The 52,741-nt window shown below is 65.5% G+C and carries 44 protein-coding genes, 2 tRNA genes and 2 pseudogenes (1 of these 48 only partly in view); 29 read left to right on the top strand and 19 right to left on the bottom strand.

Annotated elements, in window-relative coordinates; genetic code table 11:
* From AC1RKI_RS10400 to AC1RKI_RS10375, 6 genes and pseudogenes are all read right to left on the bottom strand, one after another.
* Window positions 1–212, bottom strand: a pseudogene (locus AC1RKI_RS10400) (hypothetical protein); the annotation flags it as partial.
* Window positions 164–973, bottom strand: a pseudogene (locus AC1RKI_RS10395) (formyltransferase); the annotation flags it as partial. The pseudogenes AC1RKI_RS10400 and AC1RKI_RS10395, both read right to left, overlap by 49 nt.
* 38 nt (window positions 974–1,011) lie before the next feature.
* On the bottom strand, window positions 1,012–2,013 hold the full coding sequence (locus tag AC1RKI_RS10390; RefSeq protein ID WP_061959641.1) for a glycosyltransferase: 1,002 nt from the start codon (window positions 2,011–2,013) through the stop codon (window positions 1,012–1,014).
* Window positions 1,992–3,167 carry a DegT/DnrJ/EryC1/StrS family aminotransferase gene (locus AC1RKI_RS10385; protein ID WP_061959642.1) on the bottom strand — a complete coding sequence of 392 codons (1,176 nt, stop codon included), beginning with the start codon at window positions 3,165–3,167 and terminating at the stop codon, window positions 1,992–1,994. Before AC1RKI_RS10385 ends, AC1RKI_RS10390 begins: the two co-directional genes overlap by 22 nt.
* A 6-nt stretch (window positions 3,168–3,173) precedes the next feature.
* Entirely contained in the window at window positions 3,174–3,545 is a 372-nt protein-coding gene (locus AC1RKI_RS10380; RefSeq protein WP_061959643.1) for a DMT family transporter, read from the bottom strand.
* Window positions 3,542–5,269, bottom strand: a complete 1,728-nt coding sequence (locus AC1RKI_RS10375; protein ID WP_492797432.1) for a glycosyltransferase family 39 protein — start codon at window positions 5,267–5,269, stop codon at window positions 3,542–3,544. Before AC1RKI_RS10375 ends, AC1RKI_RS10380 begins: the two co-directional genes overlap by 4 nt.
* 361 nt (window positions 5,270–5,630) lie before the next feature.
* On the opposite strand from AC1RKI_RS10375, the gene AC1RKI_RS10370 reads away from it, so the two are divergent.
* Window positions 5,631–6,500: a hypothetical protein gene (locus AC1RKI_RS10370; RefSeq protein WP_061959645.1), complete on the top strand. Its 870-nt coding sequence runs from the start codon at window positions 5,631–5,633 to the stop codon at window positions 6,498–6,500.
* Window positions 6,501–6,578: 78 nt separating this feature from the next.
* On the opposite strand, the gene AC1RKI_RS10365 is transcribed toward AC1RKI_RS10370, so the two are convergent.
* Window positions 6,579–6,857: a hypothetical protein gene (locus AC1RKI_RS10365; protein ID WP_061959646.1), complete on the bottom strand. Its 279-nt coding sequence runs from the start codon at window positions 6,855–6,857 to the stop codon at window positions 6,579–6,581.
* Window positions 6,858–6,998: 141 nt separating this feature from the next.
* The gene (locus tag AC1RKI_RS10360) at window positions 6,999–7,916 is read right to left on the bottom strand and encodes an amino acid ABC transporter substrate-binding protein (RefSeq protein ID WP_150981040.1); all 918 of its coding nucleotides are present in this window, start codon (window positions 7,914–7,916) and stop codon (window positions 6,999–7,001) included.
* Window positions 7,917–8,128: 212 nt separating this feature from the next.
* Here AC1RKI_RS10360 and AC1RKI_RS10355 point away from each other — a divergent pair, with 212 nt between their 5' ends.
* On the top strand, window positions 8,129–9,232 hold the full coding sequence (locus AC1RKI_RS10355; RefSeq protein WP_492797435.1) for an acyltransferase family protein: 1,104 nt from the start codon (window positions 8,129–8,131) through the stop codon (window positions 9,230–9,232).
* Between the two features lie 102 nt (window positions 9,233–9,334).
* On the opposite strand, the gene AC1RKI_RS10350 is transcribed toward AC1RKI_RS10355, so the two are convergent.
* Window positions 9,335–9,616 carry a hypothetical protein gene (locus tag AC1RKI_RS10350; protein WP_150981039.1) on the bottom strand — a complete coding sequence of 94 codons (282 nt, stop codon included), beginning with the start codon at window positions 9,614–9,616 and terminating at the stop codon, window positions 9,335–9,337.
* Window positions 9,617–9,934: 318 nt separating this feature from the next.
* Here AC1RKI_RS10350 and AC1RKI_RS10345 point away from each other — a divergent pair, with 318 nt between their 5' ends.
* The 13 genes from AC1RKI_RS10345 (at window position 9,935) to AC1RKI_RS10285 (ending at window position 23,748) form a co-directional block, all read left to right on the top strand.
* Window positions 9,935–11,173 (top strand): GTP cyclohydrolase II, encoded by a 1,239-nt coding sequence (locus AC1RKI_RS10345; protein WP_492797437.1) that lies wholly within the window; start codon window positions 9,935–9,937, stop codon window positions 11,171–11,173.
* Complete coding sequence (locus AC1RKI_RS10340) at window positions 11,170–12,471, top strand: URC4/urg3 family protein (RefSeq protein WP_150981038.1); 1,302 nt, start codon at window positions 11,170–11,172, stop codon at window positions 12,469–12,471. The genes AC1RKI_RS10345 and AC1RKI_RS10340 overlap by 4 nt, the downstream gene beginning before the upstream one ends.
* Window positions 12,472–12,637: 166 nt before the next feature.
* Complete coding sequence (gene upp, locus AC1RKI_RS10335) at window positions 12,638–13,330, top strand: uracil phosphoribosyltransferase (RefSeq protein WP_150981037.1); 693 nt, start codon at window positions 12,638–12,640, stop codon at window positions 13,328–13,330.
* Window positions 13,327–14,004 carry a TetR/AcrR family transcriptional regulator gene (locus tag AC1RKI_RS10330; protein WP_099047649.1) on the top strand — a complete coding sequence of 226 codons (678 nt, stop codon included), beginning with the start codon at window positions 13,327–13,329 and terminating at the stop codon, window positions 14,002–14,004. Before upp ends, AC1RKI_RS10330 begins: the two co-directional genes overlap by 4 nt.
* A 108-nt stretch (window positions 14,005–14,112) precedes the next feature.
* The gene (locus AC1RKI_RS10325) at window positions 14,113–15,090 is read left to right on the top strand and encodes a BMP family protein (protein WP_150981050.1); all 978 of its coding nucleotides are present in this window, start codon (window positions 14,113–14,115) and stop codon (window positions 15,088–15,090) included.
* A gap of 138 nt (window positions 15,091–15,228) precedes the next feature.
* A complete protein-coding gene (locus AC1RKI_RS10320; protein WP_492797440.1) occupies window positions 15,229–16,797 on the top strand; it encodes an ABC transporter ATP-binding protein in 1,569 nt (522 codons plus the stop codon).
* The gene (locus AC1RKI_RS10315; RefSeq protein WP_061959653.1) at window positions 16,787–17,878 is read left to right on the top strand and encodes an ABC transporter permease; all 1,092 of its coding nucleotides are present in this window, start codon (window positions 16,787–16,789) and stop codon (window positions 17,876–17,878) included. Before AC1RKI_RS10320 ends, AC1RKI_RS10315 begins: the two co-directional genes overlap by 11 nt.
* The gene (locus AC1RKI_RS10310) at window positions 17,878–18,828 is read left to right on the top strand and encodes an ABC transporter permease (protein WP_200899096.1); all 951 of its coding nucleotides are present in this window, start codon (window positions 17,878–17,880) and stop codon (window positions 18,826–18,828) included. Before AC1RKI_RS10315 ends, AC1RKI_RS10310 begins: the two co-directional genes overlap by 1 nt.
* Window positions 18,829–18,851: 23 nt before the next feature.
* Complete coding sequence (locus AC1RKI_RS10305; RefSeq protein ID WP_492797442.1) at window positions 18,852–20,132, top strand: amidohydrolase family protein; 1,281 nt, start codon at window positions 18,852–18,854, stop codon at window positions 20,130–20,132.
* Between the two features lie 108 nt (window positions 20,133–20,240).
* Window positions 20,241–20,327: transfer RNA gene (locus AC1RKI_RS10300), tRNA-Leu, on the top strand.
* A 570-nt stretch (window positions 20,328–20,897) separates the two neighbouring features.
* Window positions 20,898–21,779 (top strand): hypothetical protein, encoded by an 882-nt coding sequence (locus AC1RKI_RS10295; RefSeq protein ID WP_492797444.1) that lies wholly within the window; start codon window positions 20,898–20,900, stop codon window positions 21,777–21,779.
* 112 nt (window positions 21,780–21,891) lie between these two features.
* Window positions 21,892–21,968 (top strand) — tRNA-Arg (locus tag AC1RKI_RS10290).
* Between the two features lie 367 nt (window positions 21,969–22,335).
* Window positions 22,336–23,748: a DUF1254 domain-containing protein gene (locus AC1RKI_RS10285; RefSeq protein WP_492797446.1), complete on the top strand. Its 1,413-nt coding sequence runs from the start codon at window positions 22,336–22,338 to the stop codon at window positions 23,746–23,748.
* Between the two features lie 146 nt (window positions 23,749–23,894).
* On the opposite strand, the gene AC1RKI_RS10280 is transcribed toward AC1RKI_RS10285, so the two are convergent.
* Both AC1RKI_RS10280 and metE read right to left on the bottom strand, forming a co-directional pair.
* Window positions 23,895–25,982, bottom strand: a complete 2,088-nt coding sequence (locus AC1RKI_RS10280) for a TonB-dependent receptor family protein (protein WP_492797448.1) — start codon at window positions 25,980–25,982, stop codon at window positions 23,895–23,897.
* Between the two features lie 171 nt (window positions 25,983–26,153).
* Window positions 26,154–28,538, bottom strand: coding sequence for a 5-methyltetrahydropteroyltriglutamate--homocysteine S-methyltransferase (gene metE / locus AC1RKI_RS10275; RefSeq protein ID WP_492797450.1), 2,385 nt, complete (start codon window positions 28,536–28,538; stop codon window positions 26,154–26,156).
* A gap of 117 nt (window positions 28,539–28,655) precedes the next feature.
* On the opposite strand from metE, the gene AC1RKI_RS10270 reads away from it, so the two are divergent.
* A complete protein-coding gene (locus AC1RKI_RS10270) occupies window positions 28,656–29,576 on the top strand; it encodes a LysR family transcriptional regulator (protein ID WP_061959350.1) in 921 nt (306 codons plus the stop codon).
* Window positions 29,577–29,581: 5 nt separating this feature from the next.
* Here the strand turns inward: AC1RKI_RS10270 and AC1RKI_RS10265 are convergent, their stop codons facing one another.
* Window positions 29,582–29,881 (bottom strand): AsnC family transcriptional regulator, encoded by a 300-nt coding sequence (locus AC1RKI_RS10265; protein WP_227461213.1) that lies wholly within the window; start codon window positions 29,879–29,881, stop codon window positions 29,582–29,584.
* A 171-nt stretch (window positions 29,882–30,052) separates the two neighbouring features.
* Here AC1RKI_RS10265 and AC1RKI_RS10260 point away from each other — a divergent pair, with 171 nt between their 5' ends.
* Window positions 30,053–30,523 (top strand): Lrp/AsnC family transcriptional regulator, encoded by a 471-nt coding sequence (locus AC1RKI_RS10260; protein WP_061959348.1) that lies wholly within the window; start codon window positions 30,053–30,055, stop codon window positions 30,521–30,523.
* 33 nt (window positions 30,524–30,556) lie between these two features.
* On the opposite strand, the gene AC1RKI_RS10255 is transcribed toward AC1RKI_RS10260, so the two are convergent.
* A complete protein-coding gene (locus AC1RKI_RS10255) occupies window positions 30,557–31,501 on the bottom strand; it encodes a DMT family transporter (protein ID WP_492797453.1) in 945 nt (314 codons plus the stop codon).
* Window positions 31,502–31,648: 147 nt separating this feature from the next.
* Between AC1RKI_RS10255 and AC1RKI_RS10250 the strand changes: the two genes are divergently transcribed.
* The gene (locus AC1RKI_RS10250) at window positions 31,649–32,119 is read left to right on the top strand and encodes an Lrp/AsnC family transcriptional regulator (protein ID WP_061959346.1); all 471 of its coding nucleotides are present in this window, start codon (window positions 31,649–31,651) and stop codon (window positions 32,117–32,119) included.
* Between the two features lie 33 nt (window positions 32,120–32,152).
* Here AC1RKI_RS10250 and AC1RKI_RS10245 read toward each other — a convergent pair whose 3' ends face one another.
* Window positions 32,153–32,773 (bottom strand): uracil-DNA glycosylase family protein, encoded by a 621-nt coding sequence (locus tag AC1RKI_RS10245; RefSeq protein ID WP_492797455.1) that lies wholly within the window; start codon window positions 32,771–32,773, stop codon window positions 32,153–32,155.
* Between the two features lie 72 nt (window positions 32,774–32,845).
* On the opposite strand from AC1RKI_RS10245, the gene msrA reads away from it, so the two are divergent.
* Together msrA and uvrA are read left to right on the top strand one after the other, a co-directional pair.
* Window positions 32,846–33,355, top strand: coding sequence for a peptide-methionine (S)-S-oxide reductase MsrA (msrA, locus tag AC1RKI_RS10240; protein WP_061959344.1), 510 nt, complete (start codon window positions 32,846–32,848; stop codon window positions 33,353–33,355).
* Between the two features lie 164 nt (window positions 33,356–33,519).
* On the top strand, window positions 33,520–39,372 hold the full coding sequence (gene uvrA / locus AC1RKI_RS10235) for an excinuclease ABC subunit UvrA (protein ID WP_492797457.1): 5,853 nt from the start codon (window positions 33,520–33,522) through the stop codon (window positions 39,370–39,372).
* On the opposite strand, the gene AC1RKI_RS10230 is transcribed toward uvrA, so the two are convergent.
* The gene (locus tag AC1RKI_RS10230; RefSeq protein WP_492797459.1) at window positions 39,373–40,116 is read right to left on the bottom strand and encodes a TetR/AcrR family transcriptional regulator; all 744 of its coding nucleotides are present in this window, start codon (window positions 40,114–40,116) and stop codon (window positions 39,373–39,375) included.
* A gap of 301 nt (window positions 40,117–40,417) precedes the next feature.
* Here AC1RKI_RS10230 and AC1RKI_RS10225 point away from each other — a divergent pair, with 301 nt between their 5' ends.
* Entirely contained in the window at window positions 40,418–41,575 is a 1,158-nt protein-coding gene (locus AC1RKI_RS10225) for a porin (protein ID WP_061959342.1), read from the top strand.
* Between the two features lie 180 nt (window positions 41,576–41,755).
* On the opposite strand, the gene AC1RKI_RS10220 is transcribed toward AC1RKI_RS10225, so the two are convergent.
* Entirely contained in the window at window positions 41,756–43,204 is a 1,449-nt protein-coding gene (locus tag AC1RKI_RS10220) for an efflux transporter outer membrane subunit (RefSeq protein ID WP_227461208.1), read from the bottom strand.
* 154 nt (window positions 43,205–43,358) lie between these two features.
* On the opposite strand from AC1RKI_RS10220, the gene AC1RKI_RS10215 reads away from it, so the two are divergent.
* The 7 genes from AC1RKI_RS10215 to AC1RKI_RS10185 all read left to right on the top strand — a co-directional run bounded on the left by AC1RKI_RS10215 (window position 43,359) and on the right by AC1RKI_RS10185 (window position 50,596).
* Window positions 43,359–44,615, top strand: coding sequence for an HlyD family secretion protein (locus AC1RKI_RS10215; RefSeq protein WP_492797461.1), 1,257 nt, complete (start codon window positions 43,359–43,361; stop codon window positions 44,613–44,615).
* The gene (locus AC1RKI_RS10210; protein ID WP_084004212.1) at window positions 44,612–46,255 is read left to right on the top strand and encodes a DHA2 family efflux MFS transporter permease subunit; all 1,644 of its coding nucleotides are present in this window, start codon (window positions 44,612–44,614) and stop codon (window positions 46,253–46,255) included. Before AC1RKI_RS10215 ends, AC1RKI_RS10210 begins: the two co-directional genes overlap by 4 nt.
* 43 nt (window positions 46,256–46,298) lie before the next feature.
* Window positions 46,299–46,823 (top strand): winged helix-turn-helix transcriptional regulator, encoded by a 525-nt coding sequence (locus AC1RKI_RS10205; RefSeq protein ID WP_227461206.1) that lies wholly within the window; start codon window positions 46,299–46,301, stop codon window positions 46,821–46,823.
* A 94-nt stretch (window positions 46,824–46,917) separates the two neighbouring features.
* Entirely contained in the window at window positions 46,918–47,253 is a 336-nt protein-coding gene (locus AC1RKI_RS10200; protein WP_227461205.1) for a hypothetical protein, read from the top strand.
* A 132-nt stretch (window positions 47,254–47,385) separates the two neighbouring features.
* Complete coding sequence (locus AC1RKI_RS10195; RefSeq protein ID WP_490714148.1) at window positions 47,386–47,808, top strand: short-chain fatty acid transporter; 423 nt, start codon at window positions 47,386–47,388, stop codon at window positions 47,806–47,808.
* Between the two features lie 365 nt (window positions 47,809–48,173).
* Window positions 48,174–49,541, top strand: coding sequence for an MFS transporter (locus AC1RKI_RS10190; RefSeq protein ID WP_404995272.1), 1,368 nt, complete (start codon window positions 48,174–48,176; stop codon window positions 49,539–49,541).
* Between the two features lie 152 nt (window positions 49,542–49,693).
* Window positions 49,694–50,596: a BON domain-containing protein gene (locus AC1RKI_RS10185; RefSeq protein ID WP_492797464.1), complete on the top strand. Its 903-nt coding sequence runs from the start codon at window positions 49,694–49,696 to the stop codon at window positions 50,594–50,596.
* Between the two features lie 97 nt (window positions 50,597–50,693).
* Here AC1RKI_RS10185 and AC1RKI_RS10180 read toward each other — a convergent pair whose 3' ends face one another.
* Complete coding sequence (locus AC1RKI_RS10180; protein ID WP_341248510.1) at window positions 50,694–50,993, bottom strand: hypothetical protein; 300 nt, start codon at window positions 50,991–50,993, stop codon at window positions 50,694–50,696.
* A gap of 276 nt (window positions 50,994–51,269) precedes the next feature.
* Between AC1RKI_RS10180 and AC1RKI_RS10175 the strand changes: the two genes are divergently transcribed.
* Entirely contained in the window at window positions 51,270–51,893 is a 624-nt protein-coding gene (locus tag AC1RKI_RS10175; RefSeq protein WP_227461201.1) for a malto-oligosyltrehalose synthase, read from the top strand.
* A 44-nt stretch (window positions 51,894–51,937) separates the two neighbouring features.
* Here the strand turns inward: AC1RKI_RS10175 and AC1RKI_RS10170 are convergent, their stop codons facing one another.
* Together AC1RKI_RS10170 and AC1RKI_RS10165 are read right to left on the bottom strand one after the other, a co-directional pair.
* On the bottom strand, window positions 51,938–52,408 hold the full coding sequence (locus AC1RKI_RS10170) for a hypothetical protein (RefSeq protein WP_490714145.1): 471 nt from the start codon (window positions 52,406–52,408) through the stop codon (window positions 51,938–51,940).
* A 308-nt stretch (window positions 52,409–52,716) separates the two neighbouring features.
* Window positions 52,717–52,741, bottom strand: the end of a protein-coding gene (locus AC1RKI_RS10165) for a hypothetical protein (protein WP_061959333.1). The gene runs 323 nt beyond the window's last position; 25 of the gene's 348 nt are visible here — the last part of the coding sequence; its start codon lies beyond the right edge, outside the window; the stop codon is at window positions 52,717–52,719.

The raw sequence follows: 52,741 nt of genomic DNA, 5'->3' as shown, positions 1-52,741 counted from the left end.
ACCTCCCACGGCGTGGTTTCCAGGATGCGGCGCGTCAGGTGGTGGCCGATGAAGCCGTTGACGCCAAGAATCAGGACCTTTTTCATCGGTTTTCCTCTGTGGACTGTGCGGAGATGATGTTCTGGAACTCGGTGGCGGACACCGGGCTGGCGTGTTCGGCGCTGCTGCCTTCGAGCAGTTGCAGCACGCGCAGCACGCCGCCGTCGCCGCAGATGGCGACGATGCGACCGTCCACGACGTGCAGCCCGCGCGGCAGGCCTGCGGGCGCCGCAGCGCTGTCAAGCCGCCGCGCTTGCGCGACGATAAAACGGCGTCCGCCAAGCTCGGTGAACGCGCCCGGGTAGGGCGGAGCCACTGCGCGGACGAGATTGTAGACCGCGGAGGCGGGCTGGTTGAAATCGATTCGGCCATCCTCGGGCTTGCGCCCGGAAAAATAGCTGCCGTCTGCCAGCCGGTTCGGCCGCCTGGGCGTCTGGCCGGCCATCATGGCCGGCAGCGCGCGCCACAGCGTTTGTTCGGCGGCTACCGTCACTTTCTCGAAGACCTGCCCGGCCGTGTCGTCGGGCAGGATCGGCACCGAAGTCTGGTCGACGATATAGCCGGCGTCGGGCTTGGCTTCCATCGCGTGCAGCGTGGCGCCGGTTTCGGTCTCGCCATGCAGCACCGCCCAGTTCACCGGCACGCGGCCGCGGTATTTCGGCAGCAGTGAGCCGTGCATGTTGAACGCGCCGGACGGTGCGATCGCCAGCACTTCGGCCGGGATCATGGCGCGATAGTAGAACGAAAAAATGACGTCGGGCCGCGCGGCGCGCACGGCGTCGGCCAGGGCCGGATCGGTCGGGTCTTCGCCGTACAGGAACGACAGGTTCAGTTCCGCCGCCGTATCGGCCACGCGCGCGAACCATATGTTTTCGTCGGCACGGTCGCGGTGCGTGATGACCAACGCCACGTCGACGCCGCGCGCGTGCAGCACGCGCAGGCAGCGGTCGCCGACATTGTGATAGGCAAAGACTACGGCGCGCACGATGCCTCCGACGCGACTTCCTGGCGCGGGTCGCGCGGGTTGTGCTCGAGCACGGCCTGGATACGGTAGCGCGGGCGGTCGCGCACTTCCTGGTAGATGCGGCCGATGTATTCGCCCAGCAAGCCGATGCCGAACAGCATGATGCCCATCAGGAAGAAGTTGAAGGCGAACAGCGTGAACACGCCTTGCACTTCCGAGCCGAGCAGGAAGCGACGGATCAGCAGGATCACGAACAGGCCCGCCGACGAGATCGACAACACCGTGCCGATGGCCGAGAACCATTGCAGCGGCACGATCGAGAAACCGGTGACCAGGTCGAAGTTCAGGCGGATTAGCTGGTACAGCGAATACTTCGATTCGCCTGCGTGGCGCTGCTCGTGGCCGACTTCGATTTCCACGGGGTTCGACGAGAACGTATACGCCAGCGCTGGAATGAACGTGTTCACCTCGCGGCACGCGTTGATCGTGTCGATGACATTGCGGTCATAAGCGCGCAGCATGCAGCCCTGATCGGTCATCTTGATCTTGGTGATTTTCTCGCGCAGACGGTTCATCGCGCGCGACGCATAGCGCCGGAACGCGGTGTCATTGCGCTGACGGCGAATCGTGCCCACGTAGTCGTGGCCCTTGCGCATTTCTGCCACCAGGCGCGGAATTTCTTCCGGCGGGTTCTGCAGGTCCGCGTCAAGCGTGATGACGATGCGGCCGCGCGTGTGTTCGAAGCCGGCAAGGATTGCCATGTGCTGGCCGAAATTGCCGTTGAACAGGATCACCCGGGTCACGTCCGGGCGCTTGTGGAACTGCGCGGCCAGCAGCTGCGGCGAACGGTCGACGCTGCCATCGTTGACGAAGATGACCTCGTACGATTCACCCATCGCGTCGAGCGCCGGGTAGACGCGGTCGAACAGCGCCTGCAGTCCGCCTTCCTCGTTGTAGACGGGAATGACGACCGAGACCTCGACCGGGCTTAGTGAGAGAGACGTTTGCATGTTTGGCTGAGTGTTTCGCAAACCCGCGCCACATCGGCGGCCTGCATGGCAGGAAAGAGCGGCAGCGTGACGATGCCGCGGCCGATGCGTTCGGCATGCGGCAGCATGCCTTCGCGCCAGCCAAGGGAGCGGAAATAGGTAAACAGGTGAATCGGCGGATAATGCACGCCCGTGCCCACGCCACGTTCGCGCATAGCTTCCATTACATGCTTGCGCGCCTCGGCCGCACCGCCCTGCAGGCGATCGACCGGCAGCACCACCTGGAACATGTGCCAGTTGGTCGTTGCCGCGGACGGATCCCGCGGCAGCGGCAGTTCGATGCCGAGTTCGGCCAGGCCGGCGTCGGCCGCGCAACGGAAATATTCCTCGGCCAGTTGGGCGCGGCGCGTCGTGATGGCGTCGAGCTGCTGCAACTGCGCCAGCCCGATGGCCGCGTTCACATCGGTCAGGTTGAACTTGCCGCCCGGCTCCTCGACATCCATGCCGTCCATGCCGGTGCGGATCACGCCTTGCAGCCGCAGGCGCTCGGCACGCTGCGCCTCTTCGGGCGTGTTCATGACCAGGCAGCCGCCTTCGACGGTCGTGATGTTCTTGTTGGCCTGGAAGCTGAAGCTGACCAGATCGCCCAGCGCGCCGATGCGCTGTCCGCGCCAGCGCGAATCGATCGCCTGCGCCGCATCCTCGATCACGCGAAGGCCGTGGCGCCGGGCGATCGCGTACAGCCGGTCCATATCGACCGGCAGGCCCGACAGGTACACGGGAATGATGGCGCGCGTGCGCGGCGTGATGGCCGCCTCGACGGCGTCGAGGTCGATGTTGCGGGTGCGTGGGTCGATATCGACAAACACCGGGCGCGCGCCGACGGTCAGCACCACGTTGGCCGTTGCCACCCAGGTGATCGGCGTGGTGATGACTTCGTCGCCGGGACCGATATCGGCAATGCGCAACGCGATTTCCATCGTTGCGGAGCCGTTCGAAAACGTGCGCACCGGCCGGCCGCCGAACAGTTCAGACAACGCGGCTTCGAAAGCCTGCACCTTCGGGCCGGACGTGATCCAGCCCGATGCCAGCACCTTGCCGACCTCGGCAATCGTGGCGTCATCGATATTGGGGCGTACGAACGGCAGGAAATCCTGCGAGGCGGAAGCAGTCATGTTCGATCAGGAACGGGCAATCAGGAAGACGCCAGCCAGTATCAGCACGATGCCGGCCATGCGCAAGGGACCGATCATCTCGCCGAACAGCCAGTAGGCGGCCAGCGCGTTGACCACATAGCCCAGCGAAAGCATCGGATAGGCAATCGACACGTCCACGCGCGACAGGCCGATGATCCATACGCCAACACTGACCACATACAGCGTGAGACCGCCGATCACGGGCCACTGCGTGAGCACGCGCAAGGCCGTGGAAAACAGCGTGGCGCGGTCGATGGTAATCGCGCCCACGGCATTGACGCCGGCCTTGAGCAGCAGCTGGGCGCAGGCGTTCAGCAGCACGCCGGTAAAGATGAATGCGAAAGTCGAAAGCGTCATGGGGCGGTTCGGGGCTGCTGGGCCGGCGCGGCCGCCGGCACGGGGAAATTGCTGGCGACCACGCGGCGGATGTCGCGCGCCACCACGTACACAGGCACGCCGCGGGCGGCCAGGTCGTCATAGGTTTCCGGCGACATGATACCGAGCGCGGGCTTGCCGTCGGTCCATTTGGCGATGAAACCGTCCATGGTCGGAATCCATTTGCCCGGCTCCTGCGTGGTGCCGAATTCCAGCTCGTCCGGATGGGCCACCATCGTCAGCGTGCGGCCCAGGTAAAACGGCAGCGTGTGATCGAGCACACCCACGCCGTAGATCGGCATGTCGTCCTTGAGCACTGCCTTGATGGCCGGCACGAGATCGATGCCGGAAGCGCGGCGGCCCATGACCTCGTGGCCCATCAGGCCGATCGTGCAGGTCAGGAACATCGCCAGCGAAAACGCCGCGATGCTGGGCAGCAGGCCGCGCGTGCGCAGCAGGCGGCGCGCCAGCAGCATGCCGGCCAACAGTACCGCAAACGCTACCCCAATATAGACCGCGAATGCGCGGAACACTTCATTGGGATTGGTGGGACGCGACAGCGTGGCCACCACCGGCGCGGCAGCCAGCCCGACCACCGCCAGCACCAGCAGCGCGTTGATCTGGCGGTTCCAGGAACGGTCGTTGATCTGGTCGAGCGCCACGCCTGCCAGGATGGCCAGCGCGGGAAACACCGGCACGATATAGCCGGGCAGCTTCGAGCCGGACAAGCTGAAGAACACAAAGATTGCGGCAAACCAGATCAGGCACAGCAGGGCGGGCTGGAACGGCTTGCCGCCGACACCGCGCGCCGCGCCCGCACGCTCGCGCACCACGTCCCACATGCGCGGGGTGAGGCCCAGCCAGGGCAGCAGGCCGGCCAGCAGCAGCGGCACGAAATACCAGATCGATCCCTTGCGCGCGTGCACCGTGGAGGTGTAGCGATCCCAGTGCTCGTGGATAAAGAAGAATTGCGGGAATTCGGGATTGCGCGAGGAAATCAGCCAGAACCAAGGGACCGTCACCACCAGCATCGCAACCATGCCGCTGGGCAGGTGCAAGCGGCGCCACAGGCCCAGATCGCGCGTGACCAGCGTATAGACCACCAGCACCAGGCCGGGCAGGGCGATGCCGACCAGGCCCTTGGTCAGGATGGCGACGCCCATGGCGGCCCAGCAGGCCAACATCCACGCGCGCCGGGCGGCCGGCGAGGTGTCCGGGTGCTGGGCGAGCAGCATGAACGCCAGCACGCAGGCCAGGGCGCCAGACAATGTCATGTCCAGCGAATTGAAATGGCCGGCCACGCTCCACATCGGCATGGCCAGCATTGCCAGACCGGTCAGCAGGCCCACGCGGCAGCCGAACCAGCGCGCCGCCGCCAGCATCGTGACGGCGAGCCCGGCAATGCCCGACAGCGCCACGCACAGCCGTGCCTGCCAGTCGCCCACTCCGAACAGCTCGTAGGCGATGGTGGTCACCCACAGGTGGAACGGCGGCTTCTCAAAGTATTTCAGTGCGTTATAGCGGATGGTGACCCAATCGCCAGTCACGAACATCTCGCGGGAGATCTCGGCGTAGCGGCCCTCGTCCGGACGCAGCAGGTGGCGGGCATCGAGCGTGCCGAACCAGACCAGAAGCACTGCGACAACTACCAGAGCGATCATGCCGACAGGCAGCCCGGCATGGCGCGAGGGCGAGGAACTACGCATATCTCTCCTGAAATGGCCGGGATACCGGAGGCGGGTTGTGCGGCTTGCGTTGTGGCGAACACCCCACAACGCGGCAAGCCCGGAATCGGTGGACAAACTGTGCGCCCGAAGCCGTTGCGAAGACCGCGCGCGCCGCCCGTTTTACCGCGCTGCGCCGCTGCCGCCAGGGCCGGCAAGGGTCCGCGGGCGCGCAATGTTAGCACGAGCGACTTGTCCGCCCTGCGGTTTGGGTGCTTCCGGCCCGTCCCGGCCAGGGAAGGGGTCATTTGCGCGCCATCGTTTTCGCGTGAATACTGGCGCCATTCCGAGTTGCCGCTGGCCCGATCCGACGGCGCCTTGGCCATGGGGACGGGGAATCGCGATGAAATCGGTGCTGTTGGCGTTATTGCTGATGGGTGGGGTGAACGTGGCGTGCGCCCAGGCTTCCGCCGCCGCGGCGGATCCGGCGGCGGCGCCCGTATCGGGCATGACGCCGCCGATGCCCAATGGCGCCGCGCTGTGCGACGCGCCGTGGTTCCGCTCCGGCTCGCGCGTGCAGATGGAGGGGGACGGATCGATGCCGATGTCGATCACCATGACGCTGCGCGAGGTGATGCGCACGGCGCGCGGCTGCAGCGCCCAGCTCGAGGTGCGTTCGAAATCGGCGCTGTCGGCGCTGATGGGCCCGCCCGTAGTGATGGATCAGGTCCACGAGATCAATATCGACCGCAGCGCGGCCACGGCCCGCACGCGCATCGACAGCCGCAACGCCGTGATCAACGCTCGCGCGCGTTACGCGCGCATGTTCGGCGAGGCGTCGTTTACGGGCAGCGGCGTCTTCAACTATGCGGGCACGGAAATCCGCGAGGGCGCCATGCTCGACGGCGAGACGTTTCAGTCCAGCGTCGCGCTCAAGATCTACCCACTGGGCCAGGACGAGGTGGTCGGCACGATGCAGGCGCTGCATGCGTCGATCATCGTCAGCGCGCGCCATGTGGGCCGCAGGCAGATGATCAATACGGTGATGGGGCGCAAGGAATGCATGCCGATCACTTACGAGAAGCGCACATCGCTAGGCCCGCTGATGATCGGCGACGAACTGCTGCAGCTCGAGCCGAGCGTGCTCCATGTGACCGACTGGTACTGTCCCGCCGAGGCGTTCGTGCTGCGCACGGAGATCCGCCAGAACAACGAGGTCCAGCGCATCGACGTGACGGCGCTGGAACTGGACGTCAAGGACGACAACCGGTAAGGCGCCGGGACGCCCCAAAGCAATGAGCCCTTCGCTAGGAAGGGCTCATCGTTTTTTCAAGCTGCGCGAAGCTGCGGGTCAGTTGGCCGGCGTGGCTTTCTTAGTGGCCTTCTTGTTTGTCGACTTCTTCGGCGCGGCCGATTGATCGACCAGGTCGGCGCGCGTGCTCTTGTTCGCGCCTTGCGAGTAGGTGTCGAACTTGTCGCCGGCCTTGGCGCCCTGGCTGTAGGTATCGAACTTCTCGCCCGACTTGGCGCCTTGCGAATACGGATCGAACGACTTCTTGTCCTGCGCAACGGCGGCCACCGAAGCGGTGGCAAGACCCAGCGCAATGGCGGTGGCGATGAACTTGTTCATGAAATTTCTCCTCGGTTGCCGCCTTCGGCGGTTCGCGTTATTCCGGTTCTACCGGCCGGTAAAACCGCGCTGGGCCAGTGTGGACAAGGCGTGGCGGGCCGTCAACTCAGGGCTTTTCCGGGGGCGTTGCGCCGGAAATGCTTACTCCGTCACAACGTCCGAGGGGTGTTTCCAGGCCTGCAGGACTTCAGCGGAAGGCGGCAGCGCCAGGTTGGTGCCGCGCGCGCCGATGCCTTGCTGGAACCAGCGCTTCTGCAGTGCCGCGGCATCCGCGCTGGCAAACGTCTTGGCCAGCGTCTGATCGACCAAATGCTTCCACTCGGGATCGGCCTTGGACATCATCAGGGCGTTCTGTTCGACCGAAAGTGCCGGCCCGACGATCACGTATTGCGAGGGGTCCTTGGACTTGGCGCGCAGTCCGGCCAGCAGGACGTCGTCCATCACGAAGGCCTGGGCGCGGCCGGTTTCCAGCAGCAGGAACGATTCGCCGTGGTCCTTGGCGTAGACGTCGCGGAATCCGTATTCGCTCTTGAGGCGGCGCACGTGGCGATCGCCGGTCGATCCGGCGCTGGTCACCACGGTCTTGCCCCGCAGGTCGTCAAACGACTTGATGCCCGAATCGGCGCGCACCAGCATGCGCACGGTGGACACATAGTGCGACACGCTGAAGGCCACCTGTTTCTGACGTTCGAGCGTATTGGTGTTGGGCGCGCAGTCGAGGTCGACCAGTCCGTTGACGACGGCCGGCACGCGATTCTGCGGCGTCAGCGGCAGCCAGCGCACCTTGAGGTCCTTCAACCCCAGCTTGTGCTTGGCGGCGTCGGCCACGCGCAGGCACAGATCCACGGCATAGCCGGCCGGCTGCCCCTTGTCGTCGCCAAATGAAAACGGCAGCGCCGATTCGCGGTAGCCAAGCGTGATGGTGCCGGTTTCGCGGATCTTGTCGAGCACGGGGCTTTGGGCGTGGGCGGCCGGCGCCAGGACGGCCGTGAGTGCCACGGCGGCGGCGATGCGTTGAACGGAACGGTGGAGCGAGCGGAAGAATACAGGCGACGACATGGGCGGGGTCAGGCTAGCAAAGACGCAAGGGTATACCCGGCCCCTGACAGGGCGAAGTATTTGTTTCTTATTAGCTAATTCCCAAATGTGGGGCGCAGGCGGCCCCGCCGGGCGCACATGTATCGGCGCTTACAAAGGTTACGCACCATCCACATTCCCACGCGCACTGTTCCGGGTACAATGCGGGCCATTTTGTATCTTTCCTATAACAAATGAGCCCCCGTCCTTCCCGTCTGGCATGTATCGATGCCCTGAAGGCGGTCAGCTCACAGCTGATCGTGCTGCACCACCTGGCCTTCTACGGCCCCATGTCCGATGCCGCCCACGCTCTGGCGCCCGGACTGATCGGCTGGCTGGCCGATTACGCGCGCATCGCGGTGCAGGTGTTTCTGGTGATTAGCGGATTCCTGGCGGCGCGCAGCCTGGCGCCGGCCGGCCACCTGACCACGCCGCGGCCGCTGGCGACCGTATGGCGGCGCTATCAGAAACTGGTGGTGCCTTATGCCGCGGCAATCGTGATCGCCATCGTCGGGGCGGCCGTCGCCCGAACCTGGATGCACCACGATTCGATCCCCGCGGCGCCTCAGCTCGCGCAATTTGTCGCGCATATCCTGCTGCTGCACAACATTCTCGATGTCGATGCGCTATCGGCCGGCGTCTGGTATATCGCCATCGATCTGCAACTGTTCGCGCTGCTGGTTTTCACGCTGTGGCTTGGCCGCGCCGTATCGCGCAACGCGCTGGCGCTCGGCGTGCCGTTGGTGGCGGCGCTGGCCGGGTTGTCCCTGTTCTGGTTCAACCGCGATGCCAGCTGGGACATCTGGGCCGTCTATTTCTTTGGCGCCTATGGCATGGGAGTGCTGGCCTTCTGGGCGTCCAATCCCGAGCGTTCGCCGATGTCGCTGATCGTATTGGCGGCGATGGGCGCGGCCGCGCTGGTGGTCGATTTCCGCCTGCGGATCGCCGTGGCGCTGGCTACCGCGCTGCTGCTGGCCGTCTCGCGCCGCGGCGGCAGGCTGGAGCACTGGCCCGGCGGCCGGCTCACCGCGTATTTCGGCAAGATCTCCTATTCGGTATTCCTGGTGCATTTTCCGGTCTGCTTGATGGTCAACGCCGTGGTGACGCACGTTGCGCCCGGCAAGCCGATGGCCAATGCGGTGGGCATGGTGCTGGCGTGGATCGCCAGCAATGTCGCTGGCGCGGCGTTCCATCGCCATGTTGAAGCGGGCAATCCGCTGCGCAGGCTGGTTGACTGGCTGACGGCCGATCTGCCGTCCCGTGCGCGTGGGCGCATCGGGGAACGCGTGGGCGGCTGACCGTTATCCGCGCAGTGACGCCTGAAATACAAACGGCACGTTCTCACCGAGCGTGCCGTTTTTGTTTTGGCGAGCGAAGAAAACGAAATTGCGCACCGCGCTTCAGGCGAACGTGGGCCGCAGCTCGCGCAGCGTGTCCGGATCGGAAATGATGCGGTCCCAGATCACTTGCGACCCCACCTCGGGAGGTTGCTTTTCCAGGTCCTGGTCGCCCGAAACGACGCAGCGCACGCGCGGTTGCTCGCCCTGCATGACCATCGCGCAGGCCTTGGGCAGCGGCGATGCGGTTTCAGCGGGACCGGCAAAGGCGGTGGCGGGGACGACGACCACCGCAGACATGAACAACAGGGCGCGGACGACAACGGTGGCGGGCAGCTTCTTCACGATCAACTCCAGGGGCGACGTGAGCCGGTACGGCTCGATGCCCTGAAGTATTGAAATTGCCCGACCCTTGCGGAATAGCCGCGACCCTAAAACTCCAGCCCGCGCACGGAGGCGTGCGCATGCACCGACATGTATCGTTTGCGCCCCCGATCAGCGATGTGTCGACATCTGTTGCGCACATGCACGGTGCGTACGGGATGCCACTAACCGTAACAACCCCACTTGGGCGTTGGCATGAGTGTTGCCTAGTATGGATTCATAAACCTGACCATTTGGTCAGGTTCCAGTACCGGCACGATGCCGGGAGACGAGGCTGCCATGTCCGACCATATCGTCCTGACCTCACACGCGCGCCGCGACAAGCCGGCCGAACCCATCCACTGGGGCGCGCCCACGGCGGCCGAACGCGGACCTGTGATCGCCAGCCTGACCGATCCGGTACAGCGCAACGTCATCGGCACGCACGCCGGCGCCTATGCGATCTATCGCGCGCTGGCAGTGGCGTCGGGCAGCCTGCAACGCGCGCACCGGCCGGACCTCACCGACACCGCGCCGGCCGAGACCATCGGGCCGCATGATCAGTGGGGCGACCCGGACAAGATCGTATCGCTCGATCCCTGGGGGCATCTGGTTTCCAGCGTGTTTGCCGATCGCATCGCCGCGGGCTTCGACATTCGCCCGACCATCGCCATCACGCGCGCGCATATCAACATGCCGGAACTGATCGCGGCCATCGCGGCGGGCCGTCTGAAACCGGACGGCGAAATTCTCTACGCCAACGGCGATGTGCGCGTGACCAAGGCCGCGATCGATCCGGTCTGGTATCTGCCCGGCATCGCCCGGCGCTTCAACATCAAGGAAAGCGTCCTGCGGCGCAGCCTGTTCGAGCAGACCGGCGGAATGTTTCCGGAACTGGTCACGCGACCGGACCTCAAGGTGTTCCTGCCGCCGATCGGCGGTATGACGCTGTACTTCTTTGGCGATGTCGCCAAGCTCGGCCAGCCCGACACCAAGGTGGCATGCCGCGTGCACGACGAATGCAATGGCTCGGACGTGTTCGGTTCCGATATCTGTACATGCAGGCCTTATCTCGCGCATGGCATCGAGGTGTGTATCGAGATGGCGCAGCAGGGCGGCGTAGGCCTGGTGGTCTATAACCGGAAGGAAGGCCGTGCGCTGGGCGAAGTCACAAAGTTCCTGGTCTACAACGCGCGCAAGCGGCAGGTGGGCGGCGATCGCGCCGAAACCTATTTCGCGCGGACCGAATGCGTGGCGGGCGTGCAGGACATGCGGTTCCAGGAACTGATGCCCGATGTATTCCACTGGCTCGGCATCCGGCGCATCGATCGTTGGGCCTCGATGAGCAATATGAAACATGGCGCGCTGACCGCGCAGGGCATCGAAGTGGTCGAGCAGGTGGCGATCCCCGAGGCGCTGATTCCGGCCGATGCGCGCGTGGAAATCGATGCGAAGGTGGCGGCGGGTTACTTCACCAGCTATTCGCCGCCTGACGCCAACGAACTCGCCCTGGCAAAGGGCAGGGGGTTGAACGAATGAACGAGTATCCCGCAGGGGAAGCGTCCGGTTCCGGCACGGGCAGCGGCTGGCACAGCCCGGTTCCCGCCGATCATCCCGCGTCCGCGCTGCTCAGTGGCGAAGCGGTGCGCACCCATTGCAAGGCGGTGACCGAGTATGTTGCGGCGGGCGAGTCGGACCTGTTCACATGGCATGCGGATCGCGTCCACGCGATTGCCGACTATGTCGCCGCGACGATCCGCCGCCGCTATCCCGATCTGCAGGTTCCCTACCACAGCCGCTGGCGCCATTTCGAAAGCGGCGGGCCGGGACAGGACGCGATCAATCGCTGGCAGATCCTGTGCGAGCGCGCGGGCATGTCGGGCGCCGAGCATTGCACCGAACGCGCGCGCATCGGTATCGATCTTGTGATTCCAAGCGTGTTGCTCGATGCCGGCGCGGGACCCGACTGGCGCTACCGCGATCCCGCCAGCGACATGATGCTGACGCGTTCGGAAGGGCTCGGCGTGGCCAGCTTCGATCTGTTCGCCAGGGGCGGTTTTTCTGCGGAGCCCGGCGATCCGCTGCGCGCCGACGCCGAACGCCTGGCGCGTATCGACGCATCGACGATTGCCACGGCGTTCCAGGTGGCGCAGCACAATCCGCTGGTTGGCCTGGAAGGGCGCGCGGGGCTGTTGCGACGCCTCGGCGAGGTGATGCAGGCCACGCCCGCGGTGTTCGGCACGCCGGCGCGGCTGGGCAATCTGTTCGACTATCTGGCCGCTCACGCCCAGGACGGCCGCATCGAAGCCGGTTTCGTGCTGCGCACGTTGCTGGTGGCGCTGGGCCCGGTGTGGCCGGGCAGAGTGCAGCTCGACGGGATTTCGCTGGGCGACTGCTGGCGTCACCAGGCTGCGCCGGACGGGCTGGTGCCGTTCCACAAGCTCACCCAATGGCTCACCTATTCGCTGCTGGAGCCGCTCGAGGACGGCGGCTTGGTCGTGGTGGGGCTGGACGCGCTCACAGGCCTGCCGGAGTACCGCAATGGCGGGCTGCTCTACGACTTCGAACTGACCGTGCCGCGCGATAGCGAATTCGCCCATCGCACGCACACGGTGGACGAGCCCGAGATTGTCGAATGGCGTGCGCTGACCGTGACGGGGCTCGATCTCGTGGCCGATGGCGTGCGGCAGGCGCTGGGTTTGTCGGCCGATGAATTCCCGCTGGCGCGCGTGCTGGAAGGCGGCACCTGGGCCGCCGGGCGACGTATCGCCGCGCAACGCCGCCCGCCCGGCGGGCCGCCGCCCTTTGCAATCCAGAGCGACGGCACCGTGTTCTGACGCCTTTTATCGCGCAACGCTACGTAATGCGCCGCGCAGGACGCGGCGCCGAACGTGGCAACCACAGTAGTCGCCAACGCAAACGCAGTGTCAGTCAGCCAATGCGAGGCGGGCGAGGGCCCGCTGCGTCCGGCCCATGCAAACGCCTGAAACCAAGGAGCGCATCATGAACGACATGTCCGCCGCGGCCCAACCCGTCGCGCAGGCTTTTGCCGAAACCGGGGCTGCATCGCCAGCGTTAATGGTGGTCAACCATCCGCTGGTACAGCACAAGGTCACCCTGGTGCGCAGCGAGGACACCACCACCGACAACTTTCGCCGCCTGGTGCGCGAAATCAGCCAATTGCTGACATACGAGGCCACGCGCGATCTGGCCATGGAAACCGTGGCGATCAAGACGCCGATCGCGCCGATGCAATCGCCAGTGCTGTCGGGCAAGAAGCTGTGCCTGGTGTCGATCCTGCGCGCAGGCAATGGCTTTCTCGACGGCATGCTCGACCTGTTGCCAGCCGCGCGCGTCGGGCATATCGGCCTGTATCGCGACCCCGAAACGCTGGAACCGATCGAGTATTACTTCAAGATGCCCGAGGACATCCAGGAACGCTTTGTAATCGTGGTCGATCCGATGCTGGCCACCGGCAACTCGGCCATTGCTGCGATCAACCGCCTCAAGGAGGCGGGCGTGACCACCATGAAATACGTCTGCCTGATCGCCTCGCGCCCCGGTCTGCACGCGTTGCAATCGGCGCATCCGGACGTCGCCATCGTGACCGCGGCGATCGATGACGAATTGAACGAGCACGGCTACATCGTGCCCGGTCTGGGCGACGCCGGCGACCGGCTGTATGGCACCAAATGATGGCCGCGCAGGCATGCGCGCCCCTGGCGCGCGAATCGGCCGGGCGTATTCGCCAGGAGAACGAGGCGCTGATCCTGCGCGCGGCGGAACATGTCTTCGCCCGCGCGGGATTTGCCGGCGCCACCATGGCGGACATCGCCACGCGCGCGGGCGTGCCGAAATCGAATCTGCATTACTACTTTCGTACCAAGCAGGCGCTGTATCGCGCCGTGCTGGCGCATACGCTGCAGCTGTGGCTATCAGAGACGGACATCATCAGCGCCGAGCACGATCCACGTCTCGCACTGGAACAGTACATCCGCGCCAAGATGCGGCTTTCTGCCAGTCACCCCGACGCGTCGCGCGTGTTCGCCAATGAACTGCTGCACGGCGCACCGGAAATCGGCGGCGTACTGCGTCAGGTGCTGCACGAGCTGATCGAGCGAAAGGCCATGGTGATCCGCGCATGGATCGACGACGGCCATATGGCGCCCGTCGATCCCTACCACCTGTTTTTCACGATCTGGGCATCGACCCAGACCTATGCCGATTTCGAAGCGCAAGTCTGTGCCGTATTGGGCGTGAGCCAGCTCGATGCGGAGGACTTCGAGCGCGCCACGGAGCATCTGGTGACGCTGATGCTGCGCGGCTGCGGGCTGCGCGAGGAAAGCCGCGGTGCGGCTGGCGCGCCATAGCCGCAAGGCATTGCCACGAATATCGCTGTCAAATCACGCGCTACGCGCGCGCACAACGTAGAAAAGGGGAGTGAATTCATGCACAACGGAAGCGATCGCCGCAACTGGATGAAGGCCGCCGCAGCCGCCGCGGCGCTGGCCGCTATCGGTTTGTCGCCAGCGGCCTACGGCCAGTCGAAGATCAAGGTGGCCGCGGTCTACACGGTGCCCGTGGAGCAGCAGTGGGTGTCGCGCATCCACAAGGCGCTCAACGAGGCCAAGTCGCGTGGCGAGATCGACTACGTGTTTTCTGAAAGCGTGTCGAATGCCGATTACGAACGCGTGATGCGTCAGTATGCGGAACAGGGCTCGGCGCTGATCGTTGGTGAATCGTTCGCGGTGGAAGGCGCGGCGCGCAAGGTGGCAAAGGACTATCCGAAGACCGCTTTCCTGATGGGATCGTCGGGCAAGCCGCAGGCGCCCAACTTCTCGGTGTTCGACAACTACATCCAGGAGCCGTCGTACCTGACTGGCATGATCGCGGGCGGCATGACCAAGACCAACCATATCGGCATGGTCGGCGGCTACGCGATTCCGGAAGTCAATCGCCTGATGCATGCGTTCATGGAAGGCGCACGCGAGGTCAATCCGAAGGTGAAGTTCACGGTCAGCTTTATCGGCTCGTGGTTCGATCCGCCCAAGGCCAAGGAGGCCGCGTTCGCGATGATCGACAAGGGCGCCGATGTGCTCTACGCCGAGCGCTTTGGCGTGTCCGACGCCGCTAAGGAGCGCGGCAAGCTGGCCATCGGCAACGTGATCAACACGCAGCCGCAGTATCCAACCACGGTGGTGGCCTCCGCGTTGTGGAACATGGAGCCGACCATCGCCGCCGCACTCTCCAAGGTGAAGTCGGGGCAGTTCAAGAACGAGGATTACGGCCAGTACTCGCTCATGAAATACAAGGGCGCGGAGCTTGCCCCGCTGGGCACGTTCGAGGGCAAGGTGCCTGCCGACGTGATGGCCAAGGTCAAGGCCAAGGAACGCGCGATTCTCGATGGCAAGACCACTATCAAGGTGGTGGAAACCGAGCCGAAATCGACGCCGTGACGGCGACGTTGTGACAGGTGCCATGACCGACGCGGATCCGCATGGCGGCGTTGTGCGCTGACAGATCCGCGTTGCGCTGGCCAGGCGCCCCGTCCCTTGCCGGACGGGGCCTGCTTCTTGCTGACTTCTGATTGATCGATGCCCCTCGATGGTTCGCCGGTTCTCCGGCTTTCGCATATCACCAAGCGGTTTGGGTCGCTGGTGGCCAACGACGACATTTCGCTGGAGCTGTATCGCGGCGAAGTGCTGGCCCTGCTCGGCGAAAATGGCGCCGGCAAGAGCACGCTGGTGAATATCCTGTTTGGTCACTACGTCGCGGACGGCGGCGCAGTGGAAGTGGATGGCGCCGTGCTGCCGCCAGGCAATCCACGCGCCGCGCTGGCTGCGGGCGTGGGCATGGTGCACCAGCATTTCGCGCTGGCCGACAACCTTTCCGTGCTCGACAACATCGTGATCGGCACCGAGCCGCTATGGCGCTGGCGTCAGCAGCGCGCCAGGGCGCGGGCGCGCATCGATGATCTCGCCCAGCGCTTCGGGCTGGCGGTGTCGCCGCAGGCGCGCGTGGGATCGCTCTCGGTGGGCGAACGGCAGCGCGTGGAAATCATCAAGGCGCTGTATCGCGGCGCGCGCATCCTGATTCTCGATGAACCGACCGCCGTGCTGACGCCGCAGGAGGCGGACAGCCTGTTTGCCACGCTGCGGCAGCTCATCGCGGAAGGACTTTCGGTGGTGTTCATCAGCCACAAGCTCGACGAGGTATTACGCGTGTCGCACCGCGTGGCGGTGCTGCGCGCCGGCAAGCTGGTGGCCGAGCGCATGGCGGCCGGCACGCACAAGGCTGAGCTGGCGGAACTGATGGTGGGTCGCAACGTCGAGATGCCGACCCGCGAGGCAAGCACGGCCACGCGCGATGTGGTGGTGTCGCTGGAGCGCGCAAGCGTGCCGGCCGCGCAAGGGCGGGCTGGTTTGCATGCGGTCTCGCTCGAGATTCACGCCGGGGAAATTCTCGGCATTGCGGGCGTGTCGGGCAATGGTCAGGTCGCGCTCGCCGCGCTGCTCAGTGGCGCCGTCGCGGCGACGGCAGGGCGCGTCCGTGTCGATGGCAAACAATTGCCGGCCGTGCCGCATCGCTGGATCCGCAGCGGCGTGGCGCGGATTCCGGAGGATCGTCATGCGGAAGGCGCGGTGGGCGATCTTGTGATTTGGGAAAACGCCATCGCCGAGCAACTCGACAATCCAGTCTTCGTGCGGACCGGCGTTATCCGCAGCGGCGCGGCACGGCGCTTTGCAAACGATCTGGTGGCGCGATTCGACGTACGCGGCGGCGGTATCGATACGCCAACGCGTGCGCTGTCCGGTGGCAACATGCAAAAGCTGATCCTGGGCCGCGCTCTGTCCGTGCGCGGCACCGGCGCACCGCGCCTCGTGGTGGCCAGCCAGCCGACGTGGGGACTCGACATCGGTGCGGTGGCCTATGTGCATCGCCAGTTGCTGGAAGCGGCGGCGGCCGGCGCGGCAGTGTTGCTGATTTCAGAGGATCTGGACGAATTGATGGCGCTATCCGATCGCATCGCGGTGATGCACGCCGGCCATCTCACGGCCGCGCAACCGACGTCGCACTGGACGCTGGGAACGCTGGGACTGGCCATGGCGGGCGCCGATAGCGCGCGCGACGTCAGCGACGCTGAGGTGGTCCATGCGGCTTGAAGCACGCACCGGCACATCGCGTGCCGCGCTGGTGATGGCGCCGGTTGGCGCGATCGTAGTGACACTGCTGATCTGCGCGCTGCTGGTGGCCTGTGCTGGCGCGCCGGTCGGCAAGGCCTACCTGTTGTTGCTCGAAGGTGGATTCGGATCGCGCTTTGCATGGTCCGAGACACTCACGCGCGCCACGCCGCTGATCCTCACGGGCCTTGCCGTTGCCGTGGCGTTTCGCACGCGGCTGTTCAATATCGGTGCGGAAGGCCAGCTGTATCTGGGCGCGCTGGCGGCGGTGGCCGTGGGCGGACAAGTCGATGGCGCCGCCGCACCGTGGGCCGCGTCGCTGCCCACCGGCGTGCTGTTCGGGCTGATGGTGGCCGCCGGGATGCTGGCCGGTGCGCTGTTGCTGCTGGTGCCGGCGGTGCTCAAGATGCGCTTTGGCGTCGACGAGGTGGTCACCACGCTGCTGCTGAACTTCATCGTGCTGCTCGGCGTATCGACGATGCTCGATGGCCCGATGAAGGACCCGCTGGCGATGGGATGGCCGCAGTCGGTCGCGCTGGTTCCCGAACTGGAACTCGCGCGCCTGATGGAACGCTCGCGCGTACATAGTGGGCTGCTTATCGCGGTGGCGCTGGCGGCCGCGATCTGGGCGATCAATCGCTTCACGGTATTCGGCCTGCGGATGCGCGCAGTGGGCGCCAATGCGCGCGCCGCGGCGTTTGCGGGGATGCCGGTGGCGCGCGTCACGCTGCTCGCCGCTGCGCTGTCCGGCGCGCTGGCCGGACTGGCCGGCGTGGTCGAGGTGGCGGGCCGTACCGGCTACCTGACGCTCGATATGTCGCCCGGGTATGGCTATACCGGCGTGGTGATCGCCATGCTTGCCGGCCTGCATCCGCTTGGCGTGGTGGCCGCGGCGGTGTTCGTGGCGGGCATCCTGGTGGGCGCCGATGGCATGAGCCGCGCGGTCGGCGTGCCCAACACGATCGCCGATGTGATCGTGGCCGTGGCGTTGCTGGCAATGCTGGTGGCGACGATGCTGACCCGTTATCGCGTGCGATTCGATCGCGCCGGAAAGGCTGCGTGATGGAACTGTTCGATATTCTGGCGGGCGCGCCGTTCTGGATTGCCGTGCTGCGCGTGGCAACGCCGCTGATTTTCGGCACGCTCGGCGTGTTGCTGTGCGAACGCGCGGGCGTATTGAATCTTGGCATCGAGGGCATCATGGTGGCCGGCGCGTTTTGCGGCTGGCTGGCCGTCTACCACGGGCTGCCGCTGTGGGGCGGCGTGGCGGCGGCGGCCGGGGCCGGTCTGGCGTTTGGTCTGCTGCATGGCTGGCTCACGGTGTCGATGGCACTGTCGCAGCACGTGGCGGGACTTGGCGTGACGATGCTGGCGACGAGCCTGTCCTATTACGCGTATCGCCTGGGCTTTGCGCAGGTATCGACACCGCCAACCATCACGCCTTTCGCACCGATGACGTGGTGGGCCGATGTGCCGCTGATCGGCACGGTGATGGCGGCGGAAACAGCGCTGACGCTGCTCGCGCTGGTGATGACGCCGGTGATTGCGTGGCTGCTGTATCGCACGCCATTGGGACTCGCCTTGCGCATGGTCGGCGAGAATCCCGCGGCGGCTGAAGGGCAGGGCATTCGTGTGACGGCGGTGCGCATCGGCGCGATCATGGCCGGTTCGGCACTGATGGCGATCGGCGGCGCCTTCCTGACGCTGTCGGCTTTCAATGCGTTCTTTTTCAATATGATCAACGGGCGCGGCTGGATCTGCGTGGCGTTGGTGGTGTTCGCGTCATGGCGGCCCGGGCGCGCGCTGCTCGGCGCGCTGCTGTTCGCGGCGTTCGACGCGCTGCAACTGCGGCTGCAGCAAGGCGGGGCCACACTGCCGGGGCTGCCGGCGCTGCCGTATCAGGTGTACCTGATGTTGCCGTATATCCTCTCGATCCTGGCGCTGGTGCTGGTCGCGCGTCGAGCGGCCTACCCGCAAGCCCTGATGAAGCCGTATCGCAAAGGCGAGCGCTGATCATTCCTACGGAACCAAATTTCATGCTCGATACCATCCTGCGTCACTGCAACCTACCCGACGGCCGTAACGATGTCGACATCGGCATCGCGGACGGCAAGATCGCGGCCGTGGCCACTTCATTGCAGGCCAGCGCCGCCGAGGAAATCGACGCGGCCGGCCAACTGGTTTCGCCGCCGTTCGTCGACGCGCACTTTCATATGGATTCCACGCTGTCCTTCGGCTTGCCGCGTGTGAATCAATCGGGCACGTTGCTGGAGGGCATTGCGCTGTGGGGCGAACTCAAGCCGCTGCTGACGCAGGACGCGATCGTCGAGCGCGCGCTGGCGTATTGCGACTGGGCTGTTGCCAAGGGGCTGCTGGCGATCCGCTCGCATGTCGATGTGTGCGATCCCCGCTTGCTGGCCACCGAAGCGCTGCTGCACGTGCGCGAGCGTGTGAAGCCCTATCTCGATCTGCAACTGGTCGCGTTTCCGCAGGACGGCGTGCTGCGCAGCGCCGGTGCGCTGGAAAACCTGCGTCGCGCGCTCGATATGGGCGTCGATGTGGTCGGCGGCATTCCGCATTTCGAGCGCACCATGGCCGACGGCGCGGCGTCAGTCAGGCTGCTGTGCGAAGAGGCTGCCAGCCGCGGCTTGCGCGTGGACATGCACTGCGACGAAAGCGACGATCCGATGTCGCGTCATATCGAAACGCTGGCGAGCGAATCGGTGCGGCTGGGCCTGCAGGGCAGGGTTACGGGGTCGCACCTGACGTCGATGCATTCAATGGACAACTACTACGTGTCGAAGCTGCTGCCGTTGATGCGCGAGGCCGGCGTGGCGGCGATCGCCAATCCGCTGATCAACATCACGCTGCAGGGCCGCCACGACACCTACCCGAAGCGGCGCGGCATGACCCGCGTGCCGGAAATGCTGGCGGCCGGCATTCCCGTCGCATTCGGCCACGACTGCGTGATGGACCCCTGGTACAGCCTGGGCTCCGGCGACATGCTGGAAGTGGCCCACATGGGGCTGCACGTAGCCCAGATGACGGGACAGGACGCCATGCGCGCCTGCTTCCGCGCCGTCACCGAAACGCCGGCGGCCATTCTGGGGCTCGACGGCTACGGCGTGGCGCCCGGCTGCCGCGCCGACCTGGTGCTGCTGCAGGCGCGCGACCCGGTCGAGGCGATTCGCCTGCGCGCCACGCGGCTGCTGGTGATGCGAGCCGGCAAGGTGGTGGCCCGCACGGCGCCCGCCACGGCGACGCTGTCGCTGGAAGGTCGGCCGGCACATGTCGACTTCCGGCTACACCGGCCGTGACCGCGTCGACGGAAATTTTTCGATTTCTGTCGGCAGGGTGTTGACACCAGGCAACTGCCTCAGCATAATCACGTTCTTCGCATCGCCGCAGCAATGCAGCGAGACGAAGCCCAGATGGCGGAATTGGTAGACGCACTAGGTTCAGGTCCTAGCGGTGGCAACACTGTGGAGGTTCGAGTCCTCTTCTGGGCACCAATTCGAAAGCCCTGCTCATCGAGCAGGGCTTTTTCATTTCTGGCCCGGAAAGGGAAGTCCCTGCGGACTTCCCGTGGGGACTCGAAAGGATTGCGCCTGCTGGCGCAATCCCGGGGTCGCGCATGGGTGACCGAGTCCTCTTCTGGGCACCACAATTCAGAAAGCCCTGCTCATCGAGCAGGGCTTTTTCATTTCCGGCCCGGAAAGGGAAGTCCCTGCGGACTTCCCGCGAGGACTCGAAAGGATTGCGCCTGCTGGCGCAATCCCGGGGTCGCGCACGGGTGACCGAGTCCTCTTCTGGGCACCACAATTCAGAAAGCCCTGCTCATCGAGCAGGGCTTTTTCATTTCCTGGCCTCGAAAGGATTGCGCCTGCAAGCGCAATCTTGGGGTCGCGCGGCTCGCGTCCCCATGCGCGACCGACTCGTCCGACATCCGTCTCTCTCGTACGATCACTCGTCCATTTGGCTTGCGTGGGGTCCCACATTCGCGGCTAACGATTGAACGGCCATTGACCTATGCTCAAGCTGATCGGGCATGGTTCGCAAAACGCCCGACAAGGATGGTCGCCATGTCCGTTCTGCTGACTTTCGCGAGAGAGAGGCGTGTCGGGTTGCGATATGTTGCCGCGCATTCCCCGTATCGTCCTGGACTGCCGCTGTGCCTGCTGTTGGCGATGCTGGCGTGCGCGGTGGCGCAGGCCGAAGAGAGCGTAGGCGTGCCGCCGTTCGTCGCGCCGCCAATGCTTGTCGATCCGCCGCCTGCCGATCCCGCGCCCGTTGCGGTTGGTGCCGCTGCCGCCAAACCGGCAACGCCCGACGCCATGGCGCCGCCGCGCATGGTGATCGTCGATGACGATCCCGACCTGCCGATTCCCGTTCACGCATCGCACAGCGCGCCTTTGCCAGCCAGCGGCGACGCCGATCACGTCGCTGTCAATCTGGCCTCGATCGATCGTGTGGTGGAGCGCTTCAGCAGCGCACCGCGTCCGCCACTCCACGTCGACGATGCATCGACGGCAACGCGCTTCGTCGACGGCAATGCGCGCAGCATGGCGTTGTCGCTCGACGCGCCGTTATCGCGCGGCGGCAATGGCCTGACGTTGCAATCGCGCGTGGAGATGGCTTACCGGCCCGGCGTGTCGCCTACATCGGGCAACTGGGATGCGCCGCCCGGCGAAGCCACCGCAACCGGTCTCGCCGTGCGCCTGTACGGATCGAAGCCAACGCGGCTCAACGGTGTCTATCCGTTTGTCGAAGCCGACTGGTGGCAGGACAACCGCGCAAAGGTCATCAACATCAACGGCACCCGTATCGATACGGATCTGCTGCGCGGGCTGTTCTCGTTCAACATCGGCGCGCACAGCAATTCGATTACCGGGCTCAAGCTGTGGGTCAAGGCGCGCGGCGGACGAAATCCCGGCGGCACGCTTGGCGCTCGCTATCGTTGGTAAGAAGGGACGTGCCGTGACGTGCCCGGCGCGCGCGATCTCATACGTGTCTGAAAAGTCCCTTCAAAAAACGCTTGCGCGAAATGCAAATTGCGATACAATTCGGGCCTCGCGTGCGGCTGTAGCTCAGTTGGATAGAGTACTTGGCTACGAACCAAGGGGTCGTGGGTTCGAATCCTGCCAGCCGCGCCACCTATGCAGTGACAAAGGGCTTCCGTAAAAGGAAGCCCTTTTTCTTTGGCTTTTTCCCCTCTTTCCCCGGCTGGTTTCATTGGATTTGCGGCGCGCCTGCCGCTTTGCGCATTGCTGGCAGATTTGCCGGATGTGAATTGTGCGCCGCGCCGACGCAGTGGCACGCCGCAGCCGCATTCGATGAAGCGCAGTCTCCATCGCTTGCCAGTGGGCCTCCCAGTGTTCGTTTCCCCCCGAAAGCGAGTACTGGAATCATTGACAGTGCTCGTGTCGCGGCACATCATTCGACCCTACAGATGCGCCTCCGGAGCTACACGCGCCCCAATACGCTGGCCGGAAGGTTGCCATTCCTAAGGGAAACGGGGTCATGAATCGATCGATATGCCAACTGGCAAGCGTGGTCGCGCTTGCCGCTTTTCTTTCCGCCTGCTCGTCCACGCCCGCGCCGATGGCCAATATGCCCGCCGCGGAGCAGCCTCCATCGGACCAGGCAATGAAGACACTCTCGGCCGAGGTATTTACCTACGGCTATCCGCTGGTGCTGATGGACGTCACGCGTGAAGTGATGACGGCCAACGTGCCCGTCAATACGTTCTCCCACAAGCGCGCTTTCCCCGATGCGTCGTTCACCGACGTGGTCAGCCCCAATGCCGACACGCTTTATTCGATAGCTTGGCTCGATCTGTCGAAGGAACCGCTCGTGATGTCGGTGCCCGATACGGCCGGCCGCTATTACGTGATGCAGTTGCTCGATGCGTGGACCAACGTGTTTGCGGCGCCAGGCAAACGCACCACCGGCACACGGCGCGGCGCGTACGCGATTGTCGGTCCCGGCTGGGAAGGGACGCTGCCCAAGGGCGTCAAGGAAATCCGTTCGCCGACCAACATGGTGTGGGTGATCGGCCGGATCCAGACCAACGGCAAGCAGGATTACGCCAACGTGCATCGCCTGCAGGACCAGTTCAAGCTGGTGCCGCTGTCGGCATGGCGCCGCGGCGTGCGTAGCGTCCAGGCGGCCGCGCCGCGGGCCACGTTGATCGATACCGAGACGCCACCGGTGGAACAGGTGGCCGCCATGGATGCGCAGGCCTTCTTCAGCCGTCTTGCCGCGTTGCTGCAGACCAATCCTCCGCCGCCGGAAAACGCGGAAATGGTCGACAGGATGCTGCGCATGGGCATCAAGTCGGGCGAGCCCTTCAAGACCACGGTGCTGGAGCCGTCGACGGCCCGCGCGGTGCAGGAGGGCGCCACCGCCGCGCTGGCGGGCATCGCCGCGGCGGGCCGCAAGAGCGAGGCCGGCGCCACCGGCTGGCGCGTGCGGCGCGACACCGGTGTCTATGGCGTCGACTACGGCCGTCGCGCCACCGTCGCGATGTTCGGCCTCGGCGCGAACTTGCCCGAAGATGCGCTGTATCCGACTGCGCGCGCCGATGCCAGCGGGCGTCCGTTCGATGGCGGCAGCCGCTATGTCCTGCACTTCGAGAAAGGCCAACTGCCGCCCGTGAAGGCGTTCTGGTCGCTGACGATGTACAACGACAAGCAGGCGTTCGTTGCCAACGAGCTGCAGCGTTATGCAATCGGCAGCCGCGATCGCCTGCGTTACAACCGCGACGGCTCGCTCGATATCTACATCCAGTACGAGCGCCCCGCCGCGGCGCGTGTCGCCAACTGGCTGCCGGCGCCACCCGATGCGTTCAACCTGATGCTGCGCGCGTACTGGCCCGACCAGACCATGCTCGACGGCAAATGGATGCCGCCTCCGGTGCAGCGCGTGAACTGATCGCCTGATCGCACGCGCCGCTCGGCGGCACGGCTCAAACGAAAAGCCCTTCCCGATCGGGAAGGGCTTTGTGCATCTGGCGCCTGTGAACGTCCCCGGCCGCCTGCCGCCCTGTGGGAGGCATGGTGGTAAGCGGCAGAGCAGCCTCAGAACTTGAACTTCACACCGGCATAGAACGCGCGGCCCACGCCGGGATAGAACACCGACGTGTTGGCGGTGCGCGCATCGGCCACGGTGCTGAAGTCGCTGACGTAACGCTTGTCCGCCAGGTTGCGCGCGTCGAGAAACAGCGTGACGCCGCGCTCGAATTCATAGCTCGCTTCGATGCCGAACAGCACATACGCGGGCACCTTCAAGGTGTTGGCGTAATCGACATAGGCGCCCGTCGGCACCCAGTCGATGGTGCCCGCCACGCGCAGCCGGCTGTTGCGGCTGTAGGCGAGCGTGGTGCGCAGTACGTGCGTCGGCACGCCGGCGATGCGGTTGTTGCCATAGACGGGATCGTTGTCGAAGCGGAAATCGCTGTAGTTCCACAACTGCGACACCGTGATCTTGTCGCCCTTGCCGATCACGTCGCGCACGATGTCGGCGCTGGCGCCAAGCTCCACACCCTGCAGCACGGTCTTGTTGGCGTTGAACGTGGCGGCGGGGACGTCGGGGCTGACGGTGTATTGCAGCAGCTGGTCGCGCAGCAGCGACCGATATGCCGTGACGTCCCACGCAAACCGGTCGGTGCGTCCGCGCGTGCCCAGCTCCAGCGTCCAGCCATGCTGCGCCGCCAGCGGCACGAAGCGCTGGGTAGTGCCGATGGTCTGGCTCAGGTCGGTGAAGTCCGGCACATCGGCGCTGCGCGTGATGTCGATAAAGGCCTGCACATCCTGCTTCGGTTCCCACAGCACGCCAAACTTGGGATTGACGCCGCTGAAGGTGGCGGCGTCGGACTTGGCGATCGGATTGGCCGGCAGGCCGCCGTAATCGACATATTCGCGGCGGTTGCGGTATGCCTTGGCGCCCGCCATCAGCGCCACCGTGGGCAGCACATAGAGCCGGTCTTCGAGATAGGCCTCGTAGTTGTAGGCGTCCTGCTTGGCATTGAGCGTCTGCGCGCCGCGATCCCCGTTCACGTTGACGTACTGACGCGCCTGGTTGTTGCCGCCAAAGAAACGCGCGCCCGCGATCAACTGGTTGCGCATGCCGCCCAGCGAGAAATTGCCGGTGTAGCGCGGCGCAAAGCCGTAGGTCCAGCTGTCCTGATCGATGACCTGGAAGATCGGGTGATACAGGCTCTTGTGGATGCCCCAGGTTGTGAAATCGATCTGGCCGTTATCGAGCTTGATGCTGGTGACGTTGGCCACGCGCTCGGTGCGCGTGTTGCGCGCCTGATCGCCCGCCAGTGCGCTGGCCGACGCCATGCGTGGGTTGTTCAGTGCGTCGTTGAGCGAAAGCGTACCCGGCAGCAGCTGATCGACAATATAGGCGCCGAAGTAGAAGCGCGTTTCCACGGTGGGACTGAAGCGGTAGCCGACGTTGGCGTTCAACTGCTCGTATTGGCCGCGCTCGTGATTGCGCCAGCCTTCCGAATGACTGACCGTGGCATTGACCAGGAAATCCCATTGGCCGATCTGGCGCGACACCTGTCCACTGCCGCGCACCGTACCGAAGCTGCCGCCGTCGATACGCACCATGTTCTTCGCATCGGCAGTCAATGCGGTGGGCGTGGTGAAATTCAGCGCGCCGCCCAGCGTGGTGCTGCCATACGCGAGTCCATTGCCGCCTTTGTAGACCTCGGCCGCCGACAACGCCAGCGGGTCGATCTGGTAGAAATCGCCGCTGCCATCGGCAAAGTTGGTTGGCACGCCGTCCTGCAGGATTTCCAGCCCGCGCGTGTGATAGCCGCGCGCCACGCCCGAGCCGCGGATCGACAGGCGCAGTTCCTGGCCGTAGCGCTCCTGCACGTACACGCCCGGTGCGTCCTTGAGCACGTCGCGCAGATCGTTGGCGTAGGTGTTGGTATAGGTGGCCGCGTCGACGAATCCGACGGATCCGGCCGACTGGAACAGCGACTGCCGCTGCTGCGCCACGCCGGGCGCAGTCAGCGAACCTTCGGCCGCTGCAGTGGCGGTGACGGTGGGCAGGACGGGAGACGCGATCTGCGCGCCTTGCGCCAGTGCGGCGCCGGACAAGGCGGCAGCGGGCAGCACCGCGGCACGGCGCCATGAGGTGGTTCTTTTCATTGCTTGCGGTCGATGGCCGCGCCGACATGGGGCGCAGCGCGATCTTGTTGGTTTGGCTCGACCGCAAGGATACGGAGCGGGGCGCTGCGACACTATGTGTCACAGCGTCGCAGCGTGCGCTTTAGCGCATAAGCAAGGTTGTTTCGTGCACGGCGTTGCCGCACCCTGCCGTCAGACCGCCGCCTGTCCCGCGCAACCGGGACCGCACGCCGCGCCGTGCGTGTGGGCGCTGGCAGCAGGCCGTGCGGTCGGCGACGTGACCCGCTTCCAGTGGAGCGGCGCCTGGCCCGCCAGCCTGGCGCGCAACTGGCGCGCCGCACTGACCATGTTGGCCAGCGCCGCCTCGGTTTCGGGCCAGCCGCGCGTCTTCAGCCCGCAATCTGGATTGACCCACAAGCGCTCCGGCGGGATGACCTCGCACGCACGTTCCAAGAGCCGCGTGATGGCGTCCACACCCGGCACGCGCGGCGAGTGGATGTCGTAGACGCCCGGGCCGATCTCGTTGGGATAATCGAAATCGCCAAAGCCTTCCAGCAGTTCCATGGCAGAACGCGAGGTCTCGATCGTGATCACGTCGGCATCCATGGCGGCGATGGCCGGCAGGATGTCGTTGAACTCGGCGTAGCACATATGGGTGTGGATCTGCGTGTCGTCGGCCACGCCGGCTGCGGCCAGGCGGAACGCCTCGACCGCCCACTCCAGGTACTCGGCCCAGTCCGCGCGGCGCAGCGGCAGGCCTTCGCGCAGCGCCGGCTCGTCGATCTGGATGATGCGGATGCCCGCGCGCTCCAGATCGCACACTTCATCGCGAATCGCCAGCGCAAGCTGCCGGGTGGTGACCGAACGGGGCTGATCGTCGCGCACGAACGACCACTGCAGCATCGTCACCGGGCCGGTCAGCATGCCCTTGACTGGCTTGTCGGTCAGCGACTGCGCGTAGCGAGCGGTCTCCACGGTCATCGGCTCCGGGCGATATACGTCGCCGAAGATCACCGGCGGCTTCACGCAGCGCGAGCCGTAGCTCTGCACCCAGCCGTTCTCGGTGAATGCATAGCCGCACAGCTGTTCACCGAAATATTCGACCATGTCGTTGCGCTCGGCCTCGCCATGCACCAGCACGTCCAGGCCCAGCGCTTCCTGCTTGCGCACCGCGAATTCGATCTCGGCGCGCATCCGTTCCAGATAATCGAGCGCGCCGATGTCCCCCCGCTTGAATGCCGCACGGGTCTGGCGGATCGCCGGCGTTTGCGGAAAAGATCCGATCGTGGTGGTGGGCAGCGGCGGCAGCGCCAGCGCGGCGCGCTGACGTTCGATGCGCGTCTCGAACGGGCTGTGGCGATCGGCCATGTCCGCGGTCAGCGCGGCCAGGCGGTTCTGCACCTGAAGATTCACTACGCGCCGCGACGTGCGCCGCGAGGCCTGCGCGGCGTCGGACGCGGCCAGTTGCTGCGCCACCGCGGCTTCGCCCTGATCGAGCGCCACGGCCAGCGTATGCAGCTCGTCGAGTTTTTCCGTGGCGAATGCGAGCCACGATTTCAGTTCCGGATCGAGCCGCGTTTCGGCATCGAGCGATACGGGGACATGCAGTAGCGAGCACGATGGCGCCAGCCACAGCCGATCGCCCAGCGCGGCGTGCAGCGGCCGCACGGTGTCCAGCACGCGGCGCAGATCGGCGCGCCAGATATTGCGGCCGTCGATCACGCCGGCCGACAGCACCGCGTGCGCGGGCAGTATCTGGAGCCAATCCGCAAGCTGCTGGGGCGCACGCACCAGATCGATATGAAAACCGTGCACCGGCAGCGCGGCGGCGCGCTTGGCATGGGGCGCGGCGGTATCGAAATAGGTGGCCAGCAGCAGCTTCACGCCGGAATCCGCCAGCGCCGCATAAGCGTGGTCGAAGGCGTCGAGCCACGGCGCGGGCAGGTCGAGGCACAGCGCGGGCTCGTCGATCTGCACCCACTCGATCCCGCGTGCCTGCAGTTGCGACAGGATGCGCCGATAGGCGGCAATCACGCGGGGCAGCAGCGCAAGCCGGTCGAAACCCGCGACATGCGATTTGGACAGCCACAGGTAGGTGACCGGGCCGACCAGTGCCGGACGGGCGGCGAGGCCCTGCGCCAGCGCTTCGTCGATCTCATCGAAGAACCACGTCGGGCCGCCTTCGAACGTGCTGTCGGCATCGAGTTCGGGGACGATGTAGTGATAGTTCGTATCGAACCACTTGGTCATTTCCATGGCCGGTTGCGCGGTATTGCCTCGGGCCAGTTCGTAGTACTGGGGCAGGGTCAGCGCAGCGGCGTCGAACCCGAAGCGCTTTGGCAGCGCGCCGAGCAGCGCGGTAAGCCCGAGCATGTGGTCGTACCAGGCAAAGTCGCCAGCCGCCACGCTGGCCAGGCCGGCGTCGGCCTGGAGCTGCCAGTGCTTGCGGCGCAGCGCGGCGCCCGTGTCGCGCAGTGCCGCTTCCGACGTTTCACCGCGCCAAAAGGCTTCCTGCGCGAATTTCAGTTCCCGGCGTGCGCCGATGCGCGGAAAACCAAGGATGTGTGTGCGTGCCATGGGGGCGCTCCGTTAAAGGCTGATGTGGCGCACAGTGTGGAATCGCGGCTAGAATGAATCAAGCGACAAGTTTTAAACAATGTATGAATTTCATTCAACTCACCACGGCAGGTCACGATGATTGAAGTCCGGCACTTCCGTTCGTTGGTGGCGATTGCCGATTCGGGCAAGCTGGCCACGGCCGCCGAACGCGTGCACGTGAGCCAGTCGGCGCTATCGCATCAGATCAAGGCCATCGAGGCCCATTACGGCATGCCGTTGTTCGACCGCACGCGCCAGGGCCTGCGTTTCACGGCGGCGGGCGAGCGCCTGCTAGCGCTGGCGCGCGACACATTGGCCGCCATCAGTGCCGCCGAACGCGACCTGCTGCGCCTGCAAAGCGATACCCGAGGCGAGCTGCGCGTGGTGCTGGAATGCCATACCTGCTTCGACTGGCTGATGCCGGTGATGGACGAATTCCGGCGGCGCTGGCCCGAAGTGGAGATCGATCTGGTGGCGGGCTTTCATGCCGATCCGCTGGCGTTGCTGACCCAGGGCAAGGCCGACATGGTGATCGGATCCAGGCCGCCGACCAAACGCGGTCTGCGCGTGGCGCCGCTGTTCCGCTTCGAGATCCTGGCGGTGATCGCCAACGAACACCGGCTGCGCAACAAGCGCCGCATCGAAGCGGTCGATCTGGCGGGCGAGACGCTGATTACCTACCCAGTGCCGACGCAGCGCATCGACCTGATTCGCGAGGTGCTGGAGCCGGCCGGCATCCACCTGGAGCGACGCACGGCGGAGCTGACCGTGGCCGTGCTGCAACTGGTGGCCAGCCGCCGCGGCGTGGCTGCGCTGCCGAACTGGGGCGTCAAGAACTACGTCGACCACGATTACGTGTTGGCCAAGCGTATCGGCACCAAGGGGCTGTGGAGCGAGCTGTATGCGACGGTGCCGGCGCCGATTGCGGATCGCCCCTACGTGGACGATTTCGTTGCCATCGTGCGCGACATCTGCGCGGCCGATCTGGACGGCATCGAGCTGTTAAGCGACGCGTAGGTGCGTCAGGCCACCAGTACCAGCGTGTCGGCGTTGGGTGCGTCGTCGGCCGGCGCGTCTTCCGAGAATTCCGCATCGACGATCGTGACGTCGACGCCCTGCGCCACACGACGCACGAACAGTTGCAGCAGATCCGCCAATGCGGCTTCGCAGCGCAGATGGACCGCGTTGGCCCGTTCGGCGTCGAAACGCAGTTGCAGCAGTGTCAGGCCGGTGCGGCGCGCGTTGGCCAGCACCCATTCCAGGCTGCCGAAGACATCGGCGCGGTCGAGCTGAAGGGCGAGTTGGAGCGATGGCAGCGACATGACACGGGTCCGGAGAATGTGGAGGAGCGAAGCAAAAGCGGTCAGGCAAATGTACCAGCGCCGCCGCGAAATGGGCTTCTGAAGTTTCTTCGAAACTTGTCTAAATGGAGAAGAATTATCCGAGATGGTTTAGATTATCGGTAAATTCTTTTTACCGATCCCATTTCTGTCGTGACAACCATCCCCAAACTCGATGACATCGACCGCCGCATCCTGCGCGAGCTGCGCCGCGACGGGCGCATTTCCAACGCCCGGCTGGCCGAACGTGTCGGGCTGTCGGCCACGCCATGCTGGAATCGCGTGAAAGCACTGGAAGACGCCGGCGTGATCAGCGGCTACGCCGCGCTGCTGAACCAGAAGGCGCTGGGATTGCCCGATACCGTGCTGATCGAGGTCACGCTCGACCGCCATGACGACGACATGCTGCATCGGTTTGGCGAAGCGCTGGCGCAACTGCCCGAGGTGCTGGAAGCCCATCTGCTGACGGGCGAGTATGACTATCTGATCAAGGTGGCCGTGGCCGGCACCGAAGGCTACGAGGAATTTCTGCGGCACAAGCTGTACAAGCTGCCGGGCCTGCGCCACAGCCATTCCACCTTCGTGCTGCGCACGCTCAAGCGCGAACCGTCGGTCGAGCCCTGAGCGCTGCAAGCGCACGCGGAAGGCGCGCGCCGCTCAGCGCACGCCCGATCCGCCCAAGCGGCCGAGGCGGCCCAGGCGCGGCGCGAGCGCCGTGGTTACCACGCCCAGCGCAATCAGCGCGAGCCCGGCGGAGAGATCGGCCGAAATGCGCTCGTGCCAGACCATCGCCGACAACACCAGCCCGATCACCGGCACCCCGAGCATTGCGATGGACGTGGCGGCCGGCGGCAGCGACTGCGTGACATTGAGCACGACAATGAACGTCAGCGCCGTGGCCAGCGGCCCGGTATAGGCGATAGCCGGCCAGATGGCGGCCATGGCCGAGACGTCCGGCGCGCCGTCGCGCAGGCAGGCCAGCACCACCAGCGGCGCCGTTGCCACCGCGCATTCCCACGGAATCATGTCCGCGCCGAGCCGCACGTGACGATTCGCACGCAGTTGAATGATGCTGATCGACCACGCCAGCGAGGCGCCGAGCAGCATGGTCAGGCCCATCACGGCATGCAGTTGCCAGCCGCCCAGCGCCGGCGCGACGATCACGCCGATGCCGGCGTAACTGAAGGCGGTGGCCAGCCATTGCCAGCGCGACGGGCGTTCTCCCAGCACCAGCGACGACATCGGAATCACCCAGATCGCCGTGGCGTAGGCCACCACCGAGGCACGCCCAGGCGGCACATACTGCAGCGCCCACAGCGCCAGCGCGGTGAAGGCTGCCATCTGCAACAGGCCGACGCCCGCCACCAATGGCCACTCCGCGCGCGTGGGCCAGCGCACGCGCCGCATCGCGCCCAGCACCACGAAGCTGATGATTGCCGCCGAGCCAAAGCGCAGCGCCGCGAACCACAGCGGACTGACGTGCGACAGGCCGAATTTCATCACCGGCCAGTTGCCGCCCCAGATCAGTACGGCGCCGATCAACGGCAGAAACGACTTGAGGCTGTTTGCGGCGGGGGTGGCGGCAGAGGCGGGGGCGGACATGGCGCGAGGGGCTTTTCAGGCCGTTTCGAGACGGGTTTCGATAGGGAAAGTCTACGATTCATTGCGCCGCAGCATTGTCCGGATCACACTGTGCGGATGGGCTTATTCAGCATAGAATGCCGCTTATTCAATTATTGAAAGCGGAATATGCTGGACATCGACCTCGACGCCACCGATATCCGGATCCTTCACGAATTGCAGCGGGACGGCAGCCTGACCAATGTGGAGTTGGCCAGCCGCATCAATCTGTCTGCCTCGCCGTGTCTGGCGCGGGTGAAGCGCCTTGAAAAAATCGGCGTGATCTCGCGCCGCGTGACGCTGCTCGACGCGCGGCGGCTGGGTTTGAAGGTGGTGGTGTTCATTTCGGTGTCGCTGGACAAGCAGCGCCGCGAAACGCTGGACACGTTCGAGCGCAAGATCGCGGCCCTGCCGCAGGTGATGGAGTGCTATCTGATGTCCGGCGACGCCGATTACCTGCTGCGCGTGGTGGTGCCGGACGTGGAGGCGCTGGAGCGGCTGATCATCGATCAAATCACGCGCATTCCCGGCGTGGCCAGCATCCGCTCCAGCTTTGCCCTGAAGCAGGTGCTGTACAGCACGGCCTTGCCGCTGGGATAGCCGGGCGCCATCGTTGTGGATTGGCGCCCGGTGTTACAACTGCAGCCGGGCGCAAACCGCGGCGCGCAGCGCAGGCAGCAGTTCCGCTTCGAACCACGGATACTGGCGCATCCACAGCACGACGCGCCACGACGGGTGCGGTAGTGGGAACACGTTGGGGCCGTATCGACGGAAATCGGCGACGATGTCGGTCATCGACGCCTTCGCCGAACCGCCCGGCACGCGCCGCGGCACATAACCCGCCAGCGCATGGCTGCCCACCAGCAGCGTCAGCCGATCTTCGGGCAGGCAGGCCAGCACCCGTTCATGCCACAGCGGCGCGCATTCGCGCCGGGGCGGCAGATCGCCGCTTTTGCCCTTGCCCGGATAGCAGAAGCCCATCGGCACGATCGCCACGCGCGCAGCGTCGTAAAACGTTGAATTGTCCAGCCCAGTCCATTCGCGCAGGCGGTCGCCGCTGGCATCGTCGAACGGCACGCCGCTAGCATGCACGCGCGACCCGGGCGCCTGACCGACGATCAGGATGCGGGACGTGGCGCTGAACTGCAGAACGGGGCGCGGCCCGGCCGGCAGGGCGTCGGCACAGCGGGTACAGGCGGAAATATCGCGCTGGAGCGATTGGACGACACCCTTTGCGCGGTGGGGGAACTGCATGGCAATCGAGCGAAATTTGCGGCGTGTGCGTATATTACCGGGCTCGATGCATGACGACGCAAAGGACCCGACATGACCACGCAAACCGAAACCGCAATCCTGGCCGGCGGCTGCTTCTGGGGGATGCAGGACCTGCTGCGCCGCTACCCCGGCGTGCTGACCACGCGGGTGGGCTACACCGGCGGCGATGTGCCCAATGCCACCTATCGCAACCACGGCACGCATGCCGAGGCGATCGAAATCGTGTTCGATCCGACGAAGATCAGCTATCGGCAGATCCTGGAATTTTTCTTCCAGATCCACGACCCGACCACCCGGAATCGTCAGGGCAACGATGTCGGCACCAGCTACCGGTCGGCGATTTTTTACGTCGATGACGAGCAGAAGCAGGTGGCCGAGGACACCGTGGCCGACGTCGACGCATCAGGCTTGTGGCCGGGCAAGGTGGTCACCGAGATCGTCCAGGCCGGCCCTTTCTGGGAAGCCGAGCCCGAGCATCAGGATTACCTGGAACGCATCCCGCACGGCTACACCTGCCATTTCATCCGCCCGAACTGGAAGCTGCCGCAACGCGCCCGGTGAGGGCCCGTGGATGAGCCGATTCTGATTTTGCGGATTGTCGGTTGGCTGTCAGGAGAACTGTACATTTATACAGTATAGTGATGGCATTTCCGCGCGCGCAGGCGCGCTCCGAGGCGAGAAACCGCTTCGGGTTTCCTCTCCAACTCATTGATCCGAGGGAAAAATTGTCAGATTCCGGCACGATCCGCATCCGCGGCGCCCGTCAGCATAATCTCAAGAACGTCGACCTGGACCTGCACACCGGGCAGATGACCGTCGTGACGGGGCCGTCCGGCTCGGGCAAGTCCAGCCTGGTCTTCGACACTCTCTACGCGGAAGGCCAGCGCCGCTACGTGGAGACCTTCAGCGCCTACGCGCGCCAGTTCCTGGACCGGATGGACCGTCCCCAGGTTGACCGCGTCGACGGCGTGCCGCCGGCCATCGCCATCGACCAGACCAATCCGGTGCGCAGCTCGCGCTCCACGGTCGGCACGATGACCGAGCTCAACGACCACCTGAAGCTGCTGTACGCGCGCGCGTCGGAACTGTTCGACCGCCAGACCGCGCTGCCGGTGCGCCACGATTCGCCCGAGACGATCTATGCCGAGCTCCAGGCTCGCACGGCCCCCGGCCAGCCCTTCGCCGACGCCCGGCTGGTGGTGACGTTCCCGGTCGAGCTGCCGGAATCGGCCACCGACGAAGAGGTGGAACAGTGGCTGTCGGTGAGCGGCTATACGCGCGTGCATGGCCAGCGCGTAGTCGCGTCGGCCACCGGCAAGCGCCGTGTGCTGGACGTGGTGGCGGACCGATTCCGCATCGGCAATGTGGAAAAGGCGCGCGCCGTCGAAGCCATCGAGGCCTCGCTCAAGCGCGGCGGCGGGCGGGTCAGCGTCAGCGTGGTTACCGATGACGGCGACGGCCCGGTCTGGAAGTTCTCCACCGGCCTGCACAGTCCCGAAAGCGATATCCGCTATGCGGATCCGCAGCCGGCGCTGTTCTCGTTCAATTCCGCCTATGGCGCGTGCGAAACCTGCCGGGGCTTCGGCCGCGTGATCGGTGTCGATCTCGGCCTGGTGATTCCCGATGGACGCAAGTCGCTGCGCGACGGCGCCATCAAGCCGATGCAGACGCCGGCCTGGAAGGAATGCCAGGACGACCTGATGCGTTATGCGGCCAAGGCCGGCATTCCGCGCGACCTGGCGTGGAACCAGCTCAGCGAGGCTGAGCAGCACTGGGTGATCCATGGCTCGCCGGACTGGAACGGGCAGTGGAACAAGCAGTGGTACGGCGTGATGCGGTTTTTCAACTATCTGGAGTCGAAGGCCTACAAGATGCACATCCGCGTGCTGCTGTCGAAATATCGCAGCTACACGCCGTGCGAAACCTGTGGCGGCGCACGCCTGAAGACCGAATCGCTGCTCTGGCGCCTGGGCAGCAAGGACAACGCCGATGCGGTGCTGGCGCCCGCGCAGCGTTTTCTGCCGCGTGGCGTCGAGTGGTCCCGCGCCCAGCTGGAGTCGTTGCCGGGCCTGACCGTGCATGACCTGATGCTGATGCCGATTGCGCGCATCCGCCGTTTCTTCGACGACCTCACGCTGTCGAGCGCGCTGCTCGACGATGCGCTCAAGCTGCTGCTTGCCGAAGTGCGCACGCGTCTGAAGTACCTGTGCGACGTCGGCCTCGGCTATCTGACGCTGGACCGGCAGAGTCGCACGCTATCTGGCGGGGAGGTCCAGCGGATCAACCTGACCACCGCGCTGGGCACGTCGCTGGTCAACACGCTGTTCGTCCTGGACGAGCCCAGCATCGGCCTGCATCCGCGCGATCTGAACCGCATCGTCGAGGCCATGCACCGCCTGCGCGACGCGGGCAACACGCTGGTGGTGGTCGAGCACGATCCGTCGGTGATGCTGGCGGCAGACCGTCTGATCGACATGGGGCCCGGCCCCGGCGAGCGCGGCGGTTCGATCATCTTCGACGGCACGCCGGCGGCTATCCGCAAGGAAGCGACGCTGACCGGCGATTACCTGGGCGGTCGCCGCCGCGTGACCGACGCGACCGACTGGCAGTTGCGGCCCGTGGACGCCGCGACGCCGCGCTTGCGCCTGGAAGGCGCCACCGAGCATAACCTCAAGGATGTGACGGTAGACATCCCGCTGAACCGGCTGGTGTGCGTGACCGGCGTGTCGGGCTCGGGCAAGTCGACGCTGCTGCAGGACGTGCTGTATCCAGCCATGGCGCGCCATTTCGGCAAGGCTACCGAATCGCCGGGCGCGTACCGCGATCTGGTGGGCGCCGAGCAACTCGACGACGTCGTGTTCGTCGACCAGTCACCCATCGGCAAGACCGCGCGCTCGAATCCGGCCAGCTACGTGGGCGCGTTCGACGAAATCCGCAAGCTCTTCGCCAAGGCGCCGCTGGCGCTGCAGCGCGGCTACACGGCCGGCACCTTCAGCTTCAATTCCGGCGACGGGCGCTGCCCCACATGCGGCGGTTCCGGTTTCGAACACGTCGAGATGCAGTTTCTGTCCGACGTCTACCTGCGGTGTCCCGACTGCGATGGCACGCGCTATCGCGCCGAAGTGCTCGAAGTGAAGATCGAGCGCGCCGCGCGCGGCCAGCCGGCACGCGCGCTGAGCGTGGCCGATGTACTCGAACTGACGGTCAGCGAGGCTACCGCGCTGTTCGAGGGCGATGCGGGTGTGCTGCGCGTGCTGGCGCCGATCGCCGACGTGGGCCTCGAATACGTCAAGCTTGGCCAGCCCGTGCCGACGCTATCGGGCGGCGAGGCGCAGCGCCTGAAGCTGGCCGGCTTCCTGGCCGAAACCGCCGCGGCGCAACCGGCCAGGCAGCGCAAGGCCGTGATCCTGCCGCGGCGCCTGTTCATGTTCGACGAGCCGACCACCGGCCTGCACTTCGACGATATCGCCAAGCTGATGCGCGCGTTTGGCAAGCTCCTGGACGGCGGCCATTCGCTGATCGTGATCGAACACAACCTTGACGTGATCCGCGCGTCGGACTGGATCATCGACCTGGGGCCGGAAGGCGGCGATGCCGGCGGGCAACTGCTGTGCGTCGGGACGCCCGACGACGTCAAGCGCTGCGCCGATTCCCATACCGGTCACGCGCTGATCGCCTACGACCAAGCCGTGGGCGAGGCCGGCACATTGGCCGCGGAGCGCGCCGAACACGGTCTGCCGCTGCAGGCTGCGGTGCAGGCGGCGCGTGCGCGGCGCGCGGTGGAGGGCGAGGGCGTGGTGCGCATCGTCAATGCCCACGAACACAACCTCAAGGCGCTCAACGTCGATATTCCGCACGGCAAGTTCAACGTGATCACCGGCGTGTCCGGTTCCGGCAAGTCGACGCTCGCCTTCGACATCCTGTTCCACGAAGGGCAGCGCCGCTATCTGGAATCGCTGAACGCCTACGCGCGGTCGATCGTGCAACCGGCGGGCCGTCCCGAAGTCGATGCGGTCTATGGCATTCCACCGACTGTCGCCATCGAGCAGCGGCTGTCGCGCGGCGGTCGCAAGAGTACCGTGGCCACCACGTCGGAGGTCTGGCATTTCCTGCGGCTGCTTTATATGAAGCTTGGGATCCAGCACTGCGTGCATGACGGCGCGCCGGTCACCTCGCAAAGCCCGGCGTCGATCGCCGCGCAGTTGCTGCGCGATCATCGCGGCCAGCACGTGGGTTTGCTCGCGCCGCTGGTGGTCAACCGCAAGGGTGTCTACACGGACCTGGCGAAGTGGGCTCGGGCGCGCGGCAACACGCATCTGCGTGTGGACGGCGAATTCCTTCCCGTAGATCCGTGGCCGCGCCTCGATCGTTTTCGCGAGCACACGATCGAGCTGCCGGTGGGCGATATCGTTGTGTCCCCGGACAACGAAGCCGAGCTTCGCGCGCTGCTGGACCGCACGCTGGAACTGGGCAAGGGCGTCATGCACCTGCTGGCGCCGCTCGACGGCCTGCACGATGCGATGCAGGACGGCGAACGAACCGCGCACCTCGGTCAGACGAAGGTGTTCTCGACCAAGCGGGCGTGTCCGGTTTGTGGCACGAGCTATCCGGAACTCGATCCCCGGCTGTTCTCGTACAACAGCAAGCACGGCTGGTGCGGCACCTGCGTGGGCACGGGCCTGGCGCTGACGCGCGAACAGCGTGCGGCGTTCGACGACACCGTGGTGGGCGGCGATGACCGTGGCCGCGAGCAAAGCCTGCCGTCCGAGGAACAGGAACCCGAAGGCGTAGGCGACACACCGTGTCCCGACTGCGAAGGCACGCGCCTGAACCCGGTGGCGCGCGCTGTCACGTTCGATGCCCATGCGATTACCGACGTGGCGCAGTGGACCGTGTCCGACACGCGTCGCTGGGTGGACGGACTGCGCTTGAAAGGCCGCGATGCGGAAATCGCCCGCGACGTGGTGACCGAGATCGCTAGCCGTCTGCAGTTTCTTGAAGAAGTCGGGCTCGGCTACCTCAGCCTGGACCGCGCCGCGCCGAGCTTATCGGGCGGTGAAGCGCAGCGCATCCGGCTTGCCGCGCAGCTCGGCAGCAATCTGCAAGGCGTTTGCTATGTCCTGGACGAGCCGACCATCGGCCTGCATCCGCGTGACAATCAGATTCTGCTCGATGCGCTGCGCAAGCTGGGCGACAAGGGCAATACGCTGGTGGTGGTCGAGCACGACGAAGACACGATTCGTCGCGCCGATCACATCATCGACATCGGGCCCGGCGCCGGCAAGCGCGGCGGCCATCTGGTGGCGCAGGGCAATGTGGCCGCGCTGTCCGCCGCCGTGGATTCGACCACGGGCAAGTTCCTGGCCCGTCCGATGGTCCATCCGTTGCAGCCGCGCAGGCCGGTCAAACCCGCGCGTGCGGGCAAGGAAGCAGAACCGGCGCAGTGGCTGACCGTGCATGGCGCACATCTGCACAATCTGCGCGATGTCACGGCGCGTATTCCGTTAGGGCGTCTGGTGGCTATCACCGGGGTGTCGGGGTCGGGCAAGTCCACGCTGGCGCGTGATGTGCTGATGACCAACCTGCTCGATGCGGTCGGCCGGTCGGTGATGTCGTCTCCCGCCACGCGCCGGGCGCGTGCAGCGGCAGAGAAGGCAGGCAAGCCGACGGCGACCAGGGCGCTCGATGTCGAACACGCGTGGCATGGCTGCCAGGACATCACGGGATGGGAATCGATCGACCGTGTGCTGGAGGTGGACCAGACCCCGATCGGCAAGACGCCGCGCTCGTGTCCGGCCACGTACATCGGCGTCTGGGATGCCATTCGGAAGCTGTTTGCCGAAACACTGGAGGCCAAGGCGCGCGGATATAGCGCGTCGCGCTTCTCGTTCAACACCAGCGACGGTCGTTGCCCCGCTTGCGAAGGGCAAGGCGTGCGGACCATCGGCATGAGTTTCCTGCCCGACGTCAAGGTGCCGTGCGATGTCTGTCACGGGCAGCGTTTCAATCCGGAAACGCTGGCGGTCACGTGGCGCGGCAAGAATATCGGCGACGTGCTGACGATGGAAATCGACGAGGCCGTGGAGTTTTTCTCCGCCATCACGCAGATTTCGCATCCGCTGCAACTGATGAAGGACGTGGGCCTTGGTTACCTCACGCTGGGCCAGCCGTCGCCCACGCTGTCGGGCGGGGAGGCGCAGCGCATCAAGCTGGTGACGGAGTTATCGAAGGTGCGCGACGACATCACGCGGCGGGGCCAGAAGGCGCCGCACACGCTTTATGTGCTCGATGAACCGACGGTGGGGCTTCATATGGCCGACGTCGCACGGCTCATCCGCGTGCTGCATCGGCTGACCGACGGCGGCCACAGCGTGGTCGTGATCGAGCACGATCTCGACGTGATCGCCGAAGCGGACTGGATTCTCGATCTTGGTCCCGAAGGCGGCGCGCAGGGGGGGACGATCGTCGGTGCGGCCGATCCGGAGGCGTTGGCACGGGTCCCGGCCAGCCATACCGGCGCGGCGCTGGTGCCGGTGCTGGCGCGCACAGCACCGGATGCGGTGCGCGCGGCGGGCTGATCAGCGCGTCGCGGGCGGCTTCGTCTTGCGCGGCGGCCTTGGGCCTGCCAGGGCCGCCGCGCAGAAATCCACCAGTTCTTCAATGGGCGGATCGAGTCGCGCGCGCTTGCCGCGCTCGCGCACCCAATGCGCCATCGAGTACACCACGGTGTCCATGAACCAGATCATGCGCAGCTTCATGACATCGCGCGGCACATCGGGCAACAAGGTGTAGATATGCGCGCGCACACGGTACAGCGCGCTCATCGCGGTCTTGTCGACCAGCCCTGTGTTCAACAGCCCCGGGCTGAAGGTGGTCTGCGCCAGCACCTGCAAATAATTGATGCCCCAATCTGTGTGCAGCACGACGTCGACCAGCGGAAATATCGTGGCGTACACCACGCTGTGAATGTCGATCGGCTTGTCGCTTGCTTCGAGTTCATCGAGGCAGCGGTTGCGGATCCGGTTGACCTGATGCAGCCTCCTGTTCAGCAAATGACTGACCAGCGCTTCGCGCGAACCAAAGTGGTAGTGCAGGGCAGAGCGATTGCGCTGCCCGCTTTCCACCACGATCTGGCGTAGCGGCACCTGCTCCACACCCTGTTCGGCGAACAGGCGTTCGGCAATCTCCAGAATCCTCCGCGCCGTGTGGGTCAGCTCGCCGTCCGCCTCCGGGTCGTCGTCCCGGGTGCTGCCGCGGGTTTTGCCCATGGCGTTTGCTGACGGTTCGGCGGCAATCATGGCGCGCGCTTGCTTGAGCTTCATGGCGTGTCTTTGCCGGGCCTTGGGGGCTGTCGTTATCAGAATGAAAGCCTCGCAAGGATACGGAAAAATCCGATGTCCTACATCTGGTGTGCATCGGATTTCCTTCAGATTTTGCCCGTACCTCGGGAAAGTCCTAGGTAACTGAACGCGCGGATGTCGTTAGCCTGCGTCCATGCCGATTTAATACGAGAGATTAATTTGGCATGCATCGCGCGGTCGATGGAGGAAAGATCGCACTGCGGGCGCTGGTGGGAGACAACCGGCGCCATGGCCACCACACCAGAAGACGGAACCATCCAACATGAAGAAGACGCTGTTCGCCGCAATGGCTGGCGCGCTGCTGGCACCAGCCGCCTGGGCACAATCGTCCGTGACGCTCTACGGGGTAGTTACCACGAGCATCCAGTACGTCAACCACGTACAGAACACCAACAACGGAGTGCTGACGCCGGGCAGCGGCTCGGCGGTGTTCATGAACTCCTCGGGTATCGCACAGTCTCGGTTCGGCTTGCGCGGCGTGGAAGACCTCGGCGGCGGCCTCAAGAGCATCTTCGTGCTGGAAAACCAGTTCAATACCGATGATGGCAAGCTTGGCAACGGCGGTCTGCTGTTTGGACGCCAGGCCTTTGTCGGCCTGCAGAACGATTGGGGCAAGCTGACGTTCGGCCGTCAGTACACGTCGTCGTTCCTGACCATCGGCAGCTTCACACCGGTGGCCTATGCACCGGAATTCGAGCCCGTGGTGGGCATCGCCGGACCGAATTTCCGCGAAAACAACGTGGTGCAGTACCAGGGTACGTTCGGCCCGCTCACCGCCATCGCGCACTGGTCGTTCGGCGAGCGTTCCGGCACGTTCGCGGCCGGATCCGCCTACGGCGCTGGCGTCGCCTATGCGACAGGCCCGTTCGGGCTGGCTGCAGCCTATGACGAAGTCAAGACGCTCAACGCCGCGCAGGCGACCGGCGCATCGGGATCCAACGACTACGGCCGCGACATGCGCGCCACCGTTGCCGGCAGCTATCGCCTCGGGCCGGTCAAGATGGTGGCGGGCTTCCGCTGGGGCAACTCGGTGGCGCCGGCCACCGGCACGCCCACACTGCTGCCGCATCGCGACAACATGTACTGGGCCGGGGTGAACTGGGACGCCACGGCGGCGCTGCGCCTGACGCTGGCCTATTACTACGACGACATCAAGTCCGCGACGATCGGCGGCGTGCAGACCAATCCGAAGAATCCGCAGCAATACCTGGCAGTTGCGGATTACCAGTTCTCCAAGCGCACCGACGTGTTCTTTGCCGTGAACTATGCGCGCAACGCGTCGCTGAACTGGGACAACATCGCGTATCTGCCCAATGGGCAGTCGGTCGGCTATCTGCCGTCGACCTCGCAGGTTTACTACAAGACGCCCGATGCCAGCGGCCAGCTTGGCGTGTCGCTGGGCCTGCGCCACGTGTTCTGATTTCTGATCGAAGCGGGGTACCTGGTCCGAGAAACCGGAAGACAAGCGAGGCGCCGGCGCGGCACTCCACAACGCGCGCAGGCATTCTGGCGTCGCGGCCATCGCAGGCCGCGGCGCCTTTTCTTTTGCCGGTCTTTTGTCTGTCTCTGGTCGATTTCTTGCCGGGAAACCCGCAAGCAGTTACCAGCCGCCGCCCAACGCGCGGAACGTGGCCACAGCGGCGCGCGCGTTGTCGGCTACTACGCGCGCCTGCTGGTCGCGCGCGGTAAGCAGTTGGCGATCCTCGTCCAGTACTTCGTACAGGCTGACCGCGCCGCCCTTGTAGGCGTCCTCGGACGCATCGCGCGCGCGGCGGTGGGCGTCGACTTCGACGCGCAATTCGTCCGATTGCTGTTCCAGTTCGGTGAGCGTGACGATGGCGTTTTCGACGTCTTCGGTCGCGCGCAGCATCGACAGGCGATATTGCGCCAACGCCTCGGCATTGGCGCCGCGCGCCTGCTGGATTTCGGCGTCGACCCGGCCGAAGTCGAACAGGCGCCAGCGCAGACCGGCCGCGGCTGTCGGCTGGAACGCGCGCGCCGTGAATAGCTTGCCCGCGGACAGGCTTTCGAATCCAAGTAGCCCCGACAGCGACAGCTTTGGGTAGTACTCGGCCGTGGCAACCCCGATTCGCGCGTTACTGGCTGCGACACGGCGCTCGGCGGCCAGCACGTCGGGCCGGCGACGCAGCAGGTCGGCGGGGCCTTGCGCGGCCGAAATCGCCGGGACGATCTGCGTAGCCGGCCATTGCGCCAGTTCATTGGCATAGGTGCCGGGTTGGGCGCCCATCAGCACATCGAGTCGATTGAGCTGCGTCTGCAATTCGATCCGCAACGGCGGCACCGTGGTGCGAGCCTGCGCCACCAGCGCCTCGGCCTGTGCCACTTCGCGGCGGGCGGCAAGTCCGTCCTGCTGTCGCGTCCGCACCAGGTCCAGCAGCCGGTTGTTGGTGCGGATCTGGTCCTCGGCGATGGCGATGCGCCGTTGCGCACCGCGCACGCGGAAGTAGGCGTCGGCAGCCTCGGCGGCAATCGTCACGCGCACGCCCAGATGGTCGGCCTCGGCTGCCTGCGCCTCCGCGCTGGCGGCTTCGGCGCCACGCCGCAAACCACCAGCCAGATCGATTTCCCAGCTTGCGCCGACGCCGACGTCATAGACGGTGCGATTGCGGTCGTAGCCGGGAAATGCGCTTCCCAACTTGCCGAGCGGGCTTTCCACCGATTGGCGCTGCCGGGTGACGCTGCCGCCGACGTTGCCTTCGGGATACAACGCCGCGCCGGCCTCCTGCGCGGCCGCACGCGCCTGGGCAACGCGCGCCAGCGACGCCGCCAGATCGAGGTTCTGGTCCAGCGCGCGCTGCACGATGCGCGTCAGTTGCGGATCGTCGAATCCGGTCCACCACTGATCCAGCGCCGGTGCGGGAGCGTCGGTCTGGCGCGCGTGCAAGGTTTCGGCGTGCGGATAGGCGTCGGGCGTGGCAACCGTGGGTCTCTGGTAGTCGGGGCCGACCGCCGAGCAAGCGGCCAGCGCCACAGTGGCGAACAAGACGGAAAGGGGGCGTAGAACGGGGTGAAACGGCAGGGCGGGCATCGTCGATCAGGTTACTTGCATAACAATAGTTACACAACTATACTCACTTGCATTATGAAAGCAAGTCGAATCGACGCGGCCTCGCTGCATGTGAGGCTGGCTTGGCTCTGATTCGCGCCCTGTCTCTCCCGTCGCCCCACAAGGAACAGCCGTCATGTCCAGCAGCAGCACCGTCGCCGAGCGCGTCCCATCGGAATCTTCCCCCGCCACGCGTCCCGGCCTGGGCCGCAAACGTCTGGCATCTCTGATCGCCCTGGCGATCGTTGGCGGTGGCCTGATCACCTACGCGACGTACTGGTGGAACAACGGACGCTATTTGCAGGAGACCGACGACGCCTACGTGGGCGGCGACGTCACCGTGATCGGGTCGAAAGTGTCCGGCTATATCACTGAAGTGCTGGTGACCGACAACCAGGCCGTACGCGCCGGCGACGTGCTGGCGCGCATCGACGACCGCGACTACCGCGCGGTGCTGGCCAAGGCCGAAGGGGCGATTGCCGCGCAGCAGGCGTTGCTGGCCAACCTGGAGGCCACCCAGCGCCTGCAGGAAGCCGTGATCGGACAGGCGCGCGCCAGTGTGGCTGCCACCGATGCGGAAACCCGGCGCGCGCACGACGATCAAGTGCGCTACGCAAGCCTGGTCGCCAAGGAAGCGGTGTCGGTGCAGAGTTCGCAGAAGGCCGATGCCGACTACAAGCAGTCGCGCGCCAATGGCGACAAGGCGCAAGCCGCGCTGGTGGCGGCGCAGCGGCAGATCGACGTGATCGCCACACAGAAGCAACAGGCGCAGGCCGCGCTTGCGCAGGCCACCGCGGAGCGCGATCTGGCGCGGCTGAACGTTGGCTATACGGAATTGCGTGCGCCCGTGGACGGCACCATCGGTAACCGGCGCGCCCGCGTGGGCGCCTATGCGTCCAGTGGCGCGGCGTTGATGTCGATCGTGCCGGCCAGCGGCTTGTGGGTCGATGCCAATTTCAAGGAAAGCCAGCTCGCGCGCATGAATCCGGGCATGCGCGCGACGATCGTCGCCGATGTGATGCCGGGTCGCGAATTCCATGGTCGGGTCGAAAGCCTGGCGCCGGCCACCGGTGCGCAGTTCAGCGTCCTGCCGCCCGAGAATGCCACCGGCAACTTCACGAAGATCGTGCAGCGCGTGCCGGTGCGGATCGTGCTCGACGAAAAGGACGCGCGGCTCGGGCTGCTGCGGCCCGGCCTGTCGGTGACCGCTGAAGTCGACGGGCGCCCCGGCGCGGCAGCGCAGACCGCAACGGCGGCCAGTGGCGCAGGATCGGCGAATTCGTCGACATTGTCGACATTGTCGACGTTGCCCACTTCGGCGACATCCGCGACTCCGGCGATCTCCGCCGCACCGGCCAATAGCCGGCAGGCCGTCGCGCAGGTGACCAAATGAGCGCCGCGGGTACGGCCGCAGCCGCCGTGACGCCGGCCGCGCCGATTGCGCCAGTACCAGTAGGCCAGGGCGGATTGCTGACGCCGCCCGGCGAGCTGTCCACCGGCGCAAAGATTTTCGCCTTCGCCACAATGTGCGTGGGCATGTTCATCGCGCTGCTCGACATCCAGATCGTCTCGGCGTCGCTAAACGATATCGGCGGCGGGTTGTCGGCCGGGGCCGACGAGACGACGTGGGTGCAGACCGCGTATCTGATCGCTGAAATCGTCGTGATTCCACTGTCCGGCTGGCTGGCGCGCGTGATGTCCACGCGCTGGCTGTTCGCCGCGTCGGCCGCCGGGTTCACGATCACCAGCATGCTGTGCGGGCTGGCGTGGAATATCCAGAGCATGATCGCGTTCCGCGCCGCACAGGGCTTTCTGGGTGGATCGATGATCCCGATGGTGTTCACCACGGCGTTCGTGTTTTTTGCCGGGCCGCAGCGCGTGATTGCCGCGGCGACGGTCGGCGGCCTGTCGTCGCTGGCGCCAACGCTGGGCCCGACGGTGGGCGGCTGGATCACCGACAATTATTCGTGGCACTGGCTGTTCTTCATCAATCTTGTGCCGGGCCTGTTCGTCACGATTGCCGTGCCGCTGCTGGTCAAGATCGACAAGCCCAATCTGTCGCTGCTGCGTGGCGCCGACTATGTCGGCATGGTGTTGATGGCCGCGTTTCTCGGTTGCCTGGAATACACGCTGGAGGAAGGCCCGCGCTGGGACTGGTTCGGCGATCCGGTGATCCTGACCACCGCGTGGATTGCCGGGCTGTCCGGCGTGGCGTTCATCTGGCGCAGCCTCACGTACGCGCAGCCGGTGGTCGATCTGCGCGCCCTCACGCAGCGCAATTTTGCGCTGGGATGCCTGTTCTCGTTTATCACCGGCATCGGGATTTTTGCCACCGTTTACCTGACGCCGCTGTTTCTCGGTCGCGTGCGTGGCTTCAGCGCCTGGGAAATCGGACTCGCGGTGTTCTCGACCGGCCTGTTCCAGATCGCCTCGATTCCGATCTATGCCTACCTGGGCAATCGCGTGGACCTGCGCTGGCTCCTGATGTTCGGTCTGGCGTTGTTCGCGTTGTCGATGTGGCACTTCTCGCCGATCACGCACGATTGGGGTTGGCAGGAATTGCTGCTGCCGCAGGCCTTGCGCGGCGCGGGGCAGCAGTTTGCGGTGGCGCCCGTGGTCACGCTGACGCTGGGCAGCCTCGCGCCGGAGCGCCTCAAGCAGGCGTCCGGCCTGTTCAACCTGATGCGCAACCTGGGCGGTGCGATCGGCATCGCGGCTTGCGCCACGATCCTCAACGATCGGACCAACCAGCATTTTCTGCATCTGGCGGAACATCTGAATGCCGGCAACGAGGCGATGGGCGCACTGATCGACAACGTGACGCAGCAGTTCCTGGCGGCCGGCTACAGTGCCGTGGAGGCTCACGCGGCCGCGCTCAAGCGGCTGTCGCTGCTGGCACTGCGCGAGGCACAGACGCAGACCTTCAGCGATGCCTTCCTGGTCATCATGGTCTGCTTCCTCGCGGCGCTGGTGCTGGTGCCGCTGATGAAAAAGGTCGCGCCGCCCAAGGCGCCGTCGGCCGATGCGCATTGAAAGATGGGTATCATCGACGCTGAATTGAAAAGGGTCTGACGACATGCAACGCAAGACTTTCCGAAACCTGCAATGCCCCATCGCCCGCAGCCTCGAGCGCGTGGGCGAGTGGTGGAGCATTCTGATTCTGCGCGATGCGTTCTATGGCACGAAACGCTTCGACGAATTCCAGCGCAATCTCGATATTGCGCCGAATATGCTGACGCGCCGGCTCAACGGCCTGGTCCAGGAAGGGCTGCTGGAAAAACGGCAGTATTCGGAACGTCCGCCGCGCTACGAGTATGTGCTGACCGAATGCGGCCGCGATTTTCGTCCGGTGCTGCTGGCGCTGCTGGCATGGGGCAATCGCAATTTCGCGCCGGAAGGGCCCAGCGTGCAGATCGTCGACCGTGAAACCGGTGAGGTCGTCGAACCGCTTCTGGTCGACGCGCATAGCCGCGAGCCGCTGCAGATGGGCAAGCGCCACGTGATGCGCGCCGGGCCCGCCGCGGACGAGAGCACGCGCGCGCGGCTGTCGTCGGCGGCGTCGCATATGACCAATCCGAAGCCGACCGCGCAGACGGCCTGATCGCTTCGCGGCGCGGCTTGCCATTGGCTTGCCGCGCGTCCTACTCTGGCTTCTTTGGGCCCATTCCCTCGTCGCCCATTCCAAGGAGCCTGCCATGCCCGATTTCCGCTTGCCGCTGTCCGGCGACGTGAGCCAGTCGATCAATCCGTGGACATGGTTCGTACACGCCGTCGGCAACCAGTTTGGCGTGGTCAATATCAACCTTGGACGCAGCACCAATCCCGACATGGAGGCCCGCATCCTCGATGAAGTGGGGTCCTATGGCAACCAGTTGGGCAAGATCGGCGACGCGCTGGGTGTGCTGCTCGCGCATGTCGATCGCAGCAAGCTGAGCGAATCCGAAGCCTGCAAGATCAGTGAATTCGAGGCGCAACTGGCGGAAATCGCGCGCGTCAAGGCGAAGCGGGCGGCCATCGCCACCCGGCCCTGATCGCGCACATTCGCATCCTGTCCCACATCGCGCGACGCGCCGTCAGGTTGCTCTGAAAGCATTTCTGACATAGAGTCCATGCGATTGCACCCCGTCTTCCGGCGGTTTTCCGCCGACTCCGGATACGACCCGATGCCACGTTTTTCCTTGCTGTACTCCGCCGCCGCAGCCGTGCTGGCTACCGCGCTTGCCGGTTGCGCCAGCACGCCGCTGCCCCCTGCGCCGCCCCCGCAGCGCCTGCCGCCGGCCCCCGTCACCACGATCTCGCCGCCTGCCGCCGGCATCAGCCGCGCCCAACTCGAAGCCGCCGGCAATGCTTGCGAGAAGGTGGTCGCCAATGCGGTCAAGACTCGCTATCCGGAACCGGGAAGCGTGATGCTGATGCCCGACCGCGAACGCATTCTTCAGCACACCGCATCTCAAACGGCCGTTAGTGGCGAGGGCACTTTCGAACCCGATGCCAGCGCCTCGGCGATGTCCTTCCAATTCACCTGCGTGTACAACTTCCGCACCCAGCGTGTGGATGACGTGCAGATGAAGTACGGCGCCTACTGAACCACGCAGCACGCCTGCGGCCAAGCTGCCGATACATTCCGTAGCCGCCGCGCCGGGGGCACTTTCCCCGATGTTCGGCCCCGATCGCGTTCAGATCGATGGCGGAAGCGCGTGATTGCCAAGATGTCCGCCGCGCCATCCCGCCGTTGTGGGCAAACGGCTGCCAGCGCGCGTCCGCGTTTTGTCGTATTGTCTCGATCTGGCGATGATTGACGTTGCAACGAATGACGCCGCAACGATCGCGCCGCAGCCCCTCCGTTCCAGTCCGCCCCCGGATCGACATCGTGCAGAACAACGCCAGCCAGCCGCAACCGGCCAGTGGCCCGACCCCGTCGGCCACGCCATCGAGCATGCCCGACTCCCCGATGACCTCGCGCGAAAAGCGCGGCATGGCCGCCATCATGATTGCGGTGTCGCTGGCCACGCTCGATACCGCGATTGCCAATACGGCGCTGCCGAATATCGCCGCCGACCTGCACAGCACCCCGGCGGCCTCGGTTTGGATCATCAATGCCTATCAGCTGGCGATGGTGGCCACCTTGCTGCCTTTCGCGGCGCTGGGCGGCATCGTCGGGCACCGGCGCATCTATCTCGGCGGCGTGATGGTCTTCATCGTGTCGTCCGTGATCTGCGCGATGGCCTGGTCGCTGCCCTCGCTGGCGGCGGCGCGTGTGCTACAGGGCATTGGCGCGGCGGCGATCATGAGTGTCAATACCGCGTTGATCAGCGCGATCTTTCCGATACATCGGTTGGGACGCGGGCTCGGCTTCAACGCGCTGGTGGTAGGCGTGTCGTTTGCCGTGGGGCCCACCGTGGCGTCGATCATTCTGTCGTTCGGCACCTGGCCGTGGCTGTTTGCGGTGAATCTGCCGATCGGCCTGTTGGCGCTGTCCATCGGCTGGCATTCGCTGCCGCAGACCAAGCGCAGCGAACACGGTTTCGATCCGGTCGCGGCCATCCTGAATGTGATCACGTTTGCGGCGCTGATCTTCGCGCTCGGCGAAGGCGTGCAGCGCGAACCCGCGCAATACGTGGTGGCGGCCGTGGTGGTGTTCGCAATCGCGTTTGCATTGCTGCTGCGCCGCGAGCGCGGGCATCCGGCGCCGATGCTGCCGGTGGATTTGTTCAGGCGCCCGATGTTTGCGTTGTCGACCGTGACGGCAATCTGCTCGTTCGCCGCGCAGGGGCTGGCGTTTGTGTCGCTGCCGTTCTATTTCGAACATGTGCTGGGCCGCAATCCGGTCGAGACCGGTTTTCTGCTGACGCCGTGGTCGGCCGTGGTGGCGTTGATGGCGCCTATCGCCGGGCGGCTTTCGGACCGCTATCCGCCTGGGCTGCTGGGCGGTATCGGCCTTGCTGTGATGGCCGCCGGCATGGCGTCGTTGGCGATCATGCCGGCCGACGCCAGCGTGCTCAATATCGGCATCCGCATGGCCGTATGCGGCGCGGGCTTCGGGTTCTTCCAGTCGCCCAACCTGAAGGCACTGATGGCCAGCGCACCGCGCGAACGCGCTGGCGGCGCCAGCGGGGTGGTGGCGACGGCGCGGCTGCTGGGCCAGGCCACCGGGGCCGCACTCGTGGCGCTGTCGTTCGGCATTGCCGGCGCACATGGACCGACGTTGGCGCTGGCGCTGGGCGCGGGCTTTGCCGCCGCCGCGGCGGTGGCTAGCTGGCTGCGGTTGATTACGCCGCACAGCGCCGACAGTGCCGCGATGCAGGCCCTCGGCAAATAGTCGTGGCGCGCAAGAGCTGCGCGCAGGGTTTGTAGAATCTGCACGAAGCGCGTGGCGGCCAGGCCATATTCTCCCGCGTCGCCGTCCGGTACGAAACTTGCCCCGATATGCGTATCGGGGCCGCTGCGCCCCATCTCCACGGAGGCAAGGCAATGAAGCGATCAGACGACTATGGCCGTCGCCGTTGGCCCGATCAGCAGTACGGAGGCACGGAAGAAGGCTATGGCTATGTGCCTGGCGGCGACCGGGACTGGCGGCGACGCGACCTTTCTGCAGGCCGCTATGGCAACGGTCGCGAACGCGCGCCATACGATGCCCAGGACTTTTCCGACTCGCGCGGCTGGAACGGTCCGCGCCGCGACGACAGCGCATGGCGAGGCAATCCACGCCGAGGCGGACAGCGGCCGCGCGGGGCGCCGGTCTATTACCCGGGCCGCACCACGTATGACGACGACGCGCGCGACGAAAGCTCCCCACATAGCCACGGCTATGTCAGCGCATACAGCAGCGGCTACGAAGACGGCTATCAGGCCGGCACGCGCACTTCGCGTGAACCGATGCCGGGGCGCAATGATGTGCGCAGCCGCTGGCCTGGCACGGGTGCGAGCGATGCAGCCAGCGGTGCGCGCCGCCACGACGCCGCGTACGACAGCCGTTGGGGCGCCGAAGACGATTCACGCTACGGCCGCACCGGGTACGAAGACTATGGCGTGGAAGCGGGCCGCAATTTCCGCCAGCGCCCGCACATGAGCCGCTATGCGGCCACGGCAAGTTCAGCGGCCTATGGACGTGAGCGCCCGGCCGGACCGAAGAACTACACGCGCTCCGACGAGCGCGTGCGCGAAGAGGTGTGCGAGCGGCTGGCCCATGCGCCTGGCATCGATGTGAGCGACGTCACAGTCGCGGTTGCGGCCGGGGTGGTGACGCTGACCGGCAGCGTCGATAACCGTCGCATCAAATACGAGATCGAAGATATCGTCGACGATACCTATGGCGTGTCGGATGTGGTCAATCAGATCCATGTGCGTCCGTATGGCGTGCTGGCGTCCGAATAGCCCGCCCGCAACGGCATGCGCCAAGGGCGCGTGCTGACGAGCGCGCAAAGCGCCAGACCCCGGCCAAGGCCGGGGTTTTTCATCCGCGGCGGCAGCCCTAGAGGTCCTTGCCGCTTGGCGGATTCTCCATGCGCTTGTCGGTCTGGTCGGCGCGGTCCACCGGGGTGTCGGCGGGCAGTCCTTCGGCCGCGCGAATGACTTCGTCCGAAATTTCTTCCTCTGGAATTTCATCCTCGGGCGGTTGATGGCTTTCACGCTCCACGTTGCCCAGTTCGCGTTCGATGTCGGCGGCGTCGGGATCGAGGTTCGGGTCGAGCGTGCTGGGGATGCTCTCGGGATCGCTGGCGCCCGTATCGTCCCCGGGGGATGGCGTCGGACGCCCTATGGTCTTGCTCATCATGACTCCTTGAAGTGAGGGATACCGAAACAGAACGCGGCAAATTGCGTGCCAATCGCCGCCAGCGCGCGCCGTTGTCGCTGTGCTTCTCCTATCTGAGTTCGCGCGCGCCTATATTGGTCAGAAGGGGACCATCGGGAATTCCGCAAAACGCGCCGACGTGACCGCCCGCCAGCCTGGCCGCAAGGGCCGGACGGGTCTGGAACGCCAATTGCTGCCACATCACGGGCTTCGACGCCGACGTCGAGGGCCGTGCATCGTGCGAGGGAGATGGCGATGAATCTATCCGGCCTGCTGGTCACGCTGAGTCTGGCTGCATCCTCCGTAGCCGTATCGTCAACGCCCGTGGAAAAGCAGCTTCTTGGCATCAGTCCGCGCGATTTTGCTCAGCAGTTCAACGCGGTGGCGAACGAAGTAGGCGCCAAGCTCGCGCTTCCCGATTTTCACGCCAAGCCGGGCTGGCATCGCGGCAATACCAGCAAGGGCGTTTCCGTGCTGGTTCGCGGCGCACCGACCGGTTATGCGCTCAATGAGGTGATCGTCGTCTGCCGCACCGCCGAGCAATGCATGATGACCATCTGCACCGCGGCGCGCGCCATCGACGCGACGGTCGATTCCGACCTGCTGCAATACTTCGTGGCGGCGCGCATGGCTGCGCAGATTGGCGAAGTGGCGCTGGTGATGTCTGGTCTTGTGTATGTGGTGGTATCGGGGCCGCATGATGACTACGTCGCGCTGGTGATCCGGCCCTATCTCCCGCAGGAAGAACTCACCGCTCGCACGCAGGCGTCATTGCCGTCGCGGTCATCGTTGCTGCGCGGCGGCGTGGATATCGCACATGCCATGCGTGCCGCGGATCGCCCCATCGATAGCGCGAGGCGCCCCAGCGATTCCGTATAGCTGAGCGCAGGTGGTTGCAGCCAATCGATCGACAACGACCGCAGTCAGTGCACGGGCGGCGCGCTGCGTCGTTCGCCGGTGGCCGCGCTCCGTGCGGGATTGAATTCCATGGCACGCTGTTCGAGCAGGCGTTGGAGTTCGGTCGCGCCGCGATAGTAGTGGGCCAGCAGCAGACGGATGTCGGGGTCTTCCAGCGGCTCTCGCAGAAGTGCGCCATACGCGGCAGCGGCACGCGACGCCTGTTGTGCGGCGTGGCGCAGCAGGGACAACTCGTTGCTATCGGCGGGCGGCGCTGCGTGGACCGTGCGACGCTGGGCAATCGGTGTATCGGATTGGTCGATGGCGCCGGCACGCGCTGCCAGTTCGGTCGCGGCACATCGCTGGACATTGGCGCGATGCGCCAGCACTGCGCGAAACTGCGGATCCGATGCCGCGGCGCCTACCGCGGATAACGATTCCGCACATTGCATGGCAAGCCGGCTCAAGTGGGCCAGCGAGGCGTTCAACGCATCCATGTACGTCTCCTGTGTATGGCTTTACTGTAGGTGACGCACGCAGCCAGACTAAAACACCGATTTCGCGCGCGTGGTTACTTCGTTCAAGAAGCTCTGCGCATCCTTGGGACGACGCAGGTTCGCATTCGCGCGCACCACCATATCGCTGCGGATTGCGGACGGCTTCAGCCAGTCCAACCCCTAAGCAAAAATCGCGCCGCACGTCTGCCCTAATGGCAAGCCGTGCGGCGCGGGCCGCCGGTCTCAAGGCGCGATCGCGAGGACCGCGCCAGGGGAAAGGCGGATCGGCGGCAGTACCAGTCCCGGCTTTACTGCTTGGGCGCCGGGTCCGGC

It is taken from the genome of Cupriavidus sp. GW822-FHT06G04, assembly GCF_058799075.1.
This window is presented reverse-complemented; position numbering and strand designations above follow the sequence as displayed.

What these genes read in the sequence shown, in the direction of transcription:
- AC1RKI_RS10390 (WP_061959641.1), bottom strand. Translation starts at nt 2,013, where the DNA reads ATGCAAACGTCTCTCTCACTAAGCCCGGTCGAGGTCTCGGTCGTCATT.
- AC1RKI_RS10385 (WP_061959642.1), bottom strand. Translation starts at nt 3,167, where the DNA reads ATGACTGCTTCCGCCTCGCAGGATTTCCTGCCGTTCGTACGCCCCAAT.
- AC1RKI_RS10380 (WP_061959643.1), bottom strand. Translation starts at nt 3,545, where the DNA reads ATGACGCTTTCGACTTTCGCATTCATCTTTACCGGCGTGCTGCTGAAC.
- AC1RKI_RS10375 (WP_492797432.1), bottom strand. Translation starts at nt 5,269, where the DNA reads ATGCGTAGTTCCTCGCCCTCGCGCCATGCCGGGCTGCCTGTCGGCATG.
- AC1RKI_RS10370 (WP_061959645.1), top strand. Translation starts at nt 5,631, where the DNA reads ATGAAATCGGTGCTGTTGGCGTTATTGCTGATGGGTGGGGTGAACGTG.
- AC1RKI_RS10365 (WP_061959646.1), bottom strand. Translation starts at nt 6,857, where the DNA reads ATGAACAAGTTCATCGCCACCGCCATTGCGCTGGGTCTTGCCACCGCT.
- AC1RKI_RS10360 (WP_150981040.1), bottom strand. Translation starts at nt 7,916, where the DNA reads ATGTCGTCGCCTGTATTCTTCCGCTCGCTCCACCGTTCCGTTCAACGC.
- AC1RKI_RS10355 (WP_492797435.1), top strand. Translation starts at nt 8,129, where the DNA reads ATGAGCCCCCGTCCTTCCCGTCTGGCATGTATCGATGCCCTGAAGGCG.
- AC1RKI_RS10345 (WP_492797437.1), top strand. Translation starts at nt 9,935, where the DNA reads ATGTCCGACCATATCGTCCTGACCTCACACGCGCGCCGCGACAAGCCG.
- AC1RKI_RS10340 (WP_150981038.1), top strand. Translation starts at nt 11,170, where the DNA reads ATGAACGAGTATCCCGCAGGGGAAGCGTCCGGTTCCGGCACGGGCAGC.
- upp (WP_150981037.1), top strand. Translation starts at nt 12,638, where the DNA reads ATGAACGACATGTCCGCCGCGGCCCAACCCGTCGCGCAGGCTTTTGCC.
- AC1RKI_RS10330 (WP_099047649.1), top strand. Translation starts at nt 13,327, where the DNA reads ATGATGGCCGCGCAGGCATGCGCGCCCCTGGCGCGCGAATCGGCCGGG.
- AC1RKI_RS10325 (WP_150981050.1), top strand. Translation starts at nt 14,113, where the DNA reads ATGAAGGCCGCCGCAGCCGCCGCGGCGCTGGCCGCTATCGGTTTGTCG.
- AC1RKI_RS10320 (WP_492797440.1), top strand. Translation starts at nt 15,229, where the DNA reads ATGCCCCTCGATGGTTCGCCGGTTCTCCGGCTTTCGCATATCACCAAG.
- AC1RKI_RS10315 (WP_061959653.1), top strand. Translation starts at nt 16,787, where the DNA reads ATGCGGCTTGAAGCACGCACCGGCACATCGCGTGCCGCGCTGGTGATG.
- AC1RKI_RS10310 (WP_200899096.1), top strand. Translation starts at nt 17,878, where the DNA reads ATGGAACTGTTCGATATTCTGGCGGGCGCGCCGTTCTGGATTGCCGTG.
- AC1RKI_RS10305 (WP_492797442.1), top strand. Translation starts at nt 18,852, where the DNA reads ATGCTCGATACCATCCTGCGTCACTGCAACCTACCCGACGGCCGTAAC.
- AC1RKI_RS10295 (WP_492797444.1), top strand. Translation starts at nt 20,898, where the DNA reads ATGTCCGTTCTGCTGACTTTCGCGAGAGAGAGGCGTGTCGGGTTGCGA.
- AC1RKI_RS10285 (WP_492797446.1), top strand. Translation starts at nt 22,336, where the DNA reads ATGAATCGATCGATATGCCAACTGGCAAGCGTGGTCGCGCTTGCCGCT.
- AC1RKI_RS10280 (WP_492797448.1), bottom strand. Translation starts at nt 25,982, where the DNA reads ATGAAAAGAACCACCTCATGGCGCCGTGCCGCGGTGCTGCCCGCTGCC.
- metE (WP_492797450.1), bottom strand. Translation starts at nt 28,538, where the DNA reads ATGGCACGCACACACATCCTTGGTTTTCCGCGCATCGGCGCACGCCGG.
- AC1RKI_RS10270 (WP_061959350.1), top strand. Translation starts at nt 28,656, where the DNA reads ATGATTGAAGTCCGGCACTTCCGTTCGTTGGTGGCGATTGCCGATTCG.
- AC1RKI_RS10265 (WP_227461213.1), bottom strand. Translation starts at nt 29,881, where the DNA reads ATGTCGCTGCCATCGCTCCAACTCGCCCTTCAGCTCGACCGCGCCGAT.
- AC1RKI_RS10255 (WP_492797453.1), bottom strand. Translation starts at nt 31,501, where the DNA reads ATGTCCGCCCCCGCCTCTGCCGCCACCCCCGCCGCAAACAGCCTCAAG.
- AC1RKI_RS10250 (WP_061959346.1), top strand. Translation starts at nt 31,649, where the DNA reads ATGCTGGACATCGACCTCGACGCCACCGATATCCGGATCCTTCACGAA.
- AC1RKI_RS10245 (WP_492797455.1), bottom strand. Translation starts at nt 32,773, where the DNA reads ATGCAGTTCCCCCACCGCGCAAAGGGTGTCGTCCAATCGCTCCAGCGC.
- msrA (WP_061959344.1), top strand. Translation starts at nt 32,846, where the DNA reads ATGACCACGCAAACCGAAACCGCAATCCTGGCCGGCGGCTGCTTCTGG.
- AC1RKI_RS10230 (WP_492797459.1), bottom strand. Translation starts at nt 40,116, where the DNA reads ATGAAGCTCAAGCAAGCGCGCGCCATGATTGCCGCCGAACCGTCAGCA.
- AC1RKI_RS10225 (WP_061959342.1), top strand. Translation starts at nt 40,418, where the DNA reads ATGAAGAAGACGCTGTTCGCCGCAATGGCTGGCGCGCTGCTGGCACCA.
- AC1RKI_RS10220 (WP_227461208.1), bottom strand. Translation starts at nt 43,204, where the DNA reads ATGCCCGCCCTGCCGTTTCACCCCGTTCTACGCCCCCTTTCCGTCTTG.
- AC1RKI_RS10215 (WP_492797461.1), top strand. Translation starts at nt 43,359, where the DNA reads ATGTCCAGCAGCAGCACCGTCGCCGAGCGCGTCCCATCGGAATCTTCC.
- AC1RKI_RS10210 (WP_084004212.1), top strand. Translation starts at nt 44,612, where the DNA reads ATGAGCGCCGCGGGTACGGCCGCAGCCGCCGTGACGCCGGCCGCGCCG.
- AC1RKI_RS10205 (WP_227461206.1), top strand. Translation starts at nt 46,299, where the DNA reads ATGCAACGCAAGACTTTCCGAAACCTGCAATGCCCCATCGCCCGCAGC.
- AC1RKI_RS10200 (WP_227461205.1), top strand. Translation starts at nt 46,918, where the DNA reads ATGCCCGATTTCCGCTTGCCGCTGTCCGGCGACGTGAGCCAGTCGATC.
- AC1RKI_RS10195 (WP_490714148.1), top strand. Translation starts at nt 47,386, where the DNA reads ATGCCACGTTTTTCCTTGCTGTACTCCGCCGCCGCAGCCGTGCTGGCT.
- AC1RKI_RS10190 (WP_404995272.1), top strand. Translation starts at nt 48,174, where the DNA reads ATGACCTCGCGCGAAAAGCGCGGCATGGCCGCCATCATGATTGCGGTG.
- AC1RKI_RS10185 (WP_492797464.1), top strand. Translation starts at nt 49,694, where the DNA reads ATGAAGCGATCAGACGACTATGGCCGTCGCCGTTGGCCCGATCAGCAG.
- AC1RKI_RS10180 (WP_341248510.1), bottom strand. Translation starts at nt 50,993, where the DNA reads ATGAGCAAGACCATAGGGCGTCCGACGCCATCCCCCGGGGACGATACG.
- AC1RKI_RS10175 (WP_227461201.1), top strand. Translation starts at nt 51,270, where the DNA reads ATGAATCTATCCGGCCTGCTGGTCACGCTGAGTCTGGCTGCATCCTCC.
- AC1RKI_RS10170 (WP_490714145.1), bottom strand. Translation starts at nt 52,408, where the DNA reads ATGGATGCGTTGAACGCCTCGCTGGCCCACTTGAGCCGGCTTGCCATG.